The organism is Asticcacaulis sp. YBE204 (assembly GCF_000495855.1).
Classification (GTDB): Bacteria; Pseudomonadota; Alphaproteobacteria; order Caulobacterales; family Caulobacteraceae; genus Asticcacaulis.
This window is the reverse complement of record NZ_AWGF01000005.1, coordinates 230,687-287,542: the sequence shown is the minus strand read 5'-3', so window position 1 is coordinate 287,542 and position 56,856 is coordinate 230,687. Positions and strand designations below refer to the sequence as shown.

Here is a 56,856-nt window from a genome sequence, read left to right as displayed (position 1 = left end):
GGTCGAAGCGACGAGCTGCAATATTACGTCTTCGATCTGCTGGTGCTGAATGGTGAGGACCTGACGGCTTTCCCTTTGTTGGACCGCAAGACGCGGCTTGAGAAGCTCATTCAAACCGCCGATTTCCAAAACCACGTCATCTACAGTGAGCATTTTGCTGAGAATAAGAACTTCCTGCCGCACCTGTGCAGCCTCGATATGGAAGGTATCATCTCCAAACGGATCGACGCGCCCTACCGTGGCGGTCGTGGCAAGACGTGGCTGAAGGTCAAATGCCATAAGCGCCAGGAGTTCGTCATCGTCGGCTTCACCGAGTCGACGCACGCCGGTCGCGGGTTTCGCTCCTTGTTGCTGGGCTACTACGACGGCTCCACGCTTAAATTCGCGGGCAAGGTCGGGACGGGCTTCAACAGCGACACCCTCGTCGACATTCGCAAAAAGCTCAACGCGCTCAAGGTCGTCCCGAAACCCATTAGCAAACTGCCCCCGGACGTAGGTCACGGGACCTGGGTTGAGCCGACCCTTGTCTGTGAAGTGGAATTTACAGAATGGACGCCGGAAGGCCGTTTGCGCCATCCGTCTTTCCAGGGCATGCGCGAAGATAAGCCCGCCAAGGGCCTCGGGCGTGATAAGGCGGTGCCCGTCAAAGCGGCCATCAAGGCCGCCGAAGCCGAGGTGAAGGCAGAGTCCGTGGCCCCGAAGCCTCGTCATCCGTCGGCACCGCTCAAATCTACCGATCGCGTCGATGTCGGCGGGATTGGCATTTCGCATCCGGCACGCGTGGTCTTTCCGGGGCTGGGGATCACCAAGTTGGAACTGGCGCAATTCTACGAACGTATTACGGATCGTATCCTGCCGCATATCGCTAACCGGCCCCTGTCAATCGTCCGGGCGCCCGACAATGTCGATGGCCAGCAGTTCTTCCAGCGTCACCTGCCCGAACGCGGCGGGCTGAAACATGTTGAAGCGGTTGAAGTGCCGGTCAAGGATCGTACCGAAGCGTACATGCAGATCACCGACAGCCAAGGTCTTTTGGCGCTGGTGCAATGGGGCGGGATCGAGTTCCATCCGTGGGGCAGCCACTCGGATCGACCTACGCTCCCCGACCGCATGATCTTCGACCTTGACCCCGACCCGGAAGCACCGTGGGAAAACGTTATTGATGGCGCGGCAGAGGTCCGTGACCGCATGGCTGAGTTCGGTCTCCAGAGCTTCCTGAAAACGACCGGTGGCAAGGGTCTGCATGTCGTCGTGCCCATGACCCCTAAGTACGGATGGCCAGCGATCAAGGCCTTCACACGCGCCATTGCCGAGTCGATGGCCACTGACAGTCCGACCCGCTTCATCGCCAATATGAGCAAGGCGAAGCGGAAGGGCCGCATCTTCATCGACTATCTCCGCAACGACCTCACCTCTACGGCGGCCGCAGCCTTCTCCGTCCGGGCGCGACCCGGTGCCGGTGTTTCCACTCCATTGTTCTGGAAGGAACTGACGCCAATGCTCATTCCGGGCGACTACACGATGCACACGCTTCAGGATCGGCTAAAAAAACAAAAGACCGATCCATGGGCCGACTATTTCGAAATAAAGCAAAGCCTTCGACCGGAAATCCTGAAAGCACTCAAAATAGCGGTTGAGTAACCTTTCTTCTGGGATACGATACCAGAAAACGGGAGGTTAGAAATTGCGATCCGTCATACTGGGCATAGCTGCGGCTATGCTGCTGTTTGCGCCAGCACACACCGAAGGCGTCACCAGCAGGATTTATATCGTCGACGCCAACCTGATCGGTAAATCCGGGACTGGTTTGTGGCGTCCGACGCCGGACGATGCGCAGACCGCGAACATAGCTTTGAAAAAGTATCTATTGGGACCCAAACGGCCAGGCGCCATGACAAATGCCGAATCCTGGAATGACCTGTTCCGGCAGCCCATCGGCGAACATCTGACAGACTACGTCTTGCAGATGGCCGGTGTCCGCAAATCCTCCCACGGACGTTTCTACGAGACTGATGGCGACGGACCCAAGCAGATCTTAATTGCAGGTGTGTGCAAAGAAGAAGCAGCGGACATGAAGCTTGATACCTACAAGACCATCGTGCTCGTGGCCGATGGCGGTAAGTGTTTTTTCGACGCCGTATACGACCTGACGGAAGACCGGATCACCTATTTTGCTATTCACGGCATGGCCTGACGATACCGTCGTCACCCAAACGAAAATACCAGAGAATCTCCCGTCAAAATTCTCGTTTCATTTTTTTGTCCGTTTTGGCTCGGTCAGCTCGATCCATACCGGTGCATGATCGCTGGTCCCTTCCCAGCCGCGCACGTGGCGGTCGACCTCCGCCCGTTTCAGCCGTTTCGCAAGATCAGGCGTCAACAGGAGATGGTCGATGCGCAAGCCAGCGTCGCGAGGCCAGCGCTGGCGTTTGTAGTCCCAGAAGGTATAGATGGTTTCATCCGGATGCAGGTGCCGCACGGCATCGGTCCAACCCTGACCCTCCAGATCGGCGAAGGCCTCACGCACTTCGATGCGGAACAAAGCATCGTCGCGCCAGCGCTCCGGCGCATAGACGTCGAGGTCTGTCGGCATGACATTGTAGTCCCCGGCCAAAACGACCGGCGCGCCCGATGCCAGTAATTCCGACGCTCGTGCTTTCAGCCGCTCGAACCAGCGCAGCTTGTAGTCGAACTTGGTGCCGGGATAGGGGTTGCCGTTCGGTAGGTAGAGGCAGCCGATCAGCACGCCATTGACGGCCGCCTCTATATATCGGCTCTGCACGTCGTCCTCTTCGCCGGCCAGACCGCGGTGCGTTTCGATCGGCTCCTGACCGCGGGCGAGAATGGCCACGCCATTCCAGCTCTTCTGACCGTGAAAGACGACGCCGTAGCCAGCGGCTTCAACCGCCCTGCGGGGAAATTTAACGTTGGGGCTTTTAAGCTCCTGAAGGCAAACGGCGTCCGGCTCTGCCTCTCCCAGCCACCGTAAAAGCAGGTCGAGGCGGCCATTAATGCCATTGATGTTAAATGTCGCGATCTTCATGCGCATAGCCTGCGCGCAACCGGCATAAATGCGAAAGACGGAAGTTTGCCGATCAAGCGGACTCTGCCACGGCGTCCTGCTGGCAACTTATCAGCACGTCCATGGCTTGGCTGAACGAAAGGGTGGATGCGGCTTCCGGCAGATCGAAATACTCACCCTCGAAGTCGTCAGAGACCCACTTCTCCGCCTTCAGCCACCGCAGTGTCGACGCATCCTGAACCACCTCTTTGCGGTCCGCCTTAGTCATAGCGCGGCTCTCCCAGGCATCGATCAGCTTGTTAACGCGATTTAACATGGCGGTCAGGGTACCGAGCGCGCAGGCGCGGCCTTTGACGATGGTCTCCGGGTGAAGCCTGAGCGCCGCGATCATGGCCGTCAGTCGCTGTTTATACAGGCGTAAGGGTTCGGGATTCAGGCTCATCGTTCGCTCCGCAGACCAGTCATCCGACCTAATCTCAATCAACGGCTTGGCAAGGCCGACATTTCGGTTTTCACTCATCTGCCCACAGGAAGGACAGCCGATGTGTAATTTATATGCCATGACCCGCAACGCGGAAGCGATCCACGCCCTCGCCCGCGTGCTAAAATGGTCCGTCGGGAACCTGCTGTTGTTCGAAGGCATCTTCCCCAATGGGTTCGGGCCGATCGTCAGAAACATCGAAGATCGTCGGGAACTGGCCATGGCGCACTGGAGAATGTCCACATCTCCGAAATTCCTCGAATGGAAGCCCTGCGATACCGGCGTCACCAATATCCGCACGACGACCTCCCCCTCACTGGCGTCGCTGGCTAAACGATCAGCAGTACCGGTGCCTCGTCCCTTTCACCAGCTTCAGCGAGTCCGATCAGGCATCGGGCTCGAAAGTCATCAACTGGTTCGTGCTCGATGACGACCGACCGCTTCTGTTCTTTGCCGGGATATGGGTGCCAAACTGGATTTCCGTGCGCAAGGTACAAGGACGGTGAAACCACGGACGATCTCTATGCGTTTCAAACCACGGACGCCAATCTGAAGGTGGGGGCCATTCATCCGAAGGCAATGCGGGTCATCTTGACAACCGAAGCTGAACGCGAACTCTGGATGAAAGGGTCATGGACCGAGGTTCAGCAGCTTCAGCGACCGCTCCCGGACAACCCCCTGAAAATCGTCGCGACCGGCCGTAAAAAAGATGGCCCTCATTGTCAAGGGGATGACGCACCGCCCCCTCCGTCACCCGCCGCGCGAGGGTCTCTGTTTTGAGCGGACCCGAACATGATCCCTACCATCTGACGCGGTTTCTTCATGCCCAGGATCAGGTCTACGGTACGGTGCTCGACGAGTTGACAAACGGCCACAAGGAAAGTCATTGGATGTGGTTCATATTCCCGCAGTTGCGCGGCCTCGGACAGTCGAACATGGCGCAATTTTTCGGGATATCGGGCCTTGAGGAGGCGCGCGCCTATCTGGCGCATCCAAAGCTTGGGCCGCGCCTCCACGTCACGACGCAGCTCGCCATCGACGCCCCAGCGGAAAATATCCTGACGCTGTTCGGCTCACCCGATGATATGAAATTTCGCTCGTCGATGACGCTGTTCGCCCAGGCCGCTGGTCCGCAAGTGCCGTATAGCGAAGTGTTTGAGGACGCTTTACGCAAACGGTGCAGCAGCCAGAGGGACGACCGGACCCTGCAGATCTTATCCGAGGTGTGACGATCTCGTCCCCGACAAACCGTTTAGGGCTTTTCCGGCTGAAAGCGTCAGGCGAGTACGGCTTGAAGGTCCTCTAGACGGTAGGGCTTGGACACGTACGCGTTCATGCCAGACTCCAGACACAGGTCCCGATCCCCGACCGTCGCGTGGGCGGTCACCCCGACTATGTAGGCTGACAAACCACCCGCTTCGGCTTCGAAGGCACGTATTTGTCGCGTCGTGTCAAAGCCGTTCATGATGGGCATCTGAACATCCATCAGTATGACGGGATAGACCCCGGCCTTGACCTTTTCCAGCGCTTCAAACCCGTTGGTCGCGACAACTACAGCATATCCCAGCGATTCCAGGTAATACTGTGCCACGACCACGTTGGGCTCATAGTCCTCGACAATGAGGACCTGTCGCAATGCGTCGCTAACGGCTGACACCGGTGCGATCTCGCTTGTAGGGTTAGTCTGCTCACCACCCGTTACCAGAGGCAGCGAAACGGTAAAACGCGTGCCCTCGCCGAACCGGCTGGAAATCTCGATGCGTCCCCCCATCATTTCGATCAGACTGCGCGTGATGGACAGGCCGAGACCCGTGCCGCCGAAGCGACGGGTGATCGTCGTGTCCGCCTGCATGAACTTCTCGAAGATGGTGTCAAGCTTATCCTCGGCAATGCCGATGCCCGTGTCTTGTACCGTCAGTCGCACCTGAACCAGGTTGGCTACCGGCGTCGCCTCACAGTCGACGTGGATTTCGACGCTACCCTTTTCCGTGAACTTGATAGCGTTGCTGACGAGGTTGAGTCCTATCTGTCGCAGCCGTGTCGGGTCGCCTTTGACTGTCGATACCTGAGCCAGATCCCCGAACAGACCGATCGAGAGGCCCTTCTCCGTCGCTTTCACTTTGAGGATGGTGACCACATCCTCAAGCACGGCGCCGAGATCAAACTGAGCGGCTTCAAGATCGATGCTGCCCGCCTCGATCTTGGAGATGTCGAGGAGGTCGTCGATCAGATCCATGAGCGAATCCGCACTGGTCGTGAGCGTGTGGACGTAGGCCTGCTGTTTGTTCGTTAGGTTCGTGCTCATACCCATGATCGTCGTCAGGCCGATAATAGCGTTCATCGGCGTGCGAATCTCGTGGCTCATATTGGCGAGAAACTCGGATTTTGCGACGTTGGCTGCCTCCGCGCGCCGACGGGCATCAATGAGTTCCTGAATATCGGTGCAGGTGCCGTACCACTTACTGATGGCGCCATCGGCACCCCGAACGCATTCGGCGCGTCCCAGCGCCCAGCGGTAGACACCGTCGGCCCGTCGCAAGCGGTACTCTATCTCGTAAGGCTCACCGGTGACCAGCGAATGATGCCATCGCTCCCAGGCCCGGGCCTGATCGTCGGGATGAAACAGGTCGTTCCAGCCCTCGCCATCGGTCGAGCCCTGCGGCACTCCCGTATAGTCGTACCAGCGGCGGTTATAATACTCGTGGTAGCCATCCGGCCGCGTGACCCAGATCATCTGATTGATCGAGTCGGCCATGTCGCGAAACCGTTGCTCACTGTCGCGTAGTTCGCGCGAGACGCGCGACCGCTCAATCGATTCCCAGCTCCGGGATGCGACGGTTTTAACCAGATCGATTTCAGCCTCACGCCAGCGACGCGGATGTAGACCATGGATGGCCATGGCGGCGACGAAGCGGCCACCCTTATGCAGGGGGACGCAGATGACCGATCGGATGCCGGTCTGGCGATAGGCGTCGATCACCGCCGCGCACCGCAGGTCGGTTTCTGAATCCTCAACCACATAGGGCTCATTCAAAAGCATCCGGTGAAGGCAGTCTTCACCAAACTGGTCGAAGCGGTAGCGGCCGACGATACTGGCGACGCCCCGATTGAAGTCACCTGTCAGGTTGAATGTGTTTTGATCGTCTTCGACGTCCGCATAGGCGCAGCGATTGACATCGAGGAACTCGCCCAGCCCTTGCGCGGTGGCGTGGGTGATACTCTCGGCACCTTCAAGCGTGCGCAACCTGTTGTCCAGCGCTACGAGGAAGGTATCGTGTGCCTCATCGGATTCCTGATCGGTGACGTCGCGATGGACACCGACCCATTCTCGGATTTCGCCAGTTTCACCGTGAACCGGGATGGCACGTATCGCAAAGGAGCGCCACTCATCTTTGTAGACTGCAGTTCTAACGCGATGCTTAAAAACAAAGGGCCGGTGTTCTCGTACCGCAGCGTTCCACTCGTCAATGGTGGGTTGCGCATCGTCAGGATGAACGGCATCCGCCCATCCGTAGCCTTGGTATTCTTCGTAGCGCTGGCCGGTCAGCGCCGCCCATCCCGGTTGTTCACCCGACATGTGGCCCTGAGCATCATTGGTCCACAACACCCCACTGACCGCGTCGATTGCCGATCGAAAACGAGCCTCGCTGGCTTCGAGTGCGATGGCGGCTATCCTGCGGTCGTGAATGTCTGTCACGGTGCCGACATAGCCCAGCCATTCATCCGTTTCGGAGAAATGCGGACGGCCCGCATCGATCGCCCAATGGAAGGTGCCGTCCGTCTGCCTAAGCCGGTATTCGAGTTCGAAGGGTTCGCGCCGTGTGGCCGCGTCCATAAACAGACGCCCGGACCATTCCATATCTTCGGGATGCACGGCACTCAACCAGCCCATGCCGAGCGCCTCGGCCTCGGTTTGCCCCGTCATCTGGTACCAGGCACGGCTCAGATAGACGCAGGCATGCTCTGCGTCCGTCACCCAGGAAACAGCCGGTGAAGTATCGGCGAAGGATTTGAACGCGTTAAGCCAGATCGGCGGTACAGTTGTCATCCGTCGGTTATGGCACACCCAGAGAAATCGGAAAGCCGTGGGCAAAGGATTTTTGACCATACCTCAAATTTTTCGCGTCATCCCATCCGGCTCTTTCAGTCGTCGACCAAAGACTTGACCCGGTCCAGCACTTGACGGCGCTGTCGCGCGGAGGTGATCCGCGGAAAGGCCTCTGCCAGTTCGATGCCCTCGCCCGTGTTCAGAAAAGCCTGGACGGCGGACTCGCCTGAGGAAATGCCCTCAGCGGCTGAGGCCTCTTCACCCTCGTGAAGCCCCTCGAAAAAATAGGGCACTGGGACCTTGAGCGCCCACGCGGCCTGATAGATTTTTGAGGCACTGATACGGTTCGATCCGCGCTCGTACTTCTGCACCTGCTGGAAAGTCAGGCCCAGATGTTCAGCCAGACCTTCTGGCTGACCGCGGGTCGGGAAGGGGTGTTAAGAAGTGGTTCCAACCGATTTCTTGAGATCGAAACTGGTGTAGCCTAGGCGTCATTACGTCTCACTTATCGAGATACAGGCAAAGACAAATAGTAAACGCTTAAGCATGTCTTGTATACAATTCCAAAGTTGAAGCACAAACTTGAGCGGCCCCGGATGCTTGTAGATATTTCGAACCGTTTAGCCCGACTGGTGGCCGTGAACGACGTGCTGGGGCTCCAAACCGACGAAGAATGCCGACGGGCTCTGGGGTTTATCCTGCTGGAACGACTTAAGCAGGGCCAAGGTGTAGGGCACTGTGGCGGCGTGGCTAAGTTTGCCCTGTTTCCTGCCCGATACCAGCGAGAGGTTGCGCTGATGACGGTGACGTGGCCTCGCGCCGATTGGGGGTCGCCCAGTGCGTGGTCCGAACGGTTTTACGACTGATCCGAAGTAAATGCGCGCAGCCCAAAATGGCAGGCGTGGCCTATGCCACCGCGCTCGTCTGAGCCGCTTCAAGCGCTCTGACGGCATCCGTTAAGTCCAGTCGGGTCCCGGCTTCAGGGATATCGAAATAGACCCCTTCGAAATCGCTCACAATCGAACGATCCTCACGCAGCCAGCGTAAGGTCGAGCCATCGCGCTCCACCTCATTACGGTCGATCGCCAACATGGCGCGGGTTTCCCAATCCGCTATTAGCTTTTCGATCCGTTTCTGCATAGCCGCCAACGTCCCCAGAGCGCAGGCGCGTCCTTTGACAAGGGGTTAGGGCAGCGCGTGCATTGCCGTCGTCAATGAGGCCAGACGACGTTGATACAGGCGAAGTGCATCAGATTCGAGGCTCATGGCGGATTCCTACAGCCAGTTGGGGCGATGCCGTGTGATTGCCATGCGTATCAGAGGTTTGGCAAGATGCCTTGCTTAGGCTTCGCTCGTTCACCCACAGGAAGACTGAACATGTGTAATCTGTTGTCTGATTGCGATCCATCCGATAAGCCCCTTTTCCACATACCCAAGCGACCGGTTTTCGACCCTTAATGCCCGGCTTGCGCACATATTGAATTTCGGAGATGATCGCCCGATAGGGAGGCGCAGGTGTGCAATTTATATAGCCAGACCAAGGCCGCTGAAGGCATTCGAGCCGCAGCGAAGGCCATGATCGATAAGACCGGCAACCTGCCCTACCTACCGGGCATCTTCCCGGATTATATGGCTCCCGTTGTCCGTAACGGCACCGACGGCCGCGAGCTGGTGATAGCACGGTGGGGTCTGCCCTCGCCGGCCTTTGCGCTTCAGGGTAAAAACGCGGACGGCGGCGTAACCAATATCCGCAACACCGCATCGTCCCACTGGCGCCGCTGGCTGGGCACAGACAATCGGTGCCTCGTCCCCTTCACCAGTTTCTGCGAGCCGAACCAGGCGGATGGCTCCAAAATCAACACTTGGTTTGCCTTCGACGACACGCGTCCTCAAGCCTTCTTCGCCGGCGTGTGGGTGCCTCAATGGACGTCAGTGCGTAAGGTCAAGGAAGGCGAGAGCACCAACGATCTCTTTGCCTTCCTGACGACAGACCCAAACACCGAGGTCAAGTCCGTGCACCCCAAGGCCATGCCGGTGATCCTGTCTACCGACGAGGAGCTGGATATCTGGCTTAATGCCCCATGGGCCGAGGCCCAGCATCTGCAACGCCCGATGCCGGATGGGAGCCTGACGATCGTGAAGACGGGTCCAAAGAAAGACGACGTCAATGAGGATCAGATCGCCGAAGCCCTGCCGCTACAAGCGGGGCTGTTCTGAACGCAGATCGAGGCCAGATTGACGCGATGGTTTTCAGCCTCTGCACTTTCCTTGCGCTCTGAGTACCGGTCCACAAGGTAGTCGGCCGCGTCGCGCGTCAGGAGGGAGTATAGAAGCCGCTATCCAGGCCCGTCTGCCTAAACTGATCGAGCCCCGGGATCAGCTCTAACCCCGAGCACCGGCACAATAGCCATTCAGGCTGAGTTTTGAATTCGCAGCGCCGTTTTGCGTAGGTGCTCACATTCCCAAACGGCGACGCCGAACGATAGCCCCACCCCGTAGCCTCCCATCAAGCCCATGGTGGTGATGTAGGCGAAATAACCGAAGGTTGGCACGAAATCGGCCGCGAAGTGTGAGAGCACAGTGGCCAGCATACAGGCGGTCAAAAACAACGGCCAGATACGGCGGCTTTTCAAGGCGATCCAATAGCAAAACACGGTGACGGACGCATCGAGCAACAGCGTCGCCAGCCCCGGATCGTAGTGGCTGTTAGCGAGGTGCGGTGTTATAACCCATGCGATGAAAACGACGATAGCGGCGGACCTTTCGGCCCAACCGCCCCGCCATATTGCCAGTCCACCGCATGTCCAAAACAGGAGCCTCGCGGACCAGACCCAGACTAGATGCCAAAATTCCATGGCACCTTTCTATCAAGCGGCCTCGGTAGGTTGCAACTCACCTGTCGTCTTGATGGGCTTGTCGTTGTCGGCACCCACCATGACGGTACGGCAACCGATCAGGGTTTTAAAGTCATTGAGCTCATTGTGAGCGATCACGAATTTCCGACGCGCGGCGAAAAGCGTGATAAGCCCATCTTCGATAGAGTCGAGCGCCGTCTGGCCGGAGACCGCCGACAATCCCGTTGCCATGCGCATGCGCAGGAGATGCGCGGTAAATTCGTTCGCTTCGATCAGAGACTTGTCGATCGAATTTTCGAGTGACTTAAGGCTCTCAGCGCCGGCGATAACGGCATCGGATCGTTTCATAGGTTTGCCTTCCTGATGAGAAAGCCGGCTCTTGTTTCCGGCTGGGTGGGGCGCCCAGCCGGATTGATTATCCCGTCTGGCCGCTGATTTCGCGCATGGCGTGAATGATCCCGACAAGGCCGAGCAAGGCACCGCCTATGATGAAGACGATGAGAAGCGTCAGGCCGCAGATCAGCAACGCCAGTTCAACAGGGTTGAGGTTCTTTAACCAGGTTCGGAAGGTTCCGGGTCGACCAGCCAAGTGGTCATCGCCACGAAACTCGATCCGATCCCTTCCTGATCGTATTGCAGGGCCAGAGACTTGAGCGTGTCCAAGGTATCGTTCACTTCCGAGATCTTGGTAGGATGCGCCAGCTCCGTCCAGACTGCGGACAGGTCCAGCCATGCCATCGTAAAGTGCTTGTCGGTCCGCTTCGGGCTCGCGTTGATCAGGCAAGCTGTTATCGCGACGATGGCGAGCGACAAGGGTTTCGGATCGGCTGTCGCCCCCAGTCGTCTGAGGATTGTTATCAGGTCGGTCACCTGTCCCCGATAGCTCGGGTGACTCAAGGCCAGCCAGGCGATTTCCAGTTCGTCCCAACTCATTGTGAGGGAGGATCTGGTCAGAGCTTCCATAAGCATCGTGTTGAAATTGTTTATGTTCATGACCCCATCCTGCCGCATCGGATGCAGGGCTTGAAACCCTCTTTGGAGGAGACCCTCCTTCAAGAAGGAGGGCTTGCTCTTGTTCGTACGCCATCAACATGAGCGCGGCTTCGCGCGTCGTGGCCGCGTCCAGACGGTGACGGGCTTGCTCAGTATGGCTTTTAACTGTGGTGATGCTGATGCCTAGCTCACGGGCGACGTGCTTGGCCTGCATATGCTTTCCGACGAGACGCAGAATCTCTTTTTGACGTTCGGAAAGACTTTCAATGCGAGAGTTGAACGGCATATGGCCCTCTAATCTGCCCTCTAACATTGTAAGGAGAAAACGGGTTAACTACAACTTACATGTCACAATCAATGTGGGAATGGACATTTCAGGCGTGTCACAATCTTAGCACACCCCTCGCCTGCCTATCGCTTCCTTAATTTTTCCGCTGACCGTCCCGTCTGAATTGTTGAATTAACCATCCTTGCTTCCGACTTGCTAACACCATTGCCCTAACCTCTGATTGTGGAGGCGCGGTGTGATGCAATCTGGGGCTATTAGGTCAGTGGGGACCGGCAGGCTGGTATTTCTTGTGAACACAGATCTGAAGGTCATAGTTATACGACCAATTGGGTATTTGTCGGCTGAGCGGCTAATTGACAACCTGTGCGATCGCTTACTGGCAACGCAAGAGGTGTGGCGCTTCAATCGCCTTATAGATATTCGTCGTTTCGAGGGTGAATTGGAGGCGCGAGATGTCGAGAAACTGGCAAGGCAGTGGCGCTCTATACGCGGAAACCATCGATCATTCGCACACATGGCCATTCTGCGCCTGGAGCGACCCTACCGCCTCTATCAGGCGGGCCCATTATCGGGTTTTCCCGATGAAACGATCTGCCGCTTCTCCGATTTTCAGGAGGCGATGACATGGCTGACGACAGACGAACGGATTGGCTATCTGAAAAGCCTTAAGGTGCGGGCTGAAGCCTGTGAGGCAGTATCTTCAGCCCGGCGAACGCGAAACACCCCAACGACAGAGACTGAAATCGAATTCGCTAAAATTCCTTACGATGCGTAACAACACCCAGTCCATCGCCTTAAAGTTATGAGTTTTAAGATGGTCTTATCTTCCCTCCGCTTCGAGGTTTGGGGCATTCAGATGCTATCGGGCAAGTCAAGCCGCTCGTCGTCCTTATTGGGTGATTACGAAACGAAATTTGCGCATAAGTTTGGTAAATTGAGATTAACCAACGCCTGCGATACAAGACATTGTTTTGTAATTGTAGCGTAGAGTATTCATGACCCGCCAAGACCGTGCCCTCAATACTATTTTTGGTCAAATAGAACTTCTCCAATCATTAGCTATTGCTGGCGGAGACACCCAACTCGCACACGACCTTGGTACGGTACTCAGTATGGCACTCGAACGGTACTGCGAACGACAACGATTGAAGCTGGAGAACGACCTGCTTGTGCCATTAAATCAAAAAGTGGCGTAGCTAGAACCGCAGCCTTCGAAGACTAGCAATTCAACGCTTAAATCTAAGGTCTTCTCAGAGCTCATCGCTCAGTGAGCGCACCAGTTCCAATATTTTGCGCCGCTGAACGGCTGACTTGATGCGGGGAAAGGCTTCTGCCAGTTCTATACCTTCACTCGTCATCAGGAAGTGCGATACATTGCGCTCGGTATGGGACTCGGCAAAATCGTCGGAATTTTCATCCGACAGATTTTCGAAGAAGTAAGGGACAGAGACCTTTAAGACCTTCGCAATATCGAACAGCTTTGAGGCACTGATGCGGTTGCTGCCCCGCTCATACTTCTGCACCTGCTGAAAGGTCAGGCCGATCTGTTCGGCGAGATATTCCTGACTGTATCCGAGGAACTTTCGACGGACACGTACGCGCCCTCCCACATGGATATCTATTGGATTGGGTGTCTTGTCATTGGAAGCCGACGCATTGATATTTAAAGCGTTCATACTAAACTCTACTACTTTTGAACAAGACAAATATGTCCTTGAAGTTGCAATGCAAATATTGATCCGTAAAACAGGCAAATCGTGCTTTGCTGCTATGAACAGCCGAATCACTTGAAAACGGCGTTACATAATTAGGAGACTATCATGAACACGTCTGACCTCGTCGATAAAGTGGCGTCGGAAAACGGCCTTACCAAGGCCGTGGCGAAGGGTATCGTTGACGGTGTGCTGAAATCGATCGTTGATGCCGCCGTTCTCGGCCAGGAAGTCAATTTCCCCGGTTTCGGCAAGTTTAAGGTACAGGACAAACCGGCCCGTGAAGGCCGCAACCCATCCACAGGGGCTACGGTGCAAATCGCCGCCTCGAAGAAGCTGGTATTCCAGCCCGGCAAGGCCGTTAAAGACCGCCTTAACGCCTGAGGCGAATAGGCGTGGTGTACATCGCCACGCCCCTTTTCGCCCTCCCGTTATTGAGTGACCAAGGTGAGGCTTGCATCACGCGCCCTTATCTGGGCTTAAAGCCGATCCACACGCCAAGGGCGGCGGGTGCCAAGAGCAACCACCAGGGATTGGGTTTGGAGACCATCGGCAATACGGCACCGGCGATTATCAGGATAACCAGCAGGATTTGATCGCGCTTCATGCTCAGGTCTTGAACCGATCAACGGCGCTAAGGCGTCGGGTCGTCAGGTTGATGTCCGACCGATTATAAATTTCGGTCTCCAGATAGTGCAATTCCGCCTCCACGGCCTCGGCATCAACCTCAGTCCACCACGCCTTCGGTTCAGAGCCCTCACCTGCCGACCAGCGATAGCCACGGGCTTTCAAGGCATCTTTACGATCAAAGGGGCTAAATTCGGCCCAGATTTTCACGCGCTCGCGCTGACTTGACTTACAAAGTTCAGCAAACGGCGTCTTGCCCTGAGGTGTTGGCTGAAGCAACACCTCGAACAGCGCGAAGCAATCATCGACAGCACGGTGGCCCTCGTGGAAGTATCCTGATTGGTGTATGAGATAGGCGAGCTTGGAGCCCTCAAATCCACGCGCCTTCCAGTCGATTTCGGCGTTGGAACAGGCCCAGGCCTTCGAGGCGAAGATCGAGGACAGTCGCTCGCAAAATGGCCGGTCAAAGGCCGCGTTGTGGGCGATCACCAGATCCGCGGGGCCGATCAGACTTTCCAGCGCGAACATGTCGATGTGCTGATCCTTGACCATATCGTCCGTGATGCCCGTTAGTACGGTAATCTCGGCCGGGATCGGCTTCGACGGCGCCTGAAGGCCACCGTAGACCTCAATAATGTCACCGACATTCCCTTGGCCATCGTAGCGAAAAGCAATGGCGCCGATCTCGATAATCTCATGCTCGGTCTTGCTGAGGCCCGTTGTTTCGGTATCGACGATCACGCCGATGAAAGGAAAACCAGGTCGAGGCTCAACGGCAACAGGACGCGGTGCCAATTTGCGCAGTACGCGGTAACGGCCGCTCTCTTCGAGCCGTCGGGCCATGTCCTCTTCGTCCAGAACCTTCGGTGCGTCGGCTCTGGGTGCCGGACGCGTCTTTCGGGTCGGCGCTACGGGCGCGATGACGGGCACTCCGAACATATCAAGTTGAGAAGACATGACGCGCACCCTAACGCATTTCGACCGAAGCATCGCGAACAAATTGGGGATATAGGGGAAGCGCGCCTAGTCCCGCGCTTCCCCGCGCCCGACGACCCGCCCTATCCGAAGGGCGTCACGTCAGGTTTATTGCGCCGCTTTGCGACGCGTCGCTCTGGCCGGGGACGGCTTTTGTCGCCCACCTTGTCCTAAGCCCATTTGTTTCGCAAGATCGGATCGCGCCGCCGCATAGCTTGGCGCCACCATCGGATAATCCTTCGGCAGGTTCCACTTGGCACGGTAGTCTTCCGGGCTCATATTATACTTGGTACGCAGGTGGCGCTTAAGCGACTTGAACTTGCGTCCATCTTCCAGACAGACGATATATTCGTCCGAGATCGACTTCTTCACCGACACGGCGGGTGTCTGCGGCTGAGCTGGTTCCGCGGTCGCCGCGTTCGACAGACCATTCAGCGCCCCATAGATGCTCTGGATCAAGGAGGGGACGTCATTGGGCGACACCGCGTTGTTGCCGACGTAAGCCGACACGATCTCAACGACCATGTCCGTGATTTCAGATTTTTGTTCCACGCGTGGGTTCCTGTAGAGACGTTGCCGAATAAGCACGTCAAGCAACGTCGTCTTATACTGAGTTGATGGCCTCGTCAAAACTTGCGCACAGATTGACAAATCACGCGAATAGGCTGCAACTCAAGGGTCCGACGCGGAGAGGCGCTCGGAACAAAGGGCTCGTTCGATGGCTCCGGTCAAGAACGGGCCCACACCGCTGCTCTAAATCCTGACGACCAGCAGATCGACGAGATCGCCGCCACCGATCGCGGTCGGGTGCGACTGAGCCTTATATCCCTTCGATTTAGCGAAGGTTTCAAGCTCCTTAGCCTGCCAGCTCCAGGTGGCCAGGTCCACACCGATTTCGGGGGCGCAGGTGTAGTTGCCGGTCTCGCCATTTGAAATGACCTGCCGCAGGACCTGAATCGATATTTCCTTGGATGTCATATGCGCACCTGATTACTTTTATCGCTCATAGCACCGGTCCGTCTCGAGCGCCACCCACAACATAAACTCAACCATTACTTCCCAGACAGTCATCGTTTCTTGTGACTTTTTGGCCTATATTTGATAATATAATCAATAAGATGAGGTCTTTTAGGATGGGCTTTGATGGAAGCGGCGGCAGTAGATTTGTGGCTGGGTTTTGACCGCCGCCTGAAGCTGGAGTTCCATGGTTCACGCGTGACTTCTGATGCTGGGTTGCTGGCGTTTCGTGAGCTTGACGACGCACTTGGCCGGACCGACCTTGCGCGCCAGGTGCTCACGGATAGTCGGTCGGGTAAGAACTGTCCTCACGCTCAGTTTCGGCAATCGGTGTTTGGTCGCGTCGCCGGATATGAAGATGTCAACGATGCCGACCGGCTTAGTCACGATGCGGCGATGCGCTGGGTAGTGGACGGCAGGGCCACAAGGTTGCACGCGGCGTCCACGAGCCAGATGGGGCGCTTTGAAACGCAGGCGGCCGCCAAGGACTATTGGGAGCACGCGGACAACAAAGACCCGACACGCCCTTTGCACAGTGCGAGGGCCTGATGGCGATGCCTAGAGCTTGATCGACGAGCCAGCCTTAAGGCTAGGCGCCGTATTGGATGAGCTTAAGGGTAACCGACTTCATTACCTCGAATTCGGAATTATCTCGTATCTGACATGCGAGATAATTCCGTGCTTATACCTCGTCGGCGAGACCATTACACCTAAGCAGGCGCACCTCAGGTCATAAAGGCGAACTTATCCAGATCGTCCGCGGTGTCTATGCCTCTGCGGCATCTGACGTGGACCTGGTCATTCGCTCCCATGCGGTCAGGATCGCCCACTACCTTTACCCTACCGCCTACCTCGCATCCGTATCGTCGGTAAACCTGGCCCCGACGTCGGATGGGCGCCTGTTTGCCCTACACGGGAGCGTAGCGAATGGAGCGGGCCGGGCATTGAGGCACCGAGCGTGCGGTCAGAAATCAGGCATAAAAACGAGCCATCCCCCAACCCAGGGCAATTGCTCTTTCTGGCTAAACGGCCATACTGAATGGCAAACCACGGCCTCGTTCACTAACGGCATTCACCGCAAAGGCGAGCCTTTCATTAACTGGACGGACCTGCCGCACATGGTGAAAATACCATAACGATTTTGCGCGCCGTATCGACGCATGACCGGCGTCATGTCGCCCTGCCGACAGACAGACATCTACACATGGGGATCTCACCATTACTCAAACTCACACACAAGGGATCCAAGGCCATCAACATCACGCCAAGACACTGATCCTTAAATAAGAATGCCAGTAACTGTCCGAAAGAGGCGCGACATTATGCATATCGGATAGAAGCCGAGATTATTCTTTTAGACGTCCCAGGAGCCGCAGCGCGTTGCCTTCAATACAGGTCTGCGCCTGTTCGACCAGGGGCGCGACGGCACCGGGATGGCTCGCAACATGCTCATAGGATCGAACGCCGGCGCCCACTATAGCGTCGACCAATTCTTTAACCCGCAGACGCGTCTGACGGGGGTTGTATCCTCCGGCCGCTGCGATAGCATCCCAGTCTCGAGCAGCGACGTCTTCAGGCTTTCTTTTCTTGCCGTCAATCTTTTGTGCGAAACTCTGGTTGACGTGCGGCCAAGGCAAGACCGTTGAGACGTCGTACAAAGGTGCCAATGCCCTCTCGCCTGCCAACAGTAGTGAATAGTTTTTGGCATGGGCATCTGTGTTGGCAACAAGAATGTTGAAGATCAACTGATCAAGAAGCTTCAAACCGTCACGCGATGGTAAATTCTGCCCCGTTGCCAGCAAGGTTGTAATCGTTGGGCCAGGAACAGTGCCCGCCTCGTATTTGTTGACCGGAAATACTCGGTTCGCTTGGGCAAAATCCTCCTGATGTAGGCGTCTGATCTGACCGTCCTGGCGGTAGGCGCGATCATATCGCGCGACGGCCAAGGCATTGCGCGGGCCCACCTTCAGAATGCTTACCTCTGCTGTCGGAATGCCAATGGCTGCCGCCAGTGTCAGGCAGTACGCCTCATTTTCGACGATACCTGGAATGCGATCATTGTCCGGCTTCACGATCAAGGTAGATGGGGCCCCGGTCTTGGGAATGGCCAGTACGTCGCCGGGCTGCGGCAGTCCAAGGCGTGGCCGGCCGTTCGCATCCAGGACTGTCAACGTGGCCTTCTCCTGGCCACCGGCCAAGGACAATCTTACCCCATCTTCCCCAGCTAGGAAGGGCCGCTCTTTCAGGTCTGCGAAGTGCCGCAAAAGCGCTGCCTCTGGATCTTTCAGTTGATAAAAGGTCTCAAGAGGCTCGAAGTGCCAGTCCTCTCGCAGGGACGGCCCACCGAAAGACAAGGCGCCGGCCGTATCACCGCCAATTTCCCGCAAGATGGCGATCGTGTCCTTGCGATCGACGCCGATGGCACGCGCTAGGGTTGCCAGTTGGCGTTCTTCCGGCAGCAGATTGGCAAGCCAGGGATGGACGGTGTCCGGCGGATAAATTTCGGCGGCAAATGGCATTGTTAGGGAGATAGGAAAGGCGCCGCGTGACTCCGTCCACCGCAAATCGTAAGCAAAACTGATCGCTCCGTCGTTGTCGATCAACAATCTGCCGACGGGAAACGCTTCATAAAAGACAATGATCTCCTCGGGCATCTTACAGATCCAAATCGTATGGCGAAGTGTCGGGTTGCGCCGGCCGTTGGTTATGGGCAGAGACCGACGCCACCAGATCATAGAGATCGCTGCGCAGGGCTTGCAGGATGCGTGTGATGGTGGAGAGCTTGGGATCGCGATTGCCGTTTTCGAGATGAGACAAGGTGGCAATCCCGACACCAGACAAGCGCGACAACTCTTCCAGCTTGAGGTTCTTGGACAGTCGCAAGGCCCGTAAGGCGTGGCCCAACTGTACCGGTAAGGGATGGACGTCCGTCAATAGGGTCATGTCTCCGCTCCTTTATCGCTGACGATAAATAGGCCTATTTTTACCAGAAATCAAGCCAGTTTATCGTCAGCGATAAAAAGCTAGAAAATTTAGCAACATCACACCTCATTTATCGTTGGCGATAAATGAGGTGTGATGAGCATATTTCATGTCCACTTTTATCGCCGGTAATAAACCACTTGGTAAAATTATTGGCCAGAATATATAGAGTTCAGGTCGTCCGTGCACTGATCAAATAGATTGGGCAATTCGGACAGCCGCATCGAATTTTCGTGATACCTTCTTCATCCGATCCGAAGACTTCCCAACAATGAATTCCAAACAACCGCAAAATGCGCCCACCCCACATGTCAACTAAGGTTTTAACCGGACTGAGCGCGCGCGATCATCAATGTTTTCAATGATTTCGATGCGTTAACGTAACTAGGAGAGGACGACGGGTGAGTGGGTCGTCATAACATCAGCGGTCCTTTCCAGTGCGCGCATATGGGGATAGACGCGAATATGTTCTAGATTTGTTTCAAATGAAAAGGGAGTCAATGCCCCTGCTGACAGCTTCCTGTCGAGACAACGTTCTTTAAATGTTCCGAATGAAAGATTCGTGTGAGTCCGAAAGGCCTTACCTAATCAGCCGAGCCGTAAAAAATTTTCAGATGAGGTGCGATTTTTTTGTGGAGAGAAAGGGTCGCTCCCTCTCGGCGTAGGTGTGCTCAGAGCGCGCCCCTGTGCTGTCGCACATAGGTGCTCCACGCCGCGTCAGACGAAAACTGGTCGGGGGCTTGCAGATTGGGTTGCAAGCTATACCGTCTGGCCAACTCGTCTGCCGGCAGGCTGTCGTCGACGAGATCCAGTTGCTGGAACAGGCTCAGCGAATAGCCCGGAATCCAGCGCCGCACATCATAGAACGGCACGGATGCAAAACTCTCGGGCGCCAGATTGATGAAGGCGGTCATGCAGCTCTCATCCAGTGTTGAATAGAATTTGGGCGTGTCGCGGACATTGTTGGTGAAAGCGAAAATACGCTCCAGATAGGCGCGAAGCACTTCCGGACGTTTGCGGATCGGATAAATCTGGAGGTTGTCCGGCGGCGTCCGGGCCAATCGTTCCCAGAAAAGATCGCGTTCCGTCGCCAGTTCGGGATAGATCTGATCGTGCCGGAAGAAACCAGCGACCGCGTCGAAGGCACGCCCCTTGGCCTGACGGGATTCCATGGAGACGACGATGTGCCGGCCGTCGGCAAACCCGAGCGACAGAAGAATATGCGCTGTGGCCTTCGAGGTACCGAAAGGCTGGATGATCAGATCGGCACCGGTCAGTTGAGACAGATCGAAGCTTTCCGTTGTCCACACCGGCACGGACGGCTGGCCGGTGCGATGAACCGCATCGCGGAAATTGGTGATGGTCACGAAATCCCCGTCGATGGCGACCGACGCATGGCGGCTCATCAGCGGCACCCACTCCTGCTCGACCGGTGTCTTGACGGCATAGCCAATGAATAAAATGGTCAGGAGGCCAACGGCCAGTCCGCGGCGGATCAGATATTCAGGTTTGGGCCAAAGCCAAAGGCCCAGGACCACCACAGGAAAAATAATAGCGCCACAATATCTCAACCAGACGGGCCATCCCAGCCAGTAAAAGATCGCCAAGCCCCCATAGAGGCTAAATCCGACAACCAGCACGGTCGCCAGAACATGAAGAATGCGCCGGGTATGAGAGGAGGCAAGCAGGTTCATATAGGTCATGCCCAAGCCTACAGGGCTTTATGAGTGACAGCCATAGGCACGCCCAAATTCCTCACCCACCATGTTCTGCCGGACTTTGCCCGGAGTACCGAAGCGGCTAATTGGTAGGAGTCAGAAAAAACCTAACCATTTCCGCGCTGGCGTCCGGACCGCGTGGCTCTGTATAAGAACCCGCCGCCGCGCCCCCTGACCACGCGTGGCCAGCCCCATGTAGCCGCCAATGTTCGATGACAGGCGTACTGGCGCCGTTCTTAAGGACCGTCTGAGTATAGGGCATGCCGCTTGTCGTCGTACCGGTGACCACCTTGTGCTTCAGGCGATCTGTGCCAGCCTGAGCAAGGAACTGATCGCCATTTTTAGCATGGACCGTGCGGTCAGCGTCGCCATGGAAGAGGATGGTGCGTACCGCTTTGCCCCGACGAGCCGCAGCGCTTGCCCCCTGGCTCATAGCGGCAAACGCTGATGGCATGTCGTGTGCGGCTCCCACCGGCAGACCGGAATGTACACCGACTGCGGCATATAGCTCCGGATAGGCCTCACCCATGATCGCCGCCATCGCGCCGCCGGCGGAAAGCCCGGCGACGAATACGCGTGTGGAGTCGACCAGGTAGTCGTTCATGACCTGCAGGGTGATGCCGGCGATAAGCGCCGGTTCGCCCTGATCGCGGTGTTGATCGCTGGTATTGAACCAGTTCCAGCAGCGGTTCATGTTTGCGGTCTGACTTTGCACCGGATAGGCAACGAGAAAACCGTGCGTTTCGGCAAGATCGTTCATGCGAGTTCCAACCGCGAAATCGTCCACCGACTGCGTGCAACCGTGCAGCATGACGATAAGAGGCACAGGCTCGGCTCCGTAAGTACTTGGTACATAGAGCTTGTAGTCGCGGCTGCCTGACGCATTCGTAAAGTGGCGATCATCGAAACGCGCGCCTGTCGGGACAGCCGGGCCTTTAGAGTGCCCGCGGCCTGTGGTCGTAAAGGCCTTCTGCCGCTTGACGAGATCTGAAAGGTCGAATTTCGGTTTGACGGCGGTAGCCTCGGTTTGAACATCAAAAGCCGCACGCCACGACGTTCCATCGCCGGCACCGGGCACCATGTCGATAAAAGCCGGCGCGTCTGGTGAGACGGATTCCGTAGATGGCGAAACAGGTCCCTCGCCTCTGAGTATCGCCATCGCTTCGTCCAGCTTTCCCAGCCGCGTGAGGCGTGTCGCTTCGGCCATGTCGATATTCAGTTTCATAACGCTACTCCGGTTTACTTGATACGGTCGCGCAGGGCGGCCTTGACGTCGGGCGGCGCTTGCAACGCGCCGAGTATATGCAGGGAAGAAATCGTCGCCCGCGCCAGCTCAGGCGTGACGTCAACCGCGATTGCGGCCAGCCCGAGGACCTGAATGCTCAGGGTTTCCCCGCGCGCCTGAACGGCTTCAAGGTCCGGACGGCTGAAGTGTCGCAAACCAAGGTCAAGTTCGTACCGGGTGATCGACTGCTTCACCGCGTCGCCGTGCCGCTCCAACTGGTTACGGATGGCCGTGCGGATAAAATCCGTGCGGTTGGAGTAAAAACCTTCGGCGACCAGCAGATCGACCTGCCCCAGATCGACATAGCCGAGATTGATCGTAATCTTCTCGCTCTCAGGCGTTTTAGACTTGGGCAGGGCTTCAGTCAAAACAAAATCTCCATCCACATGGATGGTATATGGATGTTATATTTCTGGTTACAAGACCAATGACAAATTTGGCTTTACTCTCAGAAACCTGACGTAGTGACATTGAAGAGAAGCTTGAGGTTTAAAGCGACGATCAGGGCGGCCACGATCCACGCCAGTATCCTGATACCCGGAGTGATGGTAAAGCGCCCCATCTTGCTGCGATCGCTGACGAAAGCCACCAGAGGTATGACGGCGAACGGCAGTTGCATCGACAGGATGACCTGACTGAGGACCAGCAGGTGCGCCGTCCCCGACTTGCCATACACGCTGGTGACGACCACGACGGGAATGATCGCCAGACCCCGCGTAAGCAGCCGTCGCGCCCAGTGCGGCAACCGCCAGCGCATGAAGCCTTCCATAACGATCTGACCAGCTAAGGTCGCCGTCACGGTCGAGTTCAGGCCCGATGCCAGCAAGGCCACCGCAAACAGGGTCGAAGCAATCCCCAATCCCAGCAGGGGCGAAATCAGTTGATAGGCCTGTTCGATCTCGGCAACGCCTGTATGACCCTTGCCGTGGAACACTGCCGCGGCGAGGATCAGAATGGCGGCATTGATGAACAGGGCCAGCATCAGGGCCACGGTCGAATCGATCGTGGCCCATTTGATCGCGTCGCGTTTTCCGGCATCCGTGCGCTCAAACGCCCGGGTCTGCACGATGGAGGAGTGCAGGTAGAGGTTATGCGGCATGACGGTGGCCCCCAGAATACCAATGGCGACAAACAGCATGGCCGGATTGGTGACGACTTCGGCCTTGGGGACGAAGCCGCCCAGAACGGCCATCACCGGTGGCGAGGCCACAAGGATCTGGATCAGGAAACAGACGGCGATGACGCCCAGCAAGGCGACGACGAAAGCTTCCAGATATCGAAAGCCTTTTTGCATCAGGTACAGGATCAGGAAAGCATCCAGCGCGGTGATGATCGCCCCGGCTACCAGCGGAATGCCAAACAAGAGGTTAAGCGCGATGGCCGTGCCGATAACTTCGGCCAGATCGCAGGCGATGATCGCCAGTTCGCACAATATCCACAGACCGGTTCGTACCACGGGCGGACAGGAGTCGTGGCAGGCCTGGGCCAGATCGCGGCCCGTAGCGATCCCCAGCCGAGCGGCCAGGGCCTGCAACAGGATGGCCATCAGGTTCGACAGCAGGATCACCGACAACAGCGTATAGCCGAACTGCGAGCCGCCGGTCAGGTCGGTTGCCCAGTTACCCGGGTCCATATAGCCGACACTGACCATATAGCCTGGCCCGACAAAGGCCAGCAACTTGCGCCACCAGACGCCTTGCGACGGCACGCTGACCGACGCATTGACCTCAGCCAGACTTTCGCGCGTAGTGCTGTCGGCGTCGGCGTGTTTCCAGGCGTCCGGCGAGGTGTCTTCTGGCGGGGTCATTTGTATTTGGCTCGTACGGCTACGGCTACGAGCACCGATGTCGACAGAAGGATACTGCTCACCAGTGCGCCTATGGCCAGTAGGCCACCCGGAGTTACCCTCACGGTGGCATGGCACGAAGCCTTACCGCAGTTGAACGATGCCTTGGCGATCTGGGAGTTTCTAAGGCGCGTACGGGTCTGGGTATCGGTCATGGCATGTTTCTAAGCTGAATGGATAATAAGCAAGACGTCTGCCGGCACTTCATAGTCGTGGTAATCCTTGTCGCTATCGCGCGCGATGGCCTCGATTTCAGTGTGCGCCAGAGTCACCTTCATTTTCGGTAGGGTGCGTCGGGCTTTCCGCAGCAAACGCAGACGCCCCGCCTGTCCGACCGGCCCCTGTAATTTGACACACAGACCGCCGTCGTCGGTCAACGTTACCTCCGTCGGGTAATCGCAGAACAGGCGGAAGGGTTTGTCGCCGCATTCGTTGAACGCCCGTGCGGCGAAGATAAACGCACCCCCGGCGCCGTAGATTTCCTGTCCCACCTGACCGGCGGGCTGACCGTCGCCATAGAGATCTTCGAGGGGAAAGGACAGGGCGCGATCGTTGTAGCCATTGCGGATATCGTCCCTGGCCACCGCCTCTTCCGGCAGGGCGTCGGGATAGAAATACCAGGTCATGTCCTGCGCGAAGCGACGGTATTCGCACAGCAACAGCTTGGCCGCGGGCGGGATGTCGTCATAGCCCAGCCTCAGATATTCGTCGAAGGCGGCGAAGGTCTCGAAACACTCGTAGGCCGCCATATAGGGCGCATCGTGCAGGCAGGTGACGCCGAAGAAATTGGTATAATATTGCGCGTGCTCAATGTCGGAATCCCACAGTTCGCAATTGTGCAGGAAGCTGGCGATGAAAACGAAACTCTGATCGAGATAGCCCGACTGCCGGTCCCTCAGCCATAGCTTGAGGCAGGCGACCGCGCCCCATGCCGTCAGATTGGTCTGGTAGGCCAGATTGAACCGGTTACCCTCCAGCGCCTTCAGCGCGGCTTTCGCCTCGTCGAGATAGGTCTCTTCGCCGGTGATCTCGAACGCCAGTAGCATGACATAGGCATAGAGACCGCCCGCGTCGGTCTGGCCGCGGCCCTGCGGACTGCGTTCTTCGGTGATGACAGAAAAATCGGTGATGTTGAACTGGATCGGCCAGACGTAATCGAAATGCTGCGCCGATCTGACGGTGGAGTCGAGCGAGTCGCGGAACAGTTTTTCTGCATTAGCGTCTCCAGCCTTCGCCAATCTCGCTAGGTTCATCAGGGGGTGAAACAGATACCACGAATCGACCGCGTCGGCATCCTTGTCGTCCCCGACATTGGGCAGGTAACGCCTTATCGTACCAAGCTTTTTATCGAAAAACCGGCCCAGCCCCGCCGACAATTCCGCGGAGAGCGGCTCGACGGCACCCTGCGTCAGCTCCCATTCGCGTAAGGAGGCCAGCACGCTGAGCTGCACCATGCTGTCGGGATATTCGGCGTCCGTATAGGGGTGCAGATAGGTGTGACCGTAGTGTTCGATCCGGGCCTGTGGCGACTCGCTCAGGTCTTTGATCGTGCGCCGCGACCGGTCGATCCAGTCGTGGAATTCGACCTCGGGCTTGTCGAGATGGGGATAGATTTCCACCAGCATTTCGACGAAGTAGCGCGCGCTTTGTATCTCGTCCGGCGCACAGTCCGGGCGAAAGGCCAGAAGGGCGTCGGACACGACGATCTCTTCTCCCGCCGCGAGCGGATATTCCGGCGGGGCATAGCCCATGGGTGAGGTCGGCGGCTGATACCCCAACGACGGCCAGTGGCCGCCGACCACGCCGTCCGGCTTGGTTTTGGTCGCCTTGAAATAGGGGTTGAGCGCCGTCAGGTTCTGGGCATAGAGCACCGACCCGAAACCGGGGTCCTTGACGCTAAAATAGCAGAGTCCGCCATTGACCCCACGCTGGGCCGCCTCGACCTTGCCAACAGCCTTGGTGGGATCGTCTTCGGCATCGATAACATACAGATCGCGCGGCCAGAAGGCGAGCAGCAGATCGGTAACCGGCGTCAGACTGACCCTGACGCGCAAGACCTTGTCGTCCAGCACCGCGATCTCGAGGGTCCACGTCCCGGCGCTGGCCGTCACGTCCAGCACGATACGCGCATCGGACGTTTCCTTCACCTTCAAAACATAGGGGCCTGGCCACGGATTGGTGCGCAAAACGACCCCGCCCTTCCCCTCGCGGCGCGCGATGATCCAAATCGTGTCGCGTCCGGGGCACAGATCAATATTTACGCCACCGATGCGGAGACTATGGATCGACTTGGGTTTCTCGGCGAGGTCGGTTTTGACCGACAGGGTCTCGGACGAAAAGCCGGGCACATTCGGTCCCGATTTAGGGTGCTTGGCCATAAGCGTCACCTCAAAATTCTATGGTGAGGTCGATTTTGGTCCACAGAGGCTTGTCACCAAAATCGTTTCGATATCCGCCGACGGCAGGGCATGCGATGCACTCAGCGGGAGGCTCAGAGCCAGGGCCGGTCCGATGACTAGCCACCGCCTGAGCCGCCTTGTCCGCACCGTCAATGTCCCTTCTGCACCAGAGGCTCGACGCGTAGAACCGTCACGTCGGTCCGGTGCGAGCGGGTCAGGGCAAAGGCGATGGTGTCGGCCAGCTCCTCGGCATAAAGCATCTCGTTTTTAGCGATGGCCTCGCGCTGTTCTTCCGGGCTCTTTTCCTGCATGTCGGCGCCGACCGAGCCGGGCTCCACCAGGGTCACCTTGACGTTTCGTTCCATGACTTCCTTGCGCAGGGTCTTTGCATAGGTCTCGACCGCGGCTTTCGTGGCTGCGTAAACGCTGCTACCAGCACCTTGGGATTCGGCGCTGATCGAGCCAACAAGGACGATATGCCCGCCGCCCGCCGTCTCGAAATGCAGTAGGGCTTCGCGAGCGCTGGCAATATAACCGAGGAAATTTGTTTCGACCGCTTCGCGCCAGTCGTCATCCGGCATGTCCTGCGCGCCGGCAGCGGCCAGACCGGCATTGGCGATCAGGATATCAAGACCACCCAGATGCGTATCCACCGCATGAAACGCTGCCGCCACCCCTTCGCGCGTCGATACGTCCGCCGTCAGGCCGAAGACTTCGCCACCCTCCTTCGCCTCCGTCCTGGCGTGGGCCAGCGCATCCTCAAGCTCTCTCTGGTGCCGTCCGAAGGTAACGACGCGTGCCCCTTCCGAGACCAGACGCGCCACCGTGGCGCGGCCGATGCCGGTCGTGCCGCCGGTGACCAGAACGCGCTTTCCGCGCAAGGGTGTGGTTTCAACTGTCATCGGAGCCTCGGAATGGAAAAAAGGCCCCACTCGGACGAGCGGGGCCCAGGCGTGCACTGGATATTATTCAGCCGGCTCAACGTCGGCTGCGGCCGAAAGGGCGGCCTTGTTGACGTCGGAGATAGCCAGACCGTTCAGCTTTTCGTCGGTAGCCTTTTCCTCGACCAGAGTCTCGGCGAGGAGCTTGGAGGCATCGGAATAGCCGAGTTGATCGGCGATAGCGATCAGGGCGCCGTAGGAGGCGATTTCATAGTGTTCGACCTTTTGCGCGCCGGCGATGAGCATGACATCGCGCACCGGGCCTTTTTCGATTTCTTCGATCGTTTCAGCGCCTTCAGCGACGAGGCCTTCCATGGCCAGACACTTGATTCGCTTCAGCTTGATGCCGAGGCCGTCGACGATCTGATCGATGCGTTCGATCTGGCCCTGGGTTTCTTCGAGGTGGGTGGTGAAGCCCGCCGCGAGATCGGGATTGGTCGAGGCCTTGGCCAGCTTCGGCAGGGCCTTGGTCAGTTGCTTTTCGGCGCTGTAGATGTCCGACAGTTCGTGGACAAAGGCTTCTTCGAGGGTTTTGATCTTGGGCATTGGAAAGCTCCATTCGGGTTGTGGGGGACGGCAAATTATGAAGACCTGAGCGAATAAAATATTCGGCTCTCGGGTCTTAAGCGTTAGAAAATTATCAGTACGGGTTCAGGGGCACGGACCTCTGCGGCCCTCTACTCCTCTTCGAGGTCGTCTTCGGAATCGGCACCCTCTTCCGCGTCATCCTCACCGTCGATATCGGCCGGATCGGTGCCCACGGGCTGATCCTCACCGTTCGTCGGAATGTCGGCCAGCGGGTCGGCGGAAGGCGTGGTTTCGGTATCACCATCGACCGGCCCGGCCTGCGGCGTCAGCCTGTTCTCCTCAAAGGGAGTCTGGTTCTGCGATTGGCTTTGTTCGTCGCTCATGTCGGCTTCCTCTAAGTATGCGTGTCGGGGACTGACCACGAGACGTGCATCAGTCAGCGACCCGGTCCGCATTCACCGGGTCGGGTCTGGAAAAGGTGGCGACGGCTCCTTGTGATCAGGGCGTGCCGCCGTTCATGGCCTCCATCAGCCCGGCTTCGCGCGTCCAGTGGCGGATGTCCTTACAGGCCTCGATGAAGGTCTTGACGGATTTTGCCGATGTCAGCTCGACACAGGCTTCATCGAGATCTTCGGCGATCCCGGCCTTGACCAGCAAGGGTTTGACTTCGGGCGAATAGGCCAGAAACTTGAAATGCGAAAACGCATCCGACACAAAGTCTTTGGCCGCCGGAACCTTGGCCGCCCGCGCCGCGCCATTGGCCGAAGCAAGGACCGCCACGAAGTCGAACAGCACCGACGGCCCGCCGTCGATCTTGTACTGCGCCGCCAACCATGTGCCATCGCTCAGTTCGACGCCGCCGATCGTGGGGGCGATATATTCGACCACCGCCCCGGCCTTGGTCGCTGCGGCTGTCAGGCCGTTGACCAGTGCCGCGTCGGCGCCATCGGTGACGAAGATACCGAGCTTGCGGCCGGTCAATATGCCGAGGTTACGCTTCTGAATGCTCAGGGCATCCGACGGCAGCAGATCGGCCAGGGTCGGCACGGCGGCGGGCGCCGGTTGCGGCAACTCCGAAATGCCCAGCCCGCTGGCGACCTGTGAGGCCAGGTCGGGATCGATGTTCAGCAGATGCGAGACGACGCGCAGGCGGATATCCGGGCGTTCGACGCGGCTGAGCTCGAAGATAAGCGCGTTCTGGATGTGGCCCTGCTCGATCTGGGTCTGGCTGAGATAGAATTGGCGCGCCTGACTATAGTGATCGGCGAAACTCTCCGGACGTATGCGCAGCTTGGCACCCGACGCCTCTTCGGGAAAGGTCTTGAAACCCATCGGCGTTTCGCGCGGTCCGGGATCGGCCCCCAGCGCCGGGGTCCACGAATTGGGTTCGTAGTTCACGCGGCCTTTCGGGTTATGGAAGGCCATATGGCCGTCCTGCTGAAAGTGTGCGAACGGGCATTTCGGGGCGTTGATAGGCAAGTGCGTGAAATTCGGTCCGCCGAGACGTTTGATCTGCGTGTCGAGATACGAGAAATTACGCCCCTGCAGCAGCGGATCGTTGGTGAAGTCGAGGCCCGGCACGATGTTCTGCGTACAAAAGGCCACCTGCTCGGTCTCGGCAAAGAAGTTGTCTGGCATCCGGTCGAGTACCAGTCGGCCGACGATCTTCACCGGCACCAGCTCTTCGGGGATGAGCTTGGTCGCGTCGAGCACGTCGAAATCGAAGCTGTCGGCAAAGTCCTCGTCGAACAGTTGCAGCCCCAGTTCCCATTCCGGGAAGTCGCCCTTCGAGATGGCGTTCCACAGGTCGCGGCGGTGGAAGTCGGGATCGGCGCCGTTGATCTTGACGGCTTCGTTCCACACGACCGACTGAAGGCCTAGCTTCGGCTTCCAGTGGAACTTGACGAAGGTCGACTTGCCTTCGGCAGTGACCATGCGGAAGGTATGGACACCGAAGCCTTCCATGAAGCGGAAACCGCGCGGGATGGCCCGGTCCGACATGGTCCACATGATCATGTGCATGGATTCGGGCATCAGGGAGATGAAGTCCCAGAAGTTGTCGTGGGCTGTCTGCGCCTGCGGAAAGTCGCGGTCCGGCTCCTGTTTGGCAGCGTGGACAAGGTCAGGGAACTTCATAGGATCCTGAATGAAGAAGACCGGAATATTGTTTCCGACCAGGTCCCAGTTGCCTTCCTTCGTATAGAATTTGACGGCAAACCCGCGCACGTCGCGGGCCAGATCGAACGAGCCCTTATTACCGGCAACCGTCGAAAAGCGCGTGAAGACCGGCGTCTTTTCACCGGCGCGCTGAAAAATATCCGCCGAGGTCACGTCGGACAGGCTTTCATAGGTCTCGAAAAAGCCATGCGCGCCATAACCGCGCGCGTGAACCACGCGCTCAGGGATGCGCTCGTGGTCGAAGTGGAACATCTTCTCACGATAGACCTGATCTTCCATCGCCATCGGACCGCGCAGGCCTACGCGCAGAGCGTTTTGATTGTCGGAGACGGGCATACCCTGCTCGGTCGTCAGGATCGGCGAACCCGCTATGGCTTGCTGATGCGTTTCGCCCCCTGCGCCTACAACTTCAGGCATGACTTCAGGACTGACGCTTGCCGGTTGCTTTACTTTGCTTTTTGACATGATAACCCTGCTCGGTGCGTAAATGTGCTGCATAAGCCCACCTAAGGCGCACACAGGTCAATGCGATTTTCAATAAATTCAGTTAAACGCATCATCTTTTTATTTATATACATAAGTTATAATATTTTTAGTCCGCATATATTCTTTATACTGAACCCAATAATGTTCACGTTATTAGGGGAATTGTAGAAATATGACGCGAATTAATGAACGGGTCGTTTTAATCCACGGCCTGGCGGAAACACCGTTCCACATGCGATCCGTTGCCCAGGCGGCAAGGGCTGCGGGTTATGGGGTTGCCCACATTATCTACCCCTCGACACGAGCGCCCATCGAGACCCTGATCGCCGACCATGTTACCCCGCAGATCGCCGACCTAACTTTAAGCAACGACAAGGTTCATTTCGTGACCCACTCGCTGGGTGGCGTTTTGCTTCACGCCTATCTGCAGATCCATCGCCCCGCCAATCTTGGCCGAGTGGTCATGCAGGCTCCCGGGCTAGAGGGGAGCGAAACGTTGGAAATGTTTCGCCGGAATCCGATCTTTCGTTTTCTGTTTGGACCTGCCGCCTATCAATCGGGAACCGGCACGGATGGCTTCGCGGCGCGTCTGCCGAGACACGTGGATTACGAACTCGGCGTCATCGCGGGGTGCGTCTCGCTCGACCTTTTGCCGCTGTTTTTCGTTCCGCCCCCGCACGACGGCAAAATCAGCGTAGGACGCACCAAACTTGAGGGCATGGCTGATCATATCGTCTTGCCGACCTCACATGACACCATGATGCACGACCCCGCCGCCTTGTTCCAAACCCTTCGCTTTCTGCACTGCGGGCACTTTCTGCACCTTCTTCGCCCTGCCAACGCGCCCCGCCATCTGGCCGCCTAACCGTAGTTCAGGACACACCATGCCTCTCGTTCTCCTTACGCGCTTTCTCACCTCCCTATTTTCATGGCTATTGCTTGCCGCCCTCATCTATCTGGGATGGAGTTGGTACGAGGGTGAATGGCTGAGAATGGTCGACGGGGACCTTATCCGCGTCAGGGAAGACTGGCGCCTGTGGACCGCTCTGGGTCTGCTTGCCTGGTCGGCATTCGGCGGGATGATCCTGAAACCTTTTTTGTCTCGCCCCGACCGCCGGCACCTGAATACAGACCGCAGCAACGGGGCGCAGATGGAGGGCATCAATGGGGCGTCGCTCTATGTCGAGACCCACGGGCCTAAAGCAGCACCTGTTCTCATCCTGACTCATGGCTGGGGGCTCGACAGTACGATCTGGGGATACGCCAAGGAGGACCTGTCCGCCGATTACAGGGTGGTTGTCTGGGATCTTCCCGGCATGGGGCTATCGAAGCCTGGTGATGACGGCGTCAACCTGGCCGCCTTTGCCGTCAACCTGAAACATCTTATCGAACAGATGTCGTATGAGAAGGTCGTACTGGTCAGCCACAGCATCGGCGGGATGACCACCCAGACGCTGGCACGCGACTACCCGGCGTTCTATGAAGCACGGGTCGCGGGGGTCGTCCTACTCAATACGAGCTATACTAACCCCCTCAAAACCATGATTCTGCCCAAGCTGATGCTGGCGCTGCAGAAGCCCCTGATCGAGCCGATGATGGTCCTAACGCGGTGGCTAACGCCCCTGGCCTGGCTGAGCGGCTGGCAAAGCTATTTTAACGGCATGTCGCATCTGACGAACCGCATCGGTTTCGGCTCCAGCGTGACCCATTGTCAGCTTGAACACACAGCGCTCCTCAGCACCCGCAATTCCCCGGGCGCGCAGGCCTTAGGGAATCTTTCAATGTTCCACTGGGACGCCAGCCAGGCGCTTGTTGACACATCCGTGCCCGTGTTGGCAATCGGCGGCAGGGTCGATCTCGTCACCAAGGTGGAGGCCAGTGAAACCATTGCGTCCATGGCACCTCACGGCAGTCTGCTGAAGGTCGAAGACGCCAATCACATGGGCTTTCTGGAACGGTTTGAGGACTACAATGCCGCTATTTCAGCGTTCGCAGAGACTTCGATCGTACGTTAAGCTTGCAAACAGCGGTCTTAGTCGAATTTTGCGCTTATGCCATCACAGGCAGCTTGTCGCAGATCCGGCGCGCGCATCGCGTGCCATGGCGCATCCGGTGATACAGCATGAAATTCGACATAGACCGACTCGTTCTGGTGCCCGACGACATCGATCTGTCCCGCTCGCCGCTGGCCGGACATCTTAACGCCGAGACCTATATTCTAGGGGTCTTCAATCCAGGCCTGCTGCGCCTGCCGAACGGTAATTTGCTGATGATGGTGCGGGTGGCCGAAGCGCTGCGCACGCCCATCGTCAACGGTCACGTTCACGCCATTCGCTGGGCCGATGACCGCTACAGGCTCGACGCCTGGCCGGTAGATCGCGCCGACACCGCCGACCCGCGCAAGTTCACCTTACACGGCGGGGCGTGGAAGGTCATGGCCCTCACCTCCCTGTCGTGGCTACTGCCGGTCGAACTGACGCCCGACGGCCTCGATATCGTCGCCCTGCACTACGACAAGGCGATCCAGCCGCAATTCAGCTTTCAGTGCTACGGCGTCGAGGACGCCCGGATCAGCCAAGTCGGCGACCGCTGGCTGATGACCACCTGCTCGGTCAGCCCGGAGCGGCATTCGACCTGTCTCTACAGCTCGACCGACGGCCTCGACTGGGTCTTCGAGGGCATGGTGATGGATCATCAGAACAAGGACATGCTGATCTTCGAAGGCCTGATCGATGGCAAATACTGGGCGCAGACCCGGCCGCTGGGCTCGCTCTATTTCGCCTATCCGCCGGGCAGCGAGTGGCGCGCCGGGCCGTCGATCAATCTGGCGACATCGCCCGATGCCCTGCACTGGAAGCCGTATGAGAAGCCCGGCATCCGCGCCCATTCGGGCGCCGTTACCATGGAACGCATGGGCGGCGGCACCCCGCCGATCCTGACCGACAAGGGCTGGCTGACCCTGTGGCACGGCGTCGAACCTAAGGAAATCGTCGGCATCTACCGCACCTACTGGTCGCTTCTGAACAAGGATGACCCAAGCCGGACGATTGAGACCGGTAAAGAGGCGATTCTGGAGGCCGCGCCCGACCTGACGCAACCCATCGAGCACCAGATGTATCTGAGGGACGTCGTCTTTACGACCGGCATCGCCGACGGGGGCGAGGTCTATATCGTCGCCTCGGGCGAGGCCGACCTGGCGTGCCGGATCACCCATATCCCGAAGACCGCCTTCACCTGACCTTTTCACGGAGCCAGAGGATGACCCGGCGCTCTTTGCGTCGCGTTTATTTTCCAGCCTTCGAAACGCATCACCGCGCTGAGCGCTTCTCTGTAGGCTCGCCGCTCAAAAGGGCATCAGGAGACTCAGGTGACGCAGGTCCAATTCACGCTGAACGGTCATTCGACATCGGCGGACATACCGCCGTGGGTGACCCTCCTCGATTTCCTCCGCGAACGCGTGCATCTGACCGGGACCAAAAAAGGCTGCGACCACGGGCAATGCGGCGCCTGCACGGTGCTGATCGACGGCAAGCGGTTCAATAGCTGCCTGATCCTCGCCGTCAGTCGCGACGGCGCAGAGATCACGACCGTCGAGGGTCTCGCTGACGGACCGATCCTGCATCCGGTTCAGCAGGCCTTTCTCGATCACGACGCCTTCCAGTGCGGGTACTGCACGCCGGGCCAGATCTGTTCGGCCATCGGCCTGCTCAATGAGGGCCGAGCCGAATCGCGCGAGGATATCCGGGAATATATGAGCGGCAATCTGTGCCGTTGCGGAGCCTATACCCACATCGCCGACGCGGTCGAAGCCGTACTTGAGGCCTCGAAATGAGGCCTTTCGATTACGTCCGCCCCGCGACCATTGGCGAAGCCATCGCGGCCCTGAACGCCGTACCGGATGCGCGCGCTTTGGCCGGCGGCACCAATCTTGTCGACCTGATGAAGTACGAGGTCGCTCGGCCGTCGCGCGTCGTCGATATCAACCGTCTGCCCCTGCACGATATCGAAGAAACTGCCGAAGGTGGCGTAAAGATCGGTGCTCTGGTCAGTAATGCCGATCTGGCCTGGCACCCGTTGATCGAAACCCGTTACCCGCTCCTCAGCAGCGCTCTTTTGGCCGGGGCCTCGCCGCAGTTGCGCAACGCCGCGACGACCGGCGGCAACCTGCTGCAACGGACGCGCTGCCACTACTTCTATGATACGGCGACCGCGTGCAACAAACGCGAGCCGGGCTCGGGCTGCGGGGCCATTGGCGGCGTCAACCGCAATCTGGCTATCCTCGGGGCCAGCGACGCCTGCATCGCCACCCATCCGTCCGACATGTGCGTCGCCCTGCGCGCCCTCGACGCCCGTGTCCACGTCGAAGGCCCGGACGGCGCGCGGATCATCGCCTTTGCCGATTTCCACCGCCTGCCGGAAGAGACGCCGCAGTTCGACAACACGATGCGGCACGGCGAGCTGATCACCCATATCGAGCTTCCGGCGACGCGCCTCGACACCCACTATTCCTATCTCAAGCTGCGCGACCGCCTGTCCTACGCCTTCGCGCTGGTCTCGGTCGCCGCCGCCCTGACGCTTGAAGACGACCGCATCACCGACGTCCGCGTGGCGCTTGGCGGCGTGGCGCACAAGCCGTGGCGCAACGAGGCGCTGGAGGCCGAAATGGTCGGTCAGATGCCCGATGCGGCGGTGTTCAGCCGCTTCGCCACCGCCCTCCTGCACGACGCGAAGGGCCAGGGCCAGAACGACTTCAAGATTGATCTGGCGCGGCGCACCGTCATCCGCACCCTGACTCAGGCCGCCGCCGCGACGCCTCAGCCGCAAACCCGCAAATCCATTCTGTAGAGGCGCAAATGGCCGACACCTCAGGCTTCATCGGTAAGCCCGTCATTCGCGTCGACGGCGTGGCCAAGGTCACGGGCGCCGCGCGCTACGCCGCCGAATACCATACGGAAGACCTGCTGCATGCGGTCGCGGTGTCCGCCACCATCACGCGCGGCAAAATTCTGTCGATCGACACCGAAGCAGCGCTGGCCGTACCCGGCGTCGTCCACATATTGACGCACGAGAACCGGCCCGACACGGCGCGCTGGGACCTCAGCTACAGGGACATGGTCGGCCCCCCCGGACATCCGCTGCGCCCGCTATACGACGAACATATCCATCATAACGGACAGCCCATCGCGCTTGTCATTGCCGAGACCTTCGAGGCCGCCCGCGACGCGACGGTTCTGGTGAACGCCCAATACGATGTCGAGGCGCACCTGACGGATTTCGCGGTGGCGAGGGCCTCCGCCTACGATCCGCCCAAACGTCGTATGGGGATCAAACCACCGCAGCCGCGCGGGGACCCGCAAACGGCTTTCGCGACGGCGCTGGTGAAGATCGAGGCCGAGTACCACCTGGCGGCGGAAATCCACAATCCGATGGAGATGTTCGCCGCGACCGTCATCCTCGACGCCGACGGTGTGTTTAATGTCTACGACAAGACGCAGGGCGCGCTGAACGTTCAGTTCTACCTGACACAGGTTTTCAAACTGCCGGCGAAAAAGGTCCGCGTCATCGCCCCCTATGTCGGCGGGGCGTTCGGGTCGGCGCTTCGGCCCCAGCCCTCGGTCTATCTCGCCATGCTGGCGGCGAAGGCCCTCAAGCGCTCGGTCCGCGTGACCTTGAGCCGCGCCCAGATGTTCGACCTCAGTTGTCGGCCCGAAACCCTGAACCACATCAAACTAAGCGCCGACTCGACGGGCAAGCTGACCTCGATCCATCACCATGCTATCGGCCACACCAGCGCCTATGAGGATCATCAGGAAACCGTCGTCAACTGGTCGGGCCTGCTCTACCAATGCGCCAATGTCGATATGGGCTATAAGCTGATCAAGCTCGACACCATGTCGCCGGGCGACATGCGTGCGCCGGGCGCGGCGGTCGGCGTTTTTGCGCTGGAATCGGCGATGGACGAACTGGCCTACGCACTGGACATTGATCCGCTGGATCTGCGCCGCATCAACTATGCCGACCACGATCAGAACGACGATAAGGTCTTTACCTCCAAAGCCTTGCGCGACTGTTATGATCAGGGCGCCAACGCCTTTGGCTGGGCAAAGCGTTCCTCAGCGCCCCGGTCGATGCGCGAAGACCGTGATCTGATCGGCTGGGGCGTCGCGGGCGGCGTATGGGACGCGCCCTATTCGCCGGTGCCGACGCGTGCGCGCGCCGAACTGAGCCACACCGGTCACCTGACCATTATTTCCGGGGCCGCCGATATCGGCACCGGCACCTATACCATCGCGACCCAGATTGCCGCCGAAACCATGGGCCTGCCGATAGAGGCGGTCACCGTTCGGCTGGGCGACTCCAAAGACCCGTTCGCCGCGCCTGAAGGTGGTTCGATGATGGCCGCCAGCGTCGGCTCGGCGGTACAGGCGGCGTGTCAGAAACTGCAAAAAGCCCTGTTCAAGGCCGCCCGCGACCTGCCCGACACGCCGTTCAAAGGCCGCAAGTTCAAAGAGGTCGCCTTCCGCGACGGGCAGATGATCGCGGGCGACGTCGCCGTGCCATTTACCGACATCATGACGGCGGTCGAACGTGAGACCCTGGGCGTCACCGCCACGGTCCTGTCCAACTATCTGTCGACGCAAAAATATATCAGCTACGCCCATACCGCCGTTTTCGCCGAGGTACGCGTCGATGAGGACCTGGGCGTCGTGCGCGTCACGCGGCTGGTCAATGCCGTGGCGGCGGGGCGCATCCTTAACCCCCGCACAGCGCGCAGCCAGATCACCGGCGCCATGGTCATGGCCATCGGTCAAGCTCTGCACGAAGAGACCCTGACCGATCACCGGCTGGGGCGGATCATGAACCACAACTTCGCCGAATACCATATCCCGGCCCATGCCGACGTCATCGATCTCGACGTCATCTTCGTCGATGAGGCGGACACACGCGTCAATCCGATAGGTGCCAAGGGGCTTGGCGAAATCGGCATCGTTGGCACGGCGGCGGCGATTGCGAACGCCATCTTCCACGCCACGGGTCGCCGGATGCGCGACCTGCCCATCACCCTCGACAAGGTGCTCTACAGTGACGGATGATGAAACCGCGCATTCTGAAGGCCCCGCCGGGGGCTGGGGCTCGCTGGCCGGGATCGGTCATACGGTGCTCAGCGAGCGCCCCTCACCCGCCGTCATTGACACCCTGACGCACCAGAACAAGCCGAAGGGCTTCATGTGCGTGTCGTGCGCCTGGCCGAAGCCCGCCAATTACCACGCGTTCGAGTTTTGCGAGAACGGCGCCAAGGCCACCCTGTGGGAACTGACCTCGGCGCGCTGCACGCCCGGGTTCTGGGACACGCACAAGGTCACGGCGCTGCGCGACTGGAAGGACCACAATCTCGAAAAGCTCGGCCGCCTGACGCATCCGCTGCGTTACGACGCCGCCAGCGACAGCTACAAACCCGTGTCGTGGGAAGCCGCCTTTGCTGAAATCGGGGCGATCCTCAAACCGCTCGACCCTGACAGCGTCGTCTTCTACTCATCGGGTCATGCGGGGCTTGAGGCCGCCTATCTCTATGCGCTTCTGGCGCGGCTTTATGGTACGAACAATCTGCCGCAAAGCTCGAATATGTGCCACGAGACGACCTCGGTCGGCCTGAAAAAGGTCATCGGCTCGCCCGTCGGCACGGTTGTGTGGGAAGACCTCGAAGCCTGCGACGCCTTCTTCTTTTTCGGGCAGAACCCCGGCACCAACAGCCCGCGCTTCCTGCACCCGCTTCAGGACGCCAAGACACGCGGCGCGAAGATCGTCACCTTCAATCCCCTCCGCGAACAGGGTCTGGTCTCCTTCGTCAACCCTCAGGACGCCGTGGCCATGGCCACCGGGCATGAGACGGTGATTTCCGACCTCTATCTTCAGGTCAAATCGGGTGGCGATATCGCGGCCATGCTCGGCCTGTGCAAGGCCATTGTCGAGGCCGACGACGCGGCGCAAAAGGCCGGCAAGGCGCGCGTCATCGACATCGCCTTCATCGAGCAGCACACCTCCGGTTTCGACGCGTTTATCAGCAAGGTGCGCGATACGCCGTGGGTGCGGATCGAACAGGAAAGCGGTCTGAGCGAGACCGACCTGCGCCGCGCCGCCGATATCTACATGGCCGCCGAAAAAGCCATCGGAGTCTATGGCATGGGCCTGACGCAGCAGGTCGAGGGGCATCTCAACGTCGCCATGCTGGTCAATCTGTTGCTGATGCGTGGCAATATCGGACGGCTGGGGGCGGGTATCTGCCCGGTGCGTGGGCACTCCAATGTGCAGGGCCAGCGCACAGTTGGCATCGCCGAGAAGATCGAGCTGATCCCGGTCGACAAGTTGAAAGCCCTGTTCGGGTTCGATCCGCCCGCTAAAGACGGCATGAATATCACGGCCGCAACCCAAGCCCTGTTCGACAGCAAGGTGAAGGCCTTCATCTGTCTGGGCGGCAACCTCCTGCGCGCCGTGCCGGATCAGACCCGCATGGAAGTCGCCTGGCCCGCACAGGACCTGACGGTGATGATCTCGACCAAGCTCAACCGCAGCCACCTTTACCCCGGCAAGACCGCCTTCATCCTGCCGTGTCTCGGTCGTGCCGAGATCGACGCACAGGCGACCGGCCCGCAGACCGTCTCCATAGAGGACAGCTTCTCCCACATCCACGGCTCGATCGGCAAACGCAAGCCGCCGTCGGAGCATGTCAAAAGCGAACTGGCTATCATCGCCGGAATCGCGCGGGCGACCCTGCCCGGCCAACTAAGCGTCGAATGGGAGAGATGGACCGGGGATTACAGCCTCGTCCGCGACCTCATCGAACAGACCTATCCGGAAGATTTCCGCGACTACAATGCCCGCCTCTATACGCCGGGCGGCTTTTACCGCGGCAATCCGGCGCATGAGCGCATCTGGAAAACCGAGGCGAAAAAAGCAGTCTTCACCGTGCCGGACGTGCTCAGCGCCAACGGCTTCGAGGACAAGCCGGGACGTTATCGCCTCGTTACCCTGCGCTCCAACGATCAGTTCAACACGACGATCTACGGCTATTCCGACCGTTTTCGCGGTATCGAAGGCACGCGCGACATCGTCTTTATGAACCCGCAGGATATCGAGGCGGCGGGGTATAAGGCCGGAGATGTGCTGCGGCTGGTGACGGATATCGAGGACGGCCATCGCCGGGAACTGAGCGGACTGGTCCTGACGCCCTACGATATTCCAGCGGGCACGATCGCGGCCTATTATCCGGAATGCAACGTGCTGATGCCGGTGACGCACCACGACCGCCTGTCGAAGACACCGGCATCGAAATCGATACCGGTGCGTATCGAACGGCCCGTTACGCGTTAAGCTCGCTCACATCCGTTGGTTCGGCCAGAGGCTGATCGTTTTCATTGCGGCGGAAGCGCGACGACGCCTCATAGGCCGGGCGGCGCAGGCGCATGATCTGCCCCAGCGGGCGATGCGCCTCGATATGGTGCCACGGGCTGAAGGAAAGCTTGTCGTCCATCATCTGAGACGTTTCCTCGGGCCAGGCCGATTGCGGCGGTACGACGAGGGTCGCTACCGTCACGAAGGGACTTTCCTCTTCAGGCCATACCGCATTGGCTTTTTCGATCGGCATGGTCTCAAGATCGGTGCACAGCTGCACCTGTATCTCCCACATCCCGCCCTGCTCGGCGAAGTGCGCGACCATCGCCGTGCGCAGGGCCAGCGGGTCGTGGGTGATGTCGATCTTTTCGCCCTTGCGCGCGGTCAGTTCCGGCGCGACCGGCACGATACGGAACTTGGCGACATAGTCGCCGTAGCGGATCGGCACCTGCGCGAAATAGGTTTCACCGAGCGGATGATGCGGCGGCTCACCGCCGAGTGCCCGCAGCGTCGTACTCTTGCCGCCCACGGCTTCAAGCGCGCCTTCGGTCGCCCTCAGCACCGCCGACGCGGCAACCTTGGCGCCTTCGGCCTTGTCGGTCGTCGCCGCCAAGAGCTTGAGATTGGCAAGGAAGGCCTTGGCGTTGGGCGCCTGAAAGGTCGGGCCGTTGACCATGACGAAATCCTGCGTGGCCCCGCCGTCCAGACCCAGCACCTTGACCGCCAGACCGCGCGGGGTCGAAACGCTGTCGGGCAGGACATCACCGGGCGTCGAGGAAAAGCGCAATACCACGTCATGGGTGCCGACCTGCGCGAACAGGCCTTGCGCCAGATCCGGTGCATTATCCGGCACATGCAGTTTACCCGTCACCAGACCGTGACTCTTGGCATGGACGCTGCGCCAGCCGTGGCCGCTATCTTCATGGGTTTTCCGGCTGATTTTCAGGAGAGTTTCGACAAGATCGCGGGCGACCTCGGCTTCGTCGTCCTCGATCTGTTCGAGGTCGGGGCTATAGGGCACGGGTGCGGGCATGCAGATCATCCTTCGGCGGGGTTAGCGCGATCCGAGGTCGCGCGTCCGGGCAGAAGAGGGTAAGTTGCGGTAAGTTTTCGATGGCAAACGCCTGACGCGTTCGTTTGAAAAATAAGGAACGGATAGGGTTTTCATCCCCGGCGCCGCCATCATCTTGCGCCGGCCTGAAACCTGCCGGATGCTGTGCGCATGGCCGACACCCTGTCCTTTACGGAAACAATTCCATATGCGCCCGCCATACGCGTCCATCGGCGCATATGGCGCCGGGACGCCGTCACCGACAGCCGGCGCGATATTGCCGAAGAGACGCCCGTCGCGCTGGTCTATAACGGATCGACCGAGGCCGTAATGATGGCGACGCCCGCCGATCTCGAAGATTTTGCGGTGGGCTTCAGTCTGACCGAAGGTCTGATCGGGGGGGCCGATGATATCCGGCGGCTGGACATCGTCAGGAATGAATACGGTATCGAAGCCCGGATGTGGCTCAAAGTCGAAGTGGCCGATGTGCTGTCGGCCCGTCGACGGTTGCGTACCGGCCCGACCGGCTGCGGTCTGTGCGGGGTGGAGAGCCTTGAGGAGGCCGTGCGCCTTCCCGCGCCCCTGACGTCCGACGGACGGATTTCACCCTCCGACGTTTTTGCCGCCACCGAGCGCCTGGGTGAGGCCCAGAGCCTTGGCCGCCAGACCCGCGCGACCCACGCGGCAGCGTTCTGGCATCCCCATACCGACACCTTTCTGATCCGCGAGGATGTCGGGCGGCACAATGCGCTCGACAAACTGGCCGGGGCGATGGTACGCCAAAGCGTTCAGCATAACGCCGGTATAGTTGTTTTAAGCAGCCGCGTCTCCGTGGAGATGGTGCAGAAGACCGTCGCTATCGGCGCGCCCGTCCTCGTCGCTGTGTCGGCGCCCACGGCGCTGGCGGTACGCGTCGCCGAGGCTGCCAACCTGACCCTGATCGCCGTCGCCCGGTCTGACGGGTTCGAAGTCTTTACGCATCCTCATCGGATACTTCCATAGGACGCCCGCATGACCAGTACTTTGGATGTCGCTATTATAGGCGGTGGCGCCGCAGGCATTGCCGCCGCCCGCCATCTGACCGAACGCAAGCGTTCCGTTCTTGTCATCGAGGCCCTGCCGCGGCTGGGCGGTCGCGCCTTTACCCGTCAGATCAACGGATTGCCGCTCGACATGGGCTGCGGCTGGCTGCACTCGGCGGAACGCAATCCGCTGGCGGCGTTGGCCGATACGCTCGGTCACCCGCTCGACCGCCGCGAAAGCGCGTGGTCGAAACAGCTCGGCAATATAGCCTTTCCGCCCGACGAACAGCGCGCGGCCTGGACGGCGTTCGAGGCCCTGAAAGACCGGTTGCGCGAAACCCCGCCGCCCAGTGACCGCGCATCGGACGCCCTGCCCGCCAGCGACCGCTGGCGTCCCTTCGCTGACGGCCTGAGCAGTTTCATGAACGGCGCCGAACTCGATCAGTTGTCGGCCGAGGACTTCCTCGCCTACGAGGACTCCGCCAGCGAAGCGAACTGGCGGCTGCCGGACGGCTACGGGGCCTTCATCGCGGATCTGGGCGCAAACGTGCCGGTGAGCCTGTCTACGCACGTCAGGTCGGTTTCCAGTGACAAGGATATGGCGCTGGAAACCGATCAGGGCGTCATCCGTGCCTCTGCCGTCATCGTGGCGGTCTCGACGGCGGTTCTGGCGCGCAACGGTATCCGTTTTTCACCGGCCCGCGACGATCATCTGGAGGCAGCGTCGCGCCTGCCGCTCGGTGTTGCCGACAAGGTGTTTCTGGCCATGAACGACCCCGACGCCGTGCCGCCGGAGTCGCACCTGCTGGGGCGGACGGACCGTTCTGAGACCGGCAGCTATTATCTCAGGCCCCTTGGACGCCCCGTTATAGAGTGCTTTCTGGGCGGCGCATGGGCGCGCGATCTCGAACGGCAGGGCCCCAACGCCGCCACCGCCTTCGCCATCGAAGAGTTGACGCATCTGCTGGGCGGCGATTTCGCGCGCGGCCTCTCGCCCCTGACCACGACGCGATGGGCCACAGAGCCAACCATCGGCGGATCGTACAGCCACGCCGTGCCCGGCCATCACGCCGCCCGCGCCGTCCTGTCGCGTCCTGTCAGCGAACGGTTCTGCTTTGCGGGCGAGGCCTGCTCCGCACACGATTTTTCGACCGCGCACGGCGCGTGGCAAAGCGGGATCGACGCCGCCCGACACATAGATACCTATCTGGCGGGAGCGCACGCATGACCTTTTTCGAGAGCTTGCTCGTTCTTCTGGCTATCGCGATCGGCCTGCTGCAAATCTCACGGCGGCTGTCGATCCCCTACCCGACGATGCTGGCGGCGGCCGGCGTGCTACTGGCGCTGGTACCGGGCGCGCCAGAAATCGGACTGGACCCCCATGTGGCTCTGGCCCTCTTCATGGCTCCGGCCATCGTCGACGCGGCGTTCGATTTTCCGCTGGTGGCCGCCCGCCGCTATTGGCGGCCCCTGTTCGCTCTGGCCGTGGTGGCAGTCTTGTTGAGCGCCGGTGCCGTGGCGTGGCTGGGCGTCGCCGTCGCAGGTCTGCCCCTGTATGCGGCCCTGGCCCTGGGGGCCATCGTCGCCCCGCCCGATGCCGCCGCCGCGACCGCCGTGCTGGGAAGCGTCAACATGCCCCGCCGGTCGGTCACCGTGCTCAAGGGCGAAAGCCTGCTTAACGATGCCACTGCCCTTCTGCTGTTTTCCGCCGCCGTGGCCTTGCAAAACAGCGATCATAGCGGCGGCAATCTGGCGCTGCGACTGGGTCTGGCGGCACCCGGTGGCATTTTGCTGGGGGCCGGTCTGGCGTGGCTGTTCCGCTATCTAACGCCGTTTATAACGGGCACGCGCGGCGCCAATCTGATGGAGTTCGTTACCTGTTTCGGCCTGTGGATCGTCGCCGAAAAGCTGGGCCTGTCCGCCGTTCTGTGCGTCGTCGCCTTCGCCATGACCATTGCCTATTCCGCCAACCTGACCACGCCGCCGCGCATGCGTATCCATAGCTTCGCCGTTTGGGATGCCGTCGTTTTCTGCCTGAACGTCTTCGCCTTCCTGCTGATGGGGTTTCAGGCCCGCGCCATCGTCAGCGGTATGACGCCGGACCGCCTTCATACCGCCATTGGGTTCGCCGCTGCGGTCGTGCTCTGCCTGATCGTCGTGCGCATGGTCTGGCTGCTGATCTATAATCGTCTCGCCCATCGCTTTCGGTCGGCGCGCGGTGATCTGGAACCAGCGACGCTTGGTCAGGGCATACTGGTGGGCTGGTGCGGGATGCGCGGGCTAGTGACGCTGGCGACGGCCTTTTCGCTGCCCGTCGCCTTTCCCGATCGCGACCTGATCGTTCTGACGGCCTTTGCCGTGGTGCTGGCCACCCTCATTCTTCAGGGCCTGACCTTGCCGTTGCTGGTGCGCTGGCTGAAGCTCGACGGCGACAACGGCCTCGACAAGGAAATGGCCGAAGTGCGTGCCGATCTGGCCGCCACGGCGCTCAAAACCCTCGACGGGCACGAAGGTCCGGCATCCAATTTCTGGCGCTATGAGTTCGAAACCACGCGCAAGGCCGCCTTGACACCCGACAATACCGCGCTCGAAGACCAACGCGCCCTGGGCCGTATCGCCTTGCGGGCGCAGCGTGAACGCCTGGAGATCCTGCGGCGGGAAGAAAGGGTCGGTGCAGATGCCTATCTGATCCTTCAGGAAGAACTCGATTTCGTCGAGGTAAGCATCACGCGCGAATCCGACAGGCGGATCGAGGAAAGCTGATCGCCCTTACCTTAGCTTGATGCTCGAATGACCAGCTCGATGCGCCATTCTTATCCGTAATCGCCTAGGGTCTTGCGCATCTTAGCAGATCAGGACGCGCTTATGCCTACGGATAACTTCACTGCCTTTTCGCGTCGTCAGATGGTTGGCGGCGCGGGAATTGTCGGCGCAGCGTCGGCAGCTCTCGCGGTGCCCGCCACGGCACAGTCAAACGTCGCAAACCCCTTGCAGGACCCAGCGACCAGATATCCCAAGCCACCCTTCAAGACGCAGTCTCAGGCCTGGCCAGGTCTTGCCTCGAAGATGGAGCCTAAGCCCGATCACGGCGAACAAACCTACAAGGGCTCCGGGCGGCTGAACGGGCGCAAGGCCCTGATCACCGGCGGCGATTCCGGCATGGGCCGCGCCGCCGCTATCGCCTATGCCCGCGAAGGCGCCGACGTGGCGATCAACTATTTGCCCGACGAAGAAGCCGACGCCAAAGAGGTCATCGCCCTGATCAAGGCCGCCGGGCGCAAGGCCGTCGCCATCCCCGCCGATATCCGCACAGAAGCTGCCTGCCAGCAGATCATCGCCGACGCCGTGAAAGGCCTCGGCGGCCTCGACATCCTCGTCAACAACGCCGCCCGGCAACAAACCAAGGCGTCGATCCTCGATATCTCGTCCGACGATTTCGATGCGACGATGAAGACCAATATCTATGCGCCGTTCTGGCTGACCAAGGCCGCCCTGCCGCATCTGAAACCCGGTGCGGTGATCATCGGCACGACGTCTGAGCAGGCCGAAGAACCTTCCGCCGACCTCTACGACTACGCCCAGACCAAGGCCGCCACCAGCAACTACGTCAAATCGCTGGCCAAGCAACTGGGGCCGAAGGGTATCCGCGTCAATGGCGTCGCGCCCGGACCGATCTGGACTCCGTTGCAGGTCTCCGGCGGCGCGACGATGGAAAAGCTGCAATCCTTCGGCGGCAATACGGCGCTGGGGCGTCCGGGTCAGCCGGCGGAACTGGCCTCCATCTACGTGCAACTGGCCGACTCGTCCGCCAGCTATACGACCGGCGGCATCTATAACGCCATGGGCGGCGGCAAGGTCGGATAGGCCCCGTCCAAAGGCATACGCATGAGCCCCGCCATTCTGTTCGGTCTCGTGGCCGCCGTCTGTTACGGCACCGCAAATGTCATCGCCCGGTTTTCGGGACGTTCGGTCGGCGTCCTGCCAACCCTGGTCTGGAGCCAGCTTTTCCTGCTTCTCTGCGCCTCCATAGCGGTGCTGCTTCTGTGCGCGCGATTCGAGGGCGACCTCATCGATTGGGCGGCGCTACTGGCCGCCAACCTGTCGATCATCGCCGCCACCGCCTGTTTATACCGAGGTCTGGCCACAGGTCGGCTGTCCGTCGTTGCCCCGGTCATGGCCAGCTACGGCGCGGTAGGTTCCGGTCTTTCGCTGCTGACCGGCGAAGAGGCTACACCGGTTTTGCTCACCGGTCTGAGCCTGACGGTTGTTGGCGCGATCCTGTCGGCCCTGCCGTCCAAAACAAGGACCAACTCGAAGACTTCAGGGGTCTGGCTCGCTGCGGGTGCGGCGGTGTTTTACGGACTGGGTTACTGGCTGCAAGGCAAGTTTGTCCTGCCCGCCTTCGGTCCCGTCCCGACCATATGGCTGTATTACCTGAACTCCGCTGCCGTCTTCGGCCTGACCGCCATGCTGCGCCGAACACCGGTCCTACATTTCGGCGGCGCCAAAGACGTTGCGCTGCTGCTCATCACCGCCTCTCTCAGCGGCGGTGGATTCGCGGCCATGATGGTCGCACAGGCCGACGGCGAAATCGCTATCGCCACCGCCCTGAGCTCGGCCGCCACCGCCATCACGGTCGTCCTCGCCTTTTTGTTTATGAAAGACAAGCCCGACTGGAAAGGCTGGCTGGGCGTCGCGGCGGTCGTAGCGGGTATCGCCATCCTGCAACTGGCGGCGGGTTGACCTACCCGGCCCTTATCTTTGAGCCTCAAACCTGCATGTTATCTACGCTACGTTTCTCAAACGATACTTTTTCCTGCTCAACCAAGCCTTCGACCTATCTCGGAAGCAGAATGCTGCTTTAGTGCCAATCTAAGTCGAACTGGAGTGTCGAAAGGTCCGCTGCACAAACTCTGGATGCCTACGAACGCTGCAGAGAATTGTTCACCGCGATTTTGCCAATGCGACCGTTTGGCCCGACTGAATATGGTGGTACCAAATCGATGAATCGCGGGGTCGTTCGACCGGAAGGCTAATTCAGCCGATAAGACGCGATCAGGCTGTCAATACACGCGAACGCCGTTAGACTATGAACTGATGGTTCGGCTTCCCGCAGCAACTGGTCATAGAGGCCCATAGCAGTGCTGTAGAGTGTCAGGGCGGCAGCTGGGGCGGGCGATGCCCATGACAGCCGACCAGCCCGATCCGCGCGCTCCAGCAGTTACTCGAATACGGTTTTTGACCGGCAGATTTCGCTCAGACGCGTCTGGGCCTCTCTGGCTTCGCATGGGCCGTTTTTTAATCAGACGCAGATGTCAGCGACGGGCTACAGACAGCCCTGAGAAAGCCGTTGAAAATTCGTCGTTTATCCGCCGATTTCGCTATGCCCTACGCTTGACAATAGCCAAGGCAAAAACCATCTCATCCCCGTTTTCTAACCTCAGGGATGACGATAATCATGACCACGACGACAGAAGAAAAGCCTGTGGAACAACACGCGTTCGAAGCCGATGTCAGCCGGCTGCTGCACATGATGGTGCACTCGATCTATTCAGACAAAGACGTGTTTCTGCGAGAACTGATCTCCAATGCCGCCGACGCGTGCGAGAAGCTACGCTATGAAGCGATATCGAATCCTGATTTGGCCGCTGACGGTGTTCGGCCCCGCATCGTGGTGAGGTTGAACGAAGAGGCTCGTACGCTGATCGTCGAGGATAACGGCATCGGTATGGACCGTGACGAAATGATTGAAGCGCTTGGCACCATTGCGCGCTCCGGTACCCGCGCTTTCATGGAGCGGCTGGAGGCAGCCAAGGGGGGAGAGAACGCGCAACTGATCGGTCAGTTCGGCGTCGGTTTTTACTCCGCGTTCATGGTCGCCGACCGCGTAGACGTCATTTCCCGTCGCGCGGGACAGACCGCCGCCTGGACCTGGTCCTCCGATGGTCAGGGCACTTACAGTATCGGAGAAGCAGAGCCATCAGACGCGCCCGCGCGCGGCACGCGTGTCACCTTGCATCTGACCGACGACGCAAAGACCTATACAAGCAAATGGACGGTGGAGCGCATTATCCGCGAGCAATCCGGTCATGTCCCGGTCCCGATCGAACTGATCGAAAAAGAGGGTGGTGAGCCGACGCAAGTGACCGATGGTGCAGCCCTCTGGACCAAGCCTAAATCGGACATCTCAAAAGACGATTACGCTGATTTTTATCGCAGCGTCTCCGGCCAGTACGACGACCCTCTCCTGAACGTCCACTTCCGCGCGGAAGGGCTGCACGAATACACCGCCCTCGCCTTCGTGCCCGGTTCGCAGCCCTTCGATCTCTTCGACGTCGAACGCAACGGTCGCATGAAACTTTATGTCCGGCGCGTGTTCATAACCGACGACGCCGAATTGCTGCCCCGCTATCTGCGTTTCGTCAGGGGTATTGTTGATACCTCTGATCTGCCGCTCAACATCTCACGCGAAATGATCCAGGACAGCCCGGTTCTGACGGCCATCCGCAGGGGCGTGACCGGTCGGGTGCTGAACGCCCTTGAGAAATTGCCCGAGACGGACACCGTTTCGTTCACCAAAGCGTGGGAGCTGTTTGGACCAATCCTCAAGGAAGGCATCTACGAAGATTTCGAGCGGCGCGCCCAGTTGCTTAAGCTTGCGCGGTTTAGAACGACGATTTCCGACGACAATACCCGTAGCCTCGACGACTATATCAAGGATATGAAACCAGGCCAGACCGACATCTATTACATGTCCGGCGCCAGTCTGGAGCAACTCAAGGCGTCTCCCCAGCTGGAAGGGTTCCGCGCCAGGGGTATCGAGGTCCTCCTTCTGACCGATGCAGTGGACAGCTTCTGGACATCGAATGTCGGCGACTATGAAGGTAAGGGTTTCAAGTCCGTGACTCAGGGCCTGGCTGACCTCGACGCCAAGGCCGACGAAGATGATACACCAGATTCAGCAACCGAGGTCACGCCTCAGCTTTCGTCTCTGATCGACTACATGAAGGACACCCTAAAAGAGCAGGTGGCTGATGTGCGTCGCTCGCGACGTTTGACGGAAAGTGCGGTCTGTCTGGTCGCCTCGGATGCCGGCCCGGACCGGCAACTCGAAAAAATTCTGCAAAGCGCGGGTCGCGTGAAAACCGCCTCGAAGCCAGTGCTGGAAATAAATGCCGATAGTCCGCTGGTCCAGGCCGTTGCGATCCTCACCGACCCTAGCGCGAAAGAGGACGCCGCCTGGCTTCTCCTCGATGAAGCGCTTGTCCTTGACGGCGATCGCCCAGCCAACCCGCGAGCTTTCGCCCAGAGACTCTCACGTCTGTTCGCTAAAGCCTACGGCGTTTAGGGATACAGCCGGCCACGATGGCGTGGCCGGCTGACCGCGGTCTCCGGATGCCCTGAGGGGTATCGAACGAAAATATCGGTTTTACGTACAGCTCACGGTCTGTGTCCGAGCGTGCCCTGTCACAAACTTTGACGCGGCAGACAGAGCTGTTCGGCGACGTCGGTATTCGCTCTTGCAAAGCCGTACTCAATCAGCCCGCCAATGACTGCATCTTCCGCTGTTTAAGTGCGCTTACTTTAGCCCGGTCACTATTTAAGTAAAGCGCATATTGCTTAAATAACGTTGGGGCCACATTGCTGGATGCGTAAAACACGGTTCGCTCTCCACTTTTTCCGGGCAAGTCCAAAGTCTTAGTATTGGATTATGGCGCGGTTCGAATTTTAGGACGATGCGGCTCGAATTGATGCGGCTATGTCGGCTATAGACCGGAACAATGTCAAAGGATCGTCATGTGAAGGCAGAAATCCTCGCCTCACCCAGAATTCGGCCGCTTCGCCATCGACGGCATTCACGATTAAGGCCCGTCCACCAATGAGCCCCGCCGCAGTTACGCAGCGTTCCAAAGCATGCTTGAGCAAACCAGTCCCAATGCCTCGCCCAGCCCAGTTCTCATCTGTTGCAAGTTGGCCAAGCAGCAAACATGGCACAGGATCGGGTGGCTGACCTGTCCGAATGGCACGCGGCAAACGTGAAGGCACAATGGCTGTTGGTGCGAGGCCATAGTAGCCAACCACGCTGCTGGAACTGTGAACAACAAGTACCGCAGTGAAACCTTTAACCTGATTAGAGAGGGCGCGCGTTTTAAGCCACCTATCGAGCGAGGGCTTACCACATGCAAATTGAGAAACATCGTGTGATGCGTTCAAAAGCTCAGGGCTGGATAATGGCAAACTCAGGCCTCGCCGTTCCCGACAGGAGTTTCCCAAGGCGCTGGGCGGCGGAACACGTCAACCATTTCAGTGACCGGCGTCGCAGGACCAGAAAGCGTGGAAATAAACGCCTCAAAGCCGACGGCGCTCATACGTATAGGCATGGCCTCCATTACGGCGTCTTCCGCTGCACGTACGGCGGCATCGCGAACAAAATCAGTTCGCGAGCGCCCACGCAATAAGGCAGCACGATCAATCATGGCAATATCCGCGTCGGGCAGCCGCATTGAAAGCGGGTGATCTTTTCGCTCAGTTGTGCGTGGCATGGACGGCTCCTTTTAAAAGGCACATATCAAATTGTAGTGCAATTTGCAATACGAATCGACAATGTTACCAATCATGTGAATGAAGACGTGTTATAGTCCGCACCACTCAATCGAGAGACGAGGTGGGTGGAATAAAGGAGAAACCGTCATCCCTAGCTCTCAATTTACACCACAGCATCAGCCTTGGAACAAAGGCCTTCTCATAGGCCACAAGAAGCCTCTGAAACCAAAGGATGTCTGGGCAATCGTGTCGACTGGAACTCAGCAAATCAGTACGAGATCTTGCTCTGTTTAACTTAGGGATCGACAGCAAGTTAGGGGCTTGCGACCTCGTCAAATTGCGTGTGAACGACGTCTGCCAGGCGGGCAAGCCCAGAGACCGCGCAACCGTCATCCAGCAAAAGCGGGAAACCAGTACGCTTTGAAATTACCGAAAACACGCGTCAGTCAATCGAGCGTCTTTTGCCAGAATTACTCGCGAGCGGATCCGAATCCGTAGTCAAGGTCATCTGACTTAGCCAGAAATTCTCGGCAGGCCGTCGCAAAAATATGGTCTGAGCCTTTATTAAATAAACTCATTCGGCTTCAGAGATGCTCGTTTGTGCTGAGGGTACAAAAGCAGAAGGATGCCTGATCTTTTCAGGAGATCAGCATGTCACAACGACACCTTAAACTCGGTTTCATTCTGCATGGGGTTGGCCCCGGCTGGGACGACTGGCGTCACCCCGATGCACCCGTCGACGCCAGCACCAATTTCACTTTCTATAAAAAACAGGCGCAAATCGCCGAGCGCGGCAAGTTCGACTATCTTTTCGTCGCCGACATCGTGTCGATCAATGCCCGTTCTTCGCCACACTATCTCAATCGTTTCGAGCCCTTGACGATTCTATCTGCGCTGGCCGCCGTTACCGAGCGAATCGGCCTCGTCGGTACGGCGACCGTCAGCTATAACGAAGCCTATAACCTCGCGCGACAGTTTGCCTCACTCGACCATATTAGCGGCGGTCGCGCCGGTTGGAACGTGGTCACCTCATGGCTGGAAGGCAGCGCTGCCAATTTCGGCAAGGCAGAACATCTGTCGCACGACACGCGCTATCGTCTCGCCGAGGAATATCTCGATGTCGTGCAGGGGCTTTGGGACAGCTGCGAGGACGACGCGCTGGTCCGCGACAAGGCGACCGGGCAATTCCTCGATGCCGATAAGCTGCATGAACTGAACCACAAGGGCGAGTTCCTGTCGGTCAAGGGACCGCTTAATATCTCACGCTCACCGCAGGGTCAGCCGGTCATTTTTCAGGCGGATCGTCCGAAGACGGGCGCAACTTCGCTGCCCGTGCCGCCGAGGTCATCTTCACCCATCAGGAAACTTTGACCGAAGCGCAGGCCTTCTATGCCGACGTCAAACGCCGCGAGGCAGGGTTCGGGCGCAATCCGGATCAGTTGTATGTGCTGCCCGGTGCCCGCCCCTTCGTCGGCTCGACTACGGCGGAGGCCGAGGCAAGGTATCGCGAACTGGCCGAACTGGTGTCGCTGGAAAACGCCCTGCGCGCCTTGGGCCGGTCGTTCAACGACCACAATTTCAGCGTCTATGACCCCGACAGTGCGTTCCCCGAACAGGTTGCCGCCGATGGGGCGAAGAGCAATCAGAGCGCCTCGAACCGCATTCTGAGCTGGTCGCGGATGAGAAGTTGTCCCTGCGTGAGATTGCTCTGCGCGTGGCCACGCCACGTGGTCATTTTATCGGTACGCCGGAACAGATCGCCGACCGCTTTCAGCAGTGGCTCGAAGGGCGCGGATCGGACGGCTTCAATCTCTTCGAGTCGGTGCCGGGGCAACTGGAGCTGTTCGTCGACGAGGTCGTGCCGATCCTGCAAAAGCGCGGTATCTACAAGACCGAGTATCCGGGCACGACCTTCCGCGAGACTCTGGGGCTGGACGTGCCGGGAAACTGCAATACGTTGCGACGGGCCATTGCAGCGGAGTAAAACGAAGGGCCGCAGTCGAAGCTGCGGCCCTTTATTTGTCTATAAATTCCGGTGCGAAGGCATCCTTGACCGGTCGGGTGATCGGCGGCCCGCCACTGGCGGTGGACAGGTGTTTGAGAATATCCCCCGCCTCGCTGAGCAGCCGGACCCGTCAAGATCGTGTCAGACGGATTCCGCTGCTTCACGGTGATGTCGTCGTTTGGGGCGGTCCGGCCCGCCTCACATATCATGGGATCAATCCGCTGAAGATTGGTGACCACCCGCTCACCAGCGGCGTCAGATACAATCTGACCTTCCGCAAGGCTTTGTGACAGGCTTGGCCATCTAGCGCCCTAAGCGGTCATACGATGCGGAAAGCGCTCCCTCTACCGGATGCGGACATTCGGGGATTCTTAGTTACGGTGTCTCGGCGGCGATCGTTGCCTGACGTGCGATCAGTCTCCACCCGCGAGCGCCTTTGAGCCAGATGTCAGTAAAGGGACGCCATAATGTCCGTCCCGCGCCAGGCCCTTTTGTTGGCACCAGTTCGTCGTAACCCATTACGATAACCACGTCACCCTCCTGACTGACGTGACCGACGATTTTCTTGAATGACTTGTAGTCGAGCAGATCGTCATTCATCGCAGCGATGACCTCGTCGCGATGTAGAATTTGGTTGTTCGGCGCATTCACGACGAACGTATCTGCCCAGACCGACTTCACGCCTTCTATATCGCGCGTGGAAATGGCCTTTCCTAAACGCCCGTACGCGGCGCCGATCTCCTGCGGCATTTTCACGCTATTTTCCTCTGCGCGCGTGCTCGTTGCCGACACAAGAGCTGACACAAGGGTTAGTAGGGTCACGATTTTGAATCCCGGGGCCATGGAACTCTACCTTTCTCTAATTAGGATTAATGGTTTCGAATAAGCGTCTGGACGACATCCAGCACGATGGGCGAGAAGGCGAGCGCGCTGACCGCCACCGGCGTCAGAAGAACGATCACGGCGATGACCACATAGGCCGGATGAATCCCGCGACATCGGTAAAGATCGAATGCCATCGCCATAAACAGAACTGCGAACAGGCAGGCCGCGACACCAAACCCTCCCCAGGTTTGCAATAAAGGCAGCGGCAGTATTCGACCGAAAGCCGGCGACAGGAGCACCAACATGCCGCCAAACATTAGCCGTTTATGCCAGGCTGGGTTTGCACGCAGGAGGGTCGCCCAAGCGATCAGACCAGCGAAGGTGAGGATATTGAGGCCATTCAGAACGAGCAGTACCGAGGGCGGAAAGGCGGGTGGCACACGATCAAAGCGAATGCTGTCGAATGTGGTCTGTAACCCGGAGATCGAGATATAGCCGGCAAGGCCGAGCCCGACGATTCCGAGCCAGATATGCAGCTGGAACCGTCGGCCGACGATCAGACTGTTCTGCGCCACATAAAGCGCGACCCAGGCCAGAAAGCCGAGCGCATGAGTCTTCACGGAGTCTGGTAAACCCGCCATGTCGAAATTATAGCGCGTGGCGTGCAACCCAAACCCGAACAGCACGATCATGGCCATAACAATGGCCATGCCGAGAAAGAACCAGCGTTCAAATTCAACTTCGTCCCGCACGGCAGAATCCTATTGTTATATCCATCGGCATGAGCGCATGCCCTGGACGCTCATTGCCATCAAATACGCTTGGCGAGACAGGACTTGAACCTGACGAAAACCTGATTTCTTTGCCGCACGAGAGCTGGTATCGGTTTAGGAACGGATCGAGCAGGCGCGCATGACCCCAATCTCACTTGCAACAGAACTAGAGCGGGCACTCGGTCGCTTGCGATTGATCCCGTCGGGATGTGAAATCCTCGATGGAAGCGAACGCATCATCGTCGAACCGCGGGTAATGCAGGTGCTGGTAGCTCTGGCGCAGGCAGAGGGTGCGGTCGTGTCCCGCCAAACCTTGATCATAACGTGCTGGGATGGGCGGGCCGTTAGCGAGGATGCCATCAACCGTGCGCTGTCACGCATCCGGCAACTGGCGCAGACCACTGGCGCCTTCAACTTACGGACTGTTCGCAAGGTGGGGTATCGCCTGGATGTAGCGACACGTTCAGAAGCATTGCCCGACATCTCCGTTTCGAAACTCATCCAGGACAAGGCTCCCGATCAAAAAGGGAGGCGCAGACCAATAGGCCTATGGGTTGGCATCGGCCTAATCATTGTCTTTTCCATTATGATCTGGTGGATGACAGGGGGCTTTCCCCGCGAGTCTCATATCGTGCGAATTAACGTCAGCGACATCACGGTCGCGGGAGAACAATCCGCTGCTCAGGCGGCCGATCTGAGAGCCAGACTAGAGGACACGCTTTCCCGTATTCGCGACGTCCGACTGATCGAAGGCCCTCATTCCGGCGCCGATGCCGAATACCAATTGACGGGGGCGTTATCAGGGCCCGCCGTATCACCGGAGATCACGCTCCGGCTAAGCCGGCTTAAAGATCACAATCGCGTCTGGACGTCGCACTTTATCGAGCGACCGGGCATGCCACTGACCTCCAGCCAGCAGGCGGTTGCGGCCGCCGCTCAGTACGTGACGCTTATCCTAAAGACAGATCCGGGCACCAGCGCCAGCGCTTCTTCAGCCGCGCCACCTGAAATTGCCGGCAAGGTCACGGCAGCCCGCCAGACCCTAGCCCAAGCACATGACGCGCGCAGCCATCGCGATTGGGATCGCTTTAAGGCTTTGATGTACGATGTCGATCGACGGGCCGACGATGTACTAGCGCAGGCGCCTCGCAATGCGGGCGCGTTGATGCTCAAATATCAGCTGCTGGCATTGCCCCGTTATCCACGGACGGGTGAAGACCAGGTGAGGTTTGCAAAGCGATTGTCCCAGGCTGAAGCGTATCTGGCGCAAGCGGTCGAAGCGGCACCTGACGATCCGGAAGTCCTGAGCGCCGCCGCGCAGGCCGCCGTGGTCCGTCAGGATTGGGCGGCCAGCGACCGCTTCTTCACTCGCGCGTTGGCAATCGATCCCAATGCACCAGACGCGAACCTCTGGTATGGATATTACCTCGGTCTGATGAACCGATGTAGCGAAGGGCTGGACTACGCCCGGAAAGCGGCTGCGTTAGTCCCCAACGATGCCTGGCGCCAGTTGGCTGTGCCGCGTTTGCTGCTGTGCGACGGGAAGACGAAGGCAGCCGGTGAGCTTTATGCCGCAGCTCTTAAGCGTGAGCCAGGCAACGTCTTCATTCTGAGAGAAGTCTACATGATGCGTCTGGCTCAGCGCGACGCGAAGGCGTTGCTGGCGCTGAATGACTACATGCACGGCCTCTGGCAAGGACGGCCGCCCCAGCCTGTCGCGTCGCTAATGGCACGCATCGCGGCGGGTGCGGAAATGTTAAATGGAAAGCCTGCTGCCTATGACCAGCTTTTGCAGGCAGACTTGAAAGCTCTGGATCAGCCAATAAACGAAACGGCAGGTTTTGGCCCAACGGTGGGGGACAGCTTGTTCCGCCTGGGGTTGGAATATGCAGAGGCGGGCAACGGCGAAGCCGCGACGGGGTGTTTTATGCGCGCGGTCAATGAAGGTGCCCTTCCCCTCCCCTGGGCGCTGCCCTACGGCGCCATTCCTATTCCATCGTTAACCACGCAACGGGCCGATTACAAGGCACTGTGGAAGAGCACACCCCAGCTAAACGAACTGACACGCCAGCGAAAAGCCAACCGTTCATTGCTGAGGGTCGTTGGTTTTGGTGCGAATAGCGGGGCATGACGACCACGAATGCGTCAACGCCGCCTTGCGCCCGAAGCGGACAAGGACATCAGTCAGAAGCTGGTTGCAGAGATATCGCCGTAAGCGGACGTTGGTTCTGAAACATGAGGGATCGGGCGGGGGCACCAGATCCCTGATTCTTTCACAGCCTCCCTTCTGCCAGGAGTTCGCGCATCCTCTGCAAGGTCGACAGTAGAGCGGCCTTATAGCCTTTGTCGCCGTCGAACAACTCCTGTTCGGCCTGTTCCTCGGGGCCGCCGGGCATCTGACCGCGCAGGCCGAGATAGCCATAAAACCGAAGCTGCAAAGCGCCGCTGTCGTCTTCGAACAGCTCGTTGATTATGGCGCCTTCGCGCGGCCCGGTCACCTGAAAGAAGGTGACCTTTTGCTCGGGTTCGAAGGTGATGATCTCGCGCAGGTCGGCGTCGGCGATCGTGGCCTCGCGGACGATATGTGTGGCGCTTTCTTCGACGATATCGCAGTGTGTGCACAGATTGGGCGGCAGGAACAGGCGGGCGTCGCGGGCCTTCAGTACCAGGCCTTGCCAGGCCTGGGCGCGGGTAAGTGGAGTTTCGCCTTGCGGATTGACCGGCACGGTGGCGGTAGAATAGATCATGATCGTAGTCCTTAGATGGTTGGCTGCGTTGTCGGTGCGAACTGGCTGGCGAAGGCGCGATAAGCGTGTAGCGGCCGGCCGAGGAGGCGCGCCAGGCGTTCGACATCGCCAGCTTCC

At 59.0% G+C, this 56,856-nt stretch carries 56 protein-coding genes and 3 pseudogenes (2 of these 59 only partly in view); 27 read left to right on the top strand and 32 right to left on the bottom strand.

Features of this window, described 5'->3' with window-relative positions; translation table 11 throughout:
- Both ligD and AEYBE204_RS30750 read left to right on the top strand, forming a co-directional pair.
- A protein-coding gene (ligD, locus tag AEYBE204_RS30755) for a DNA ligase D (RefSeq protein WP_023462379.1) crosses the window boundary here: on the top strand, positions 1–1,641 show its 3' portion. The gene continues 333 nt to the left of window position 1, outside the view; the window shows 1,641 of its 1,974 coding nt (coding positions 334–1,974); its start codon lies off the left edge, out of view; it ends in the stop codon at positions 1,639–1,641.
- A gap of 76 nt (positions 1,642–1,717) precedes the next feature.
- The gene (locus AEYBE204_RS30750; RefSeq protein ID WP_023462378.1) at positions 1,718–2,194 is read left to right on the top strand and encodes a hypothetical protein; all 477 of its coding nucleotides are present in this window, start codon (positions 1,718–1,720) and stop codon (positions 2,192–2,194) included.
- A 57-nt stretch (positions 2,195–2,251) separates the two neighbouring features.
- Here the strand turns inward: AEYBE204_RS30750 and xth are convergent, their stop codons facing one another.
- On the bottom strand, positions 2,252–3,043 hold the full coding sequence (xth, locus tag AEYBE204_RS30745; protein ID WP_023462377.1) for an exodeoxyribonuclease III: 792 nt from the start codon (positions 3,041–3,043) through the stop codon (positions 2,252–2,254).
- 52 nt (positions 3,044–3,095) lie between these two features.
- Positions 3,096–3,464 (bottom strand): hypothetical protein, encoded by a 369-nt coding sequence (locus tag AEYBE204_RS40000; protein ID WP_155908364.1) that lies wholly within the window; start codon positions 3,462–3,464, stop codon positions 3,096–3,098.
- A 100-nt stretch (positions 3,465–3,564) separates the two neighbouring features.
- On the opposite strand from AEYBE204_RS40000, the gene AEYBE204_RS40725 reads away from it, so the two are divergent.
- Positions 3,565–3,933 (top strand): hypothetical protein, encoded by a 369-nt coding sequence (locus tag AEYBE204_RS40725; RefSeq protein WP_200862176.1) that lies wholly within the window; start codon positions 3,565–3,567, stop codon positions 3,931–3,933.
- 346 nt (positions 3,934–4,279) lie between these two features.
- Positions 4,280–4,732, top strand: coding sequence for a DUF1810 domain-containing protein (locus tag AEYBE204_RS30735; protein WP_023462374.1), 453 nt, complete (start codon positions 4,280–4,282; stop codon positions 4,730–4,732).
- Between the two features lie 47 nt (positions 4,733–4,779).
- Here AEYBE204_RS30735 and AEYBE204_RS39540 read toward each other — a convergent pair whose 3' ends face one another.
- From AEYBE204_RS39540 to AEYBE204_RS30720, 3 genes are all read right to left on the bottom strand, one after another.
- The gene (locus tag AEYBE204_RS39540; RefSeq protein WP_081724656.1) at positions 4,780–7,611 is read right to left on the bottom strand and encodes a PAS domain-containing protein; all 2,832 of its coding nucleotides are present in this window, start codon (positions 7,609–7,611) and stop codon (positions 4,780–4,782) included.
- A 35-nt stretch (positions 7,612–7,646) separates the two neighbouring features.
- Positions 7,647–7,955, bottom strand: coding sequence for a helix-turn-helix domain-containing protein (locus tag AEYBE204_RS30730; protein WP_052019411.1), 309 nt, complete (start codon positions 7,953–7,955; stop codon positions 7,647–7,649).
- Between the two features lie 502 nt (positions 7,956–8,457).
- Positions 8,458–8,691, bottom strand: coding sequence for a hypothetical protein (locus AEYBE204_RS30720; protein WP_023462370.1), 234 nt, complete (start codon positions 8,689–8,691; stop codon positions 8,458–8,460).
- 375 nt (positions 8,692–9,066) lie between these two features.
- Here AEYBE204_RS30720 and AEYBE204_RS30715 point away from each other — a divergent pair, with 375 nt between their 5' ends.
- Positions 9,067–9,768: an SOS response-associated peptidase gene (locus tag AEYBE204_RS30715; RefSeq protein WP_031230585.1), complete on the top strand. Its 702-nt coding sequence runs from the start codon at positions 9,067–9,069 to the stop codon at positions 9,766–9,768.
- Positions 9,769–9,962: 194 nt separating this feature from the next.
- Here AEYBE204_RS30715 and AEYBE204_RS30710 read toward each other — a convergent pair whose 3' ends face one another.
- From AEYBE204_RS30710 to AEYBE204_RS41095, 4 genes and pseudogenes are all read right to left on the bottom strand, one after another.
- Entirely contained in the window at positions 9,963–10,406 is a 444-nt protein-coding gene (locus AEYBE204_RS30710) for a hypothetical protein (protein ID WP_023462368.1), read from the bottom strand.
- A gap of 12 nt (positions 10,407–10,418) precedes the next feature.
- Positions 10,419–10,754 carry a hypothetical protein gene (locus tag AEYBE204_RS30705; RefSeq protein ID WP_023462367.1) on the bottom strand — a complete coding sequence of 112 codons (336 nt, stop codon included), beginning with the start codon at positions 10,752–10,754 and terminating at the stop codon, positions 10,419–10,421.
- 204 nt (positions 10,755–10,958) lie between these two features.
- Positions 10,959–11,399, bottom strand: coding sequence for a hypothetical protein (locus AEYBE204_RS40870; RefSeq protein WP_235068164.1), 441 nt, complete (start codon positions 11,397–11,399; stop codon positions 10,959–10,961).
- A 109-nt stretch (positions 11,400–11,508) separates the two neighbouring features.
- Positions 11,509–11,685: pseudogene (locus tag AEYBE204_RS41095) on the bottom strand (LuxR C-terminal-related transcriptional regulator); the annotation flags it as partial.
- A gap of 292 nt (positions 11,686–11,977) precedes the next feature.
- On the opposite strand from AEYBE204_RS41095, the gene AEYBE204_RS30695 reads away from it, so the two are divergent.
- Both AEYBE204_RS30695 and AEYBE204_RS40335 read left to right on the top strand, forming a co-directional pair.
- Positions 11,978–12,463: a hypothetical protein gene (locus AEYBE204_RS30695; RefSeq protein ID WP_155908362.1), complete on the top strand. Its 486-nt coding sequence runs from the start codon at positions 11,978–11,980 to the stop codon at positions 12,461–12,463.
- Positions 12,464–12,683: 220 nt separating this feature from the next.
- Complete coding sequence (locus tag AEYBE204_RS40335) at positions 12,684–12,884, top strand: hypothetical protein (RefSeq protein ID WP_155908360.1); 201 nt, start codon at positions 12,684–12,686, stop codon at positions 12,882–12,884.
- A gap of 54 nt (positions 12,885–12,938) precedes the next feature.
- Here the strand turns inward: AEYBE204_RS40335 and AEYBE204_RS30690 are convergent, their stop codons facing one another.
- On the bottom strand, positions 12,939–13,364 hold the full coding sequence (locus AEYBE204_RS30690; protein WP_023462363.1) for a helix-turn-helix domain-containing protein: 426 nt from the start codon (positions 13,362–13,364) through the stop codon (positions 12,939–12,941).
- 144 nt (positions 13,365–13,508) lie between these two features.
- On the opposite strand from AEYBE204_RS30690, the gene AEYBE204_RS30685 reads away from it, so the two are divergent.
- The gene (locus AEYBE204_RS30685; protein WP_023462362.1) at positions 13,509–13,784 is read left to right on the top strand and encodes an HU family DNA-binding protein; all 276 of its coding nucleotides are present in this window, start codon (positions 13,509–13,511) and stop codon (positions 13,782–13,784) included.
- Positions 13,785–13,869: 85 nt separating this feature from the next.
- Here AEYBE204_RS30685 and AEYBE204_RS40330 read toward each other — a convergent pair whose 3' ends face one another.
- The 4 genes from AEYBE204_RS40330 to AEYBE204_RS30670 form a co-directional block, all read right to left on the bottom strand.
- A complete protein-coding gene (locus tag AEYBE204_RS40330) occupies positions 13,870–14,007 on the bottom strand; it encodes a hypothetical protein (RefSeq protein WP_023462361.1) in 138 nt (45 codons plus the stop codon).
- A 2-nt stretch (positions 14,008–14,009) separates the two neighbouring features.
- The gene (locus AEYBE204_RS30680) at positions 14,010–14,984 is read right to left on the bottom strand and encodes a 3'-5' exonuclease (protein WP_031230582.1); all 975 of its coding nucleotides are present in this window, start codon (positions 14,982–14,984) and stop codon (positions 14,010–14,012) included.
- A gap of 126 nt (positions 14,985–15,110) precedes the next feature.
- A complete protein-coding gene (locus tag AEYBE204_RS30675; protein WP_023462359.1) occupies positions 15,111–15,554 on the bottom strand; it encodes a MucR family transcriptional regulator in 444 nt (147 codons plus the stop codon).
- Positions 15,555–15,755: 201 nt separating this feature from the next.
- Entirely contained in the window at positions 15,756–15,980 is a 225-nt protein-coding gene (locus AEYBE204_RS30670) for a hypothetical protein (protein WP_023462358.1), read from the bottom strand.
- Positions 15,981–16,145: 165 nt separating this feature from the next.
- Here AEYBE204_RS30670 and AEYBE204_RS30665 point away from each other — a divergent pair.
- A pseudogene (locus AEYBE204_RS30665) lies at positions 16,146–16,508 on the top strand (transposase); the annotation flags it as partial.
- An 857-nt stretch (positions 16,509–17,365) separates the two neighbouring features.
- Here the strand turns inward: AEYBE204_RS30665 and AEYBE204_RS30660 are convergent.
- From AEYBE204_RS30660 to AEYBE204_RS30610, 11 genes are all read right to left on the bottom strand, one after another.
- Positions 17,366–18,673: a type II toxin-antitoxin system HipA family toxin gene (locus tag AEYBE204_RS30660; protein ID WP_023462356.1), complete on the bottom strand. Its 1,308-nt coding sequence runs from the start codon at positions 18,671–18,673 to the stop codon at positions 17,366–17,368.
- Between the two features lies 1 nt (position 18,674).
- A complete protein-coding gene (locus AEYBE204_RS30655; protein ID WP_023462355.1) occupies positions 18,675–18,962 on the bottom strand; it encodes a helix-turn-helix domain-containing protein in 288 nt (95 codons plus the stop codon).
- Positions 18,963–19,672: 710 nt separating this feature from the next.
- Entirely contained in the window at positions 19,673–20,704 is a 1,032-nt protein-coding gene (locus AEYBE204_RS30650; protein ID WP_200862175.1) for a DUF4105 domain-containing protein, read from the bottom strand.
- A gap of 97 nt (positions 20,705–20,801) precedes the next feature.
- Positions 20,802–21,944, bottom strand: a complete 1,143-nt coding sequence (locus tag AEYBE204_RS30645) for a PHB depolymerase family esterase (RefSeq protein WP_023462353.1) — start codon at positions 21,942–21,944, stop codon at positions 20,802–20,804.
- 14 nt (positions 21,945–21,958) lie between these two features.
- Complete coding sequence (locus AEYBE204_RS30640) at positions 21,959–22,372, bottom strand: hypothetical protein (protein ID WP_023462352.1); 414 nt, start codon at positions 22,370–22,372, stop codon at positions 21,959–21,961.
- Positions 22,373–22,452: 80 nt separating this feature from the next.
- Complete coding sequence (locus AEYBE204_RS30635) at positions 22,453–23,811, bottom strand: Nramp family divalent metal transporter (RefSeq protein ID WP_023462351.1); 1,359 nt, start codon at positions 23,809–23,811, stop codon at positions 22,453–22,455.
- 203 nt (positions 23,812–24,014) lie between these two features.
- Positions 24,015–26,228, bottom strand: a complete 2,214-nt coding sequence (locus AEYBE204_RS30630; protein WP_023462350.1) for a hypothetical protein — start codon at positions 26,226–26,228, stop codon at positions 24,015–24,017.
- 170 nt (positions 26,229–26,398) lie between these two features.
- Positions 26,399–27,151 carry an SDR family oxidoreductase gene (locus AEYBE204_RS30625; protein WP_023462349.1) on the bottom strand — a complete coding sequence of 251 codons (753 nt, stop codon included), beginning with the start codon at positions 27,149–27,151 and terminating at the stop codon, positions 26,399–26,401.
- A 63-nt stretch (positions 27,152–27,214) separates the two neighbouring features.
- Positions 27,215–27,736: a ferritin-like domain-containing protein gene (locus AEYBE204_RS30620; RefSeq protein WP_023462348.1), complete on the bottom strand. Its 522-nt coding sequence runs from the start codon at positions 27,734–27,736 to the stop codon at positions 27,215–27,217.
- Between the two features lie 131 nt (positions 27,737–27,867).
- Complete coding sequence (locus tag AEYBE204_RS30615; RefSeq protein WP_023462347.1) at positions 27,868–28,101, bottom strand: hypothetical protein; 234 nt, start codon at positions 28,099–28,101, stop codon at positions 27,868–27,870.
- A gap of 115 nt (positions 28,102–28,216) precedes the next feature.
- A complete protein-coding gene (locus AEYBE204_RS30610; protein WP_023462346.1) occupies positions 28,217–30,313 on the bottom strand; it encodes a catalase in 2,097 nt (698 codons plus the stop codon).
- A 241-nt stretch (positions 30,314–30,554) separates the two neighbouring features.
- Between AEYBE204_RS30610 and AEYBE204_RS30605 the strand changes: the two genes are divergently transcribed.
- The 7 genes from AEYBE204_RS30605 (at position 30,555) to AEYBE204_RS30580 (ending at position 39,751) form a co-directional block, all read left to right on the top strand.
- The gene (locus AEYBE204_RS30605) at positions 30,555–31,247 is read left to right on the top strand and encodes an alpha/beta fold hydrolase (RefSeq protein WP_023462345.1); all 693 of its coding nucleotides are present in this window, start codon (positions 30,555–30,557) and stop codon (positions 31,245–31,247) included.
- A 19-nt stretch (positions 31,248–31,266) separates the two neighbouring features.
- Positions 31,267–32,397: an alpha/beta fold hydrolase gene (locus AEYBE204_RS0120305; protein ID WP_023462344.1), complete on the top strand. Its 1,131-nt coding sequence runs from the start codon at positions 31,267–31,269 to the stop codon at positions 32,395–32,397.
- 107 nt (positions 32,398–32,504) lie between these two features.
- Positions 32,505–33,620 carry a glycosidase gene (locus AEYBE204_RS30600; RefSeq protein WP_023462343.1) on the top strand — a complete coding sequence of 372 codons (1,116 nt, stop codon included), beginning with the start codon at positions 32,505–32,507 and terminating at the stop codon, positions 33,618–33,620.
- Positions 33,621–33,749: 129 nt separating this feature from the next.
- Entirely contained in the window at positions 33,750–34,214 is a 465-nt protein-coding gene (locus AEYBE204_RS30595; RefSeq protein WP_023462342.1) for a (2Fe-2S)-binding protein, read from the top strand.
- Positions 34,211–35,227: a xanthine dehydrogenase family protein subunit M gene (locus tag AEYBE204_RS30590; protein WP_023462341.1), complete on the top strand. Its 1,017-nt coding sequence runs from the start codon at positions 34,211–34,213 to the stop codon at positions 35,225–35,227. The genes AEYBE204_RS30595 and AEYBE204_RS30590 overlap by 4 nt, the downstream gene beginning before the upstream one ends.
- 8 nt (positions 35,228–35,235) lie before the next feature.
- Entirely contained in the window at positions 35,236–37,476 is a 2,241-nt protein-coding gene (locus AEYBE204_RS30585) for a xanthine dehydrogenase family protein molybdopterin-binding subunit (protein WP_023462340.1), read from the top strand.
- The gene (locus AEYBE204_RS30580) at positions 37,466–39,751 is read left to right on the top strand and encodes an FdhF/YdeP family oxidoreductase (RefSeq protein ID WP_023462339.1); all 2,286 of its coding nucleotides are present in this window, start codon (positions 37,466–37,468) and stop codon (positions 39,749–39,751) included. Before AEYBE204_RS30585 ends, AEYBE204_RS30580 begins: the two co-directional genes overlap by 11 nt.
- Here AEYBE204_RS30580 and AEYBE204_RS30575 read toward each other — a convergent pair.
- A complete protein-coding gene (locus AEYBE204_RS30575; protein WP_023462338.1) occupies positions 39,741–40,805 on the bottom strand; it encodes a catalase family protein in 1,065 nt (354 codons plus the stop codon). The genes AEYBE204_RS30580 and AEYBE204_RS30575 overlap by 11 nt on opposite strands.
- Positions 40,806–40,994: 189 nt before the next feature.
- Here AEYBE204_RS30575 and fdhD point away from each other — a divergent pair, with 189 nt between their 5' ends.
- From fdhD to htpG, 6 genes are all read left to right on the top strand, one after another.
- Positions 40,995–41,825, top strand: coding sequence for a formate dehydrogenase accessory sulfurtransferase FdhD (gene fdhD / locus AEYBE204_RS30570; RefSeq protein WP_023462337.1), 831 nt, complete (start codon positions 40,995–40,997; stop codon positions 41,823–41,825).
- Positions 41,826–41,834: 9 nt separating this feature from the next.
- Positions 41,835–43,073 carry an NAD(P)/FAD-dependent oxidoreductase gene (locus tag AEYBE204_RS30565; protein ID WP_031230569.1) on the top strand — a complete coding sequence of 413 codons (1,239 nt, stop codon included), beginning with the start codon at positions 41,835–41,837 and terminating at the stop codon, positions 43,071–43,073.
- Positions 43,070–44,608, top strand: coding sequence for a sodium:proton antiporter (locus AEYBE204_RS30560; RefSeq protein ID WP_023462335.1), 1,539 nt, complete (start codon positions 43,070–43,072; stop codon positions 44,606–44,608). The genes AEYBE204_RS30565 and AEYBE204_RS30560 overlap by 4 nt, the downstream gene beginning before the upstream one ends.
- Positions 44,609–44,710: 102 nt before the next feature.
- Entirely contained in the window at positions 44,711–45,709 is a 999-nt protein-coding gene (locus AEYBE204_RS30555; protein ID WP_081724653.1) for an SDR family oxidoreductase, read from the top strand.
- Between the two features lie 21 nt (positions 45,710–45,730).
- Positions 45,731–46,588 (top strand): DMT family transporter, encoded by an 858-nt coding sequence (locus tag AEYBE204_RS30550; RefSeq protein WP_023462333.1) that lies wholly within the window; start codon positions 45,731–45,733, stop codon positions 46,586–46,588.
- Between the two features lie 715 nt (positions 46,589–47,303).
- Positions 47,304–49,193, top strand: coding sequence for a molecular chaperone HtpG (gene htpG, locus AEYBE204_RS30545; protein WP_031230564.1), 1,890 nt, complete (start codon positions 47,304–47,306; stop codon positions 49,191–49,193).
- 380 nt (positions 49,194–49,573) lie between these two features.
- Here the strand turns inward: htpG and AEYBE204_RS40865 are convergent, their stop codons facing one another.
- The gene (locus tag AEYBE204_RS40865) at positions 49,574–49,891 is read right to left on the bottom strand and encodes a GNAT family N-acetyltransferase (RefSeq protein ID WP_369751895.1); all 318 of its coding nucleotides are present in this window, start codon (positions 49,889–49,891) and stop codon (positions 49,574–49,576) included.
- Positions 49,892–50,085: 194 nt separating this feature from the next.
- Positions 50,086–50,388: a DUF1778 domain-containing protein gene (locus AEYBE204_RS30540; protein ID WP_023462331.1), complete on the bottom strand. Its 303-nt coding sequence runs from the start codon at positions 50,386–50,388 to the stop codon at positions 50,086–50,088.
- Positions 50,389–51,040: 652 nt separating this feature from the next.
- Here AEYBE204_RS30540 and AEYBE204_RS41035 point away from each other — a divergent pair.
- The 4 genes and pseudogenes from AEYBE204_RS41035 to AEYBE204_RS40720 all read left to right on the top strand — a co-directional run bounded on the left by AEYBE204_RS41035 (position 51,041) and on the right by AEYBE204_RS40720 (position 52,684).
- Positions 51,041–51,760 carry an NtaA/DmoA family FMN-dependent monooxygenase gene (locus AEYBE204_RS41035; protein WP_023462330.1) on the top strand — a complete coding sequence of 240 codons (720 nt, stop codon included), beginning with the start codon at positions 51,041–51,043 and terminating at the stop codon, positions 51,758–51,760.
- Positions 51,757–51,888, top strand: a pseudogene (locus AEYBE204_RS41090) (hypothetical protein); the annotation flags it as partial. The gene AEYBE204_RS41035 and the pseudogene AEYBE204_RS41090, both read left to right, overlap by 4 nt.
- 188 nt (positions 51,889–52,076) lie before the next feature.
- Positions 52,077–52,373 carry a hypothetical protein gene (locus AEYBE204_RS41025; RefSeq protein ID WP_023462329.1) on the top strand — a complete coding sequence of 99 codons (297 nt, stop codon included), beginning with the start codon at positions 52,077–52,079 and terminating at the stop codon, positions 52,371–52,373.
- Positions 52,374–52,450: 77 nt separating this feature from the next.
- On the top strand, positions 52,451–52,684 hold the full coding sequence (locus AEYBE204_RS40720) for an alpha-ketoglutarate-dependent dioxygenase AlkB (RefSeq protein ID WP_369751889.1): 234 nt from the start codon (positions 52,451–52,453) through the stop codon (positions 52,682–52,684).
- A gap of 85 nt (positions 52,685–52,769) precedes the next feature.
- Here AEYBE204_RS40720 and AEYBE204_RS30530 read toward each other — a convergent pair whose 3' ends face one another.
- Both AEYBE204_RS30530 and AEYBE204_RS30525 read right to left on the bottom strand, forming a co-directional pair.
- Positions 52,770–53,144 carry a nuclear transport factor 2 family protein gene (locus tag AEYBE204_RS30530; RefSeq protein WP_235068174.1) on the bottom strand — a complete coding sequence of 125 codons (375 nt, stop codon included), beginning with the start codon at positions 53,142–53,144 and terminating at the stop codon, positions 52,770–52,772.
- Positions 53,145–53,263: 119 nt separating this feature from the next.
- Positions 53,264–53,971 carry a hypothetical protein gene (locus tag AEYBE204_RS30525; protein ID WP_023462327.1) on the bottom strand — a complete coding sequence of 236 codons (708 nt, stop codon included), beginning with the start codon at positions 53,969–53,971 and terminating at the stop codon, positions 53,264–53,266.
- A 160-nt stretch (positions 53,972–54,131) separates the two neighbouring features.
- Here AEYBE204_RS30525 and AEYBE204_RS30520 point away from each other — a divergent pair, with 160 nt between their 5' ends.
- Entirely contained in the window at positions 54,132–56,123 is a 1,992-nt protein-coding gene (locus AEYBE204_RS30520) for a winged helix-turn-helix domain-containing protein (RefSeq protein ID WP_023462326.1), read from the top strand.
- Positions 56,124–56,265: 142 nt separating this feature from the next.
- Here the strand turns inward: AEYBE204_RS30520 and AEYBE204_RS30515 are convergent, their stop codons facing one another.
- Both AEYBE204_RS30515 and AEYBE204_RS30510 read right to left on the bottom strand, forming a co-directional pair.
- Entirely contained in the window at positions 56,266–56,739 is a 474-nt protein-coding gene (locus AEYBE204_RS30515; RefSeq protein WP_023462325.1) for an AtaL-like protein, read from the bottom strand.
- An 11-nt stretch (positions 56,740–56,750) separates the two neighbouring features.
- Positions 56,751–56,856 carry the final stretch of an SDR family oxidoreductase gene (locus tag AEYBE204_RS30510; RefSeq protein WP_023462324.1) on the bottom strand. 776 nt of this gene lie beyond the right edge of the window, so 106 of the gene's 882 nt are visible here — the last part of the coding sequence; its start codon lies off the right edge, out of view — the gene reads right to left on this strand; its stop codon occupies positions 56,751–56,753.

Coding starts and splice junctions, on each gene's coding strand:
- AEYBE204_RS30625 (WP_023462349.1), bottom strand. CDS start 27,151: ATGACAGTTGAAACCACACCCTTGCGCGGAAAGCGCGTTCTGGTCACC.
- AEYBE204_RS40725 (WP_200862176.1), top strand. CDS start 3,565: ATGTGTAATTTATATGCCATGACCCGCAACGCGGAAGCGATCCACGCC.
- AEYBE204_RS30645 (WP_023462353.1), bottom strand. CDS start 21,944: ATGAAACTGAATATCGACATGGCCGAAGCGACACGCCTCACGCGGCTG.
- AEYBE204_RS30615 (WP_023462347.1), bottom strand. CDS start 28,101: ATGAGCGACGAACAAAGCCAATCGCAGAACCAGACTCCCTTTGAGGAG.
- AEYBE204_RS30590 (WP_023462341.1), top strand. CDS start 34,211: ATGAGGCCTTTCGATTACGTCCGCCCCGCGACCATTGGCGAAGCCATC.
- AEYBE204_RS30575 (WP_023462338.1), bottom strand. CDS start 40,805: ATGCCCGCACCCGTGCCCTATAGCCCCGACCTCGAACAGATCGAGGAC.
- AEYBE204_RS30550 (WP_023462333.1), top strand. CDS start 45,731: ATGAGCCCCGCCATTCTGTTCGGTCTCGTGGCCGCCGTCTGTTACGGC.
- AEYBE204_RS30520 (WP_023462326.1), top strand. CDS start 54,132: ATGACCCCAATCTCACTTGCAACAGAACTAGAGCGGGCACTCGGTCGC.
- fdhD (WP_023462337.1), top strand. CDS start 40,995: ATGGCCGACACCCTGTCCTTTACGGAAACAATTCCATATGCGCCCGCC.
- AEYBE204_RS41035 (WP_023462330.1), top strand. CDS start 51,041: ATGTCACAACGACACCTTAAACTCGGTTTCATTCTGCATGGGGTTGGC.
- AEYBE204_RS30705 (WP_023462367.1), bottom strand. CDS start 10,754: ATGAAACGATCCGATGCCGTTATCGCCGGCGCTGAGAGCCTTAAGTCA.
- AEYBE204_RS30685 (WP_023462362.1), top strand. CDS start 13,509: ATGAACACGTCTGACCTCGTCGATAAAGTGGCGTCGGAAAACGGCCTT.
- AEYBE204_RS40335 (WP_155908360.1), top strand. CDS start 12,684: ATGACCCGCCAAGACCGTGCCCTCAATACTATTTTTGGTCAAATAGAA.
- AEYBE204_RS30555 (WP_081724653.1), top strand. CDS start 44,711: ATGCCTACGGATAACTTCACTGCCTTTTCGCGTCGTCAGATGGTTGGC.
- AEYBE204_RS30515 (WP_023462325.1), bottom strand. CDS start 56,739: ATGATCTATTCTACCGCCACCGTGCCGGTCAATCCGCAAGGCGAAACT.
- AEYBE204_RS39540 (WP_081724656.1), bottom strand. CDS start 7,611: ATGGTCAAAAATCCTTTGCCCACGGCTTTCCGATTTCTCTGGGTGTGC.
- AEYBE204_RS30565 (WP_031230569.1), top strand. CDS start 41,835: ATGACCAGTACTTTGGATGTCGCTATTATAGGCGGTGGCGCCGCAGGC.
- AEYBE204_RS30610 (WP_023462346.1), bottom strand. CDS start 30,313: ATGCCTGAAGTTGTAGGCGCAGGGGGCGAAACGCATCAGCAAGCCATA.
- AEYBE204_RS40330 (WP_023462361.1), bottom strand. CDS start 14,007: ATGAAGCGCGATCAAATCCTGCTGGTTATCCTGATAATCGCCGGTGCC.
- AEYBE204_RS30635 (WP_023462351.1), bottom strand. CDS start 23,811: ATGACCCCGCCAGAAGACACCTCGCCGGACGCCTGGAAACACGCCGAC.
- AEYBE204_RS30710 (WP_023462368.1), bottom strand. CDS start 10,406: ATGGAATTTTGGCATCTAGTCTGGGTCTGGTCCGCGAGGCTCCTGTTT.
- AEYBE204_RS30660 (WP_023462356.1), bottom strand. CDS start 18,673: ATGCCCGAGGAGATCATTGTCTTTTATGAAGCGTTTCCCGTCGGCAGA.
- AEYBE204_RS30720 (WP_023462370.1), bottom strand. CDS start 8,691: ATGCAGAAACGGATCGAAAAGCTAATAGCGGATTGGGAAACCCGCGCC.
- AEYBE204_RS30560 (WP_023462335.1), top strand. CDS start 43,070: ATGACCTTTTTCGAGAGCTTGCTCGTTCTTCTGGCTATCGCGATCGGC.
- AEYBE204_RS0120305 (WP_023462344.1), top strand. CDS start 31,267: ATGCCTCTCGTTCTCCTTACGCGCTTTCTCACCTCCCTATTTTCATGG.
- htpG (WP_031230564.1), top strand. CDS start 47,304: ATGACCACGACGACAGAAGAAAAGCCTGTGGAACAACACGCGTTCGAA.
- AEYBE204_RS30750 (WP_023462378.1), top strand. CDS start 1,718: ATGCTGCTGTTTGCGCCAGCACACACCGAAGGCGTCACCAGCAGGATT.
- AEYBE204_RS30680 (WP_031230582.1), bottom strand. CDS start 14,984: ATGTCTTCTCAACTTGATATGTTCGGAGTGCCCGTCATCGCGCCCGTA.
- AEYBE204_RS30630 (WP_023462350.1), bottom strand. CDS start 26,228: ATGGCCAAGCACCCTAAATCGGGACCGAATGTGCCCGGCTTTTCGTCC.
- AEYBE204_RS30690 (WP_023462363.1), bottom strand. CDS start 13,364: ATGAACGCTTTAAATATCAATGCGTCGGCTTCCAATGACAAGACACCC.
- AEYBE204_RS30605 (WP_023462345.1), top strand. CDS start 30,555: ATGACGCGAATTAATGAACGGGTCGTTTTAATCCACGGCCTGGCGGAA.
- AEYBE204_RS30670 (WP_023462358.1), bottom strand. CDS start 15,980: ATGACATCCAAGGAAATATCGATTCAGGTCCTGCGGCAGGTCATTTCA.
- AEYBE204_RS30540 (WP_023462331.1), bottom strand. CDS start 50,388: ATGCCACGCACAACTGAGCGAAAAGATCACCCGCTTTCAATGCGGCTG.
- AEYBE204_RS40870 (WP_235068164.1), bottom strand. CDS start 11,399: ATGAACATAAACAATTTCAACACGATGCTTATGGAAGCTCTGACCAGA.
- AEYBE204_RS30530 (WP_235068174.1), bottom strand. CDS start 53,144: ATGCCGCAGGAGATCGGCGCCGCGTACGGGCGTTTAGGAAAGGCCATT.
- AEYBE204_RS30655 (WP_023462355.1), bottom strand. CDS start 18,962: ATGACCCTATTGACGGACGTCCATCCCTTACCGGTACAGTTGGGCCAC.
- AEYBE204_RS40000 (WP_155908364.1), bottom strand. CDS start 3,464: ATGAGCCTGAATCCCGAACCCTTACGCCTGTATAAACAGCGACTGACG.
- AEYBE204_RS30585 (WP_023462340.1), top strand. CDS start 35,236: ATGGCCGACACCTCAGGCTTCATCGGTAAGCCCGTCATTCGCGTCGAC.
- AEYBE204_RS30620 (WP_023462348.1), bottom strand. CDS start 27,736: ATGCCCAAGATCAAAACCCTCGAAGAAGCCTTTGTCCACGAACTGTCG.
- AEYBE204_RS30600 (WP_023462343.1), top strand. CDS start 32,505: ATGAAATTCGACATAGACCGACTCGTTCTGGTGCCCGACGACATCGAT.
- xth (WP_023462377.1), bottom strand. CDS start 3,043: ATGAAGATCGCGACATTTAACATCAATGGCATTAATGGCCGCCTCGAC.
- AEYBE204_RS30650 (WP_200862175.1), bottom strand. CDS start 20,704: ATGACCTATATGAACCTGCTTGCCTCCTCTCATACCCGGCGCATTCTT.